45 protein-coding genes (2 of these 45 cut by a window edge) are annotated in these 57,671 nt (G+C 43.9%); 31 read left to right on the forward strand and 14 right to left on the reverse strand.

The features are described from left to right. From H8S84_RS04585 to H8S84_RS04625, 9 genes are all read left to right on the forward strand, one after another. Positions 1-496 carry the final stretch of an O-antigen ligase family protein gene (locus tag H8S84_RS04585; RefSeq protein ID WP_187066070.1) on the forward strand. The gene continues 806 nt to the left of window position 1, outside the view, so the window shows 496 of its 1,302 coding nt (coding positions 807-1,302); its start codon lies off the left edge, out of view; its stop codon occupies positions 494-496. Further along, positions 489-1,604 carry a glycosyltransferase family 4 protein gene (locus H8S84_RS04590; RefSeq protein WP_222621570.1) on the forward strand — a complete coding sequence of 372 codons (1,116 nt, stop codon included), beginning with the start codon at positions 489-491 and terminating at the stop codon, positions 1,602-1,604. Before H8S84_RS04585 ends, H8S84_RS04590 begins: the two co-directional genes overlap by 8 nt. A gap of 105 nt (positions 1,605-1,709) precedes the next feature. Then, positions 1,710-2,852, forward strand: coding sequence for a glycosyltransferase family 4 protein (locus tag H8S84_RS04595; protein WP_187066071.1), 1,143 nt, complete (start codon positions 1,710-1,712; stop codon positions 2,850-2,852). Positions 2,853-2,994: 142 nt separating this feature from the next. Then, positions 2,995-4,119 (forward strand): O-antigen ligase family protein, encoded by a 1,125-nt coding sequence (locus tag H8S84_RS04600; RefSeq protein ID WP_187066072.1) that lies wholly within the window; start codon positions 2,995-2,997, stop codon positions 4,117-4,119. 87 nt (positions 4,120-4,206) lie between these two features. Continuing rightward, complete coding sequence (locus H8S84_RS04605) at positions 4,207-5,586, forward strand: undecaprenyl-phosphate glucose phosphotransferase (RefSeq protein WP_187066073.1); 1,380 nt, start codon at positions 4,207-4,209, stop codon at positions 5,584-5,586. Between the two features lie 57 nt (positions 5,587-5,643). Then, positions 5,644-6,519, forward strand: a complete 876-nt coding sequence (locus tag H8S84_RS04610; protein WP_187066074.1) for a glycosyltransferase family 2 protein — start codon at positions 5,644-5,646, stop codon at positions 6,517-6,519. Positions 6,520-6,627: 108 nt separating this feature from the next. Next, positions 6,628-8,025: a histidine--tRNA ligase gene (hisS, locus tag H8S84_RS04615; protein WP_187066075.1), complete on the forward strand. Its 1,398-nt coding sequence runs from the start codon at positions 6,628-6,630 to the stop codon at positions 8,023-8,025. A 7-nt stretch (positions 8,026-8,032) separates the two neighbouring features. Beyond that, entirely contained in the window at positions 8,033-9,523 is a 1,491-nt protein-coding gene (gene hutH / locus H8S84_RS04620) for a histidine ammonia-lyase (protein WP_187066076.1), read from the forward strand. A 136-nt stretch (positions 9,524-9,659) separates the two neighbouring features. Next, the gene (locus H8S84_RS04625; protein ID WP_187066077.1) at positions 9,660-11,576 is read left to right on the forward strand and encodes a T9SS type B sorting domain-containing protein; all 1,917 of its coding nucleotides are present in this window, start codon (positions 9,660-9,662) and stop codon (positions 11,574-11,576) included. A 113-nt stretch (positions 11,577-11,689) separates the two neighbouring features. Here H8S84_RS04625 and H8S84_RS04630 read toward each other — a convergent pair whose 3' ends face one another. From H8S84_RS04630 to H8S84_RS04640, 3 genes are all read right to left on the reverse strand, one after another. Continuing rightward, entirely contained in the window at positions 11,690-13,477 is a 1,788-nt protein-coding gene (locus H8S84_RS04630; protein ID WP_222621571.1) for a T9SS type A sorting domain-containing protein, read from the reverse strand. Positions 13,478-13,904: 427 nt separating this feature from the next. Further along, positions 13,905-17,270, reverse strand: a complete 3,366-nt coding sequence (locus tag H8S84_RS04635) for an outer membrane protein assembly factor BamB family protein (RefSeq protein ID WP_187066079.1) — start codon at positions 17,268-17,270, stop codon at positions 13,905-13,907. A 626-nt stretch (positions 17,271-17,896) separates the two neighbouring features. Beyond that, positions 17,897-21,496, reverse strand: coding sequence for an outer membrane protein assembly factor BamB family protein (locus H8S84_RS04640; protein WP_187066080.1), 3,600 nt, complete (start codon positions 21,494-21,496; stop codon positions 17,897-17,899). 404 nt (positions 21,497-21,900) lie between these two features. Here H8S84_RS04640 and H8S84_RS04645 point away from each other — a divergent pair, with 404 nt between their 5' ends. Both H8S84_RS04645 and H8S84_RS04650 read left to right on the forward strand, forming a co-directional pair. Then, a complete protein-coding gene (locus tag H8S84_RS04645; protein ID WP_187066081.1) occupies positions 21,901-22,236 on the forward strand; it encodes a YbaB/EbfC family nucleoid-associated protein in 336 nt (111 codons plus the stop codon). Then, positions 22,226-23,248, forward strand: coding sequence for a glycosyltransferase family 2 protein (locus H8S84_RS04650; RefSeq protein WP_187066082.1), 1,023 nt, complete (start codon positions 22,226-22,228; stop codon positions 23,246-23,248). The genes H8S84_RS04645 and H8S84_RS04650 overlap by 11 nt, the downstream gene beginning before the upstream one ends. Here H8S84_RS04650 and H8S84_RS04655 read toward each other — a convergent pair. Then, positions 23,243-23,461 carry a PspC domain-containing protein gene (locus H8S84_RS04655; RefSeq protein WP_187066083.1) on the reverse strand — a complete coding sequence of 73 codons (219 nt, stop codon included), beginning with the start codon at positions 23,459-23,461 and terminating at the stop codon, positions 23,243-23,245. The two genes, H8S84_RS04650 and H8S84_RS04655, sit on opposite strands and share 6 nt — an antisense overlap. 144 nt (positions 23,462-23,605) lie before the next feature. Between H8S84_RS04655 and H8S84_RS04660 the strand changes: the two genes are divergently transcribed. Together H8S84_RS04660 and H8S84_RS04665 are read left to right on the forward strand one after the other, a co-directional pair. Next, on the forward strand, positions 23,606-25,387 hold the full coding sequence (locus H8S84_RS04660) for a tetratricopeptide repeat protein (protein WP_187066084.1): 1,782 nt from the start codon (positions 23,606-23,608) through the stop codon (positions 25,385-25,387). A gap of 87 nt (positions 25,388-25,474) precedes the next feature. Next, positions 25,475-26,458 (forward strand): pyruvate dehydrogenase complex E1 component subunit beta, encoded by a 984-nt coding sequence (locus H8S84_RS04665; RefSeq protein WP_187066085.1) that lies wholly within the window; start codon positions 25,475-25,477, stop codon positions 26,456-26,458. Positions 26,459-26,490: 32 nt separating this feature from the next. Here the strand turns inward: H8S84_RS04665 and H8S84_RS04670 are convergent, their stop codons facing one another. The 3 genes from H8S84_RS04670 to H8S84_RS04680 form a co-directional block, all read right to left on the reverse strand. After that, complete coding sequence (locus H8S84_RS04670) at positions 26,491-27,447, reverse strand: YihY/virulence factor BrkB family protein (protein WP_187066086.1); 957 nt, start codon at positions 27,445-27,447, stop codon at positions 26,491-26,493. A gap of 142 nt (positions 27,448-27,589) precedes the next feature. Then, complete coding sequence (locus H8S84_RS04675) at positions 27,590-28,264, reverse strand: nitroreductase family protein (protein WP_187066087.1); 675 nt, start codon at positions 28,262-28,264, stop codon at positions 27,590-27,592. 63 nt (positions 28,265-28,327) lie between these two features. Then, the gene (locus H8S84_RS04680) at positions 28,328-29,038 is read right to left on the reverse strand and encodes a class I SAM-dependent methyltransferase (protein WP_187066088.1); all 711 of its coding nucleotides are present in this window, start codon (positions 29,036-29,038) and stop codon (positions 28,328-28,330) included. Positions 29,039-29,237: 199 nt separating this feature from the next. Here H8S84_RS04680 and H8S84_RS04685 point away from each other — a divergent pair, with 199 nt between their 5' ends. Together H8S84_RS04685 and H8S84_RS04690 are read left to right on the forward strand one after the other, a co-directional pair. After that, on the forward strand, positions 29,238-29,813 hold the full coding sequence (locus H8S84_RS04685; protein WP_230407040.1) for a DinB family protein: 576 nt from the start codon (positions 29,238-29,240) through the stop codon (positions 29,811-29,813). A gap of 287 nt (positions 29,814-30,100) precedes the next feature. Continuing rightward, positions 30,101-30,568: a MaoC family dehydratase gene (locus H8S84_RS04690; RefSeq protein ID WP_187066089.1), complete on the forward strand. Its 468-nt coding sequence runs from the start codon at positions 30,101-30,103 to the stop codon at positions 30,566-30,568. Positions 30,569-30,649: 81 nt separating this feature from the next. Here the strand turns inward: H8S84_RS04690 and H8S84_RS04695 are convergent, their stop codons facing one another. After that, positions 30,650-30,934 carry a hypothetical protein gene (locus H8S84_RS04695; protein WP_230407041.1) on the reverse strand — a complete coding sequence of 95 codons (285 nt, stop codon included), beginning with the start codon at positions 30,932-30,934 and terminating at the stop codon, positions 30,650-30,652. A 222-nt stretch (positions 30,935-31,156) separates the two neighbouring features. On the opposite strand from H8S84_RS04695, the gene H8S84_RS04700 reads away from it, so the two are divergent. The 4 genes from H8S84_RS04700 (at position 31,157) to H8S84_RS04715 (ending at position 34,990) form a co-directional block, all read left to right on the forward strand. Further along, on the forward strand, positions 31,157-32,062 hold the full coding sequence (locus H8S84_RS04700) for a LysR family transcriptional regulator (protein WP_187066090.1): 906 nt from the start codon (positions 31,157-31,159) through the stop codon (positions 32,060-32,062). A 77-nt stretch (positions 32,063-32,139) separates the two neighbouring features. Then, positions 32,140-33,339, forward strand: coding sequence for a threonine synthase (locus H8S84_RS04705; RefSeq protein ID WP_187066091.1), 1,200 nt, complete (start codon positions 32,140-32,142; stop codon positions 33,337-33,339). A gap of 133 nt (positions 33,340-33,472) precedes the next feature. Continuing rightward, entirely contained in the window at positions 33,473-34,387 is a 915-nt protein-coding gene (locus tag H8S84_RS04710) for a polysaccharide deacetylase family protein (RefSeq protein WP_187066092.1), read from the forward strand. A gap of 3 nt (positions 34,388-34,390) precedes the next feature. Beyond that, complete coding sequence (locus tag H8S84_RS04715) at positions 34,391-34,990, forward strand: DUF429 domain-containing protein (RefSeq protein ID WP_187066093.1); 600 nt, start codon at positions 34,391-34,393, stop codon at positions 34,988-34,990. Here H8S84_RS04715 and H8S84_RS04720 read toward each other — a convergent pair. Next, the gene (locus H8S84_RS04720; RefSeq protein ID WP_187066094.1) at positions 34,987-35,592 is read right to left on the reverse strand and encodes a hypothetical protein; all 606 of its coding nucleotides are present in this window, start codon (positions 35,590-35,592) and stop codon (positions 34,987-34,989) included. The genes H8S84_RS04715 and H8S84_RS04720 overlap by 4 nt on opposite strands. A 185-nt stretch (positions 35,593-35,777) precedes the next feature. Here H8S84_RS04720 and H8S84_RS04725 point away from each other — a divergent pair, with 185 nt between their 5' ends. Both H8S84_RS04725 and H8S84_RS04730 read left to right on the forward strand, forming a co-directional pair. After that, complete coding sequence (locus H8S84_RS04725) at positions 35,778-36,251, forward strand: nucleoside deaminase (RefSeq protein ID WP_187066095.1); 474 nt, start codon at positions 35,778-35,780, stop codon at positions 36,249-36,251. Positions 36,252-36,475: 224 nt separating this feature from the next. Next, positions 36,476-38,797: a response regulator gene (locus H8S84_RS04730; protein WP_187066096.1), complete on the forward strand. Its 2,322-nt coding sequence runs from the start codon at positions 36,476-36,478 to the stop codon at positions 38,795-38,797. A 74-nt stretch (positions 38,798-38,871) separates the two neighbouring features. Here the strand turns inward: H8S84_RS04730 and ffh are convergent, their stop codons facing one another. Beyond that, on the reverse strand, positions 38,872-40,206 hold the full coding sequence (gene ffh / locus H8S84_RS04735; protein WP_187066097.1) for a signal recognition particle protein: 1,335 nt from the start codon (positions 40,204-40,206) through the stop codon (positions 38,872-38,874). Positions 40,207-40,434: 228 nt separating this feature from the next. Here ffh and H8S84_RS04740 point away from each other — a divergent pair, with 228 nt between their 5' ends. Beyond that, complete coding sequence (locus tag H8S84_RS04740; RefSeq protein WP_187066098.1) at positions 40,435-41,760, forward strand: glycosyltransferase family 4 protein; 1,326 nt, start codon at positions 40,435-40,437, stop codon at positions 41,758-41,760. A gap of 35 nt (positions 41,761-41,795) precedes the next feature. On the opposite strand, the gene H8S84_RS20200 is transcribed toward H8S84_RS04740, so the two are convergent. Next, a complete protein-coding gene (locus H8S84_RS20200; RefSeq protein ID WP_187066099.1) occupies positions 41,796-42,428 on the reverse strand; it encodes a glycosyltransferase family 4 protein in 633 nt (210 codons plus the stop codon). Between the two features lie 652 nt (positions 42,429-43,080). Next, positions 43,081-44,178, reverse strand: coding sequence for a glycosyltransferase family 61 protein (locus H8S84_RS04750; RefSeq protein ID WP_187066100.1), 1,098 nt, complete (start codon positions 44,176-44,178; stop codon positions 43,081-43,083). Between the two features lie 229 nt (positions 44,179-44,407). Between H8S84_RS04750 and pseB the strand changes: the two genes are divergently transcribed. From pseB to H8S84_RS04795, 9 genes are all read left to right on the forward strand, one after another. Then, positions 44,408-45,427: a UDP-N-acetylglucosamine 4,6-dehydratase (inverting) gene (gene pseB / locus H8S84_RS04755; RefSeq protein WP_187066101.1), complete on the forward strand. Its 1,020-nt coding sequence runs from the start codon at positions 44,408-44,410 to the stop codon at positions 45,425-45,427. Positions 45,428-45,468: 41 nt separating this feature from the next. Next, complete coding sequence (pseC, locus tag H8S84_RS04760; protein ID WP_187066102.1) at positions 45,469-46,674, forward strand: UDP-4-amino-4,6-dideoxy-N-acetyl-beta-L-altrosamine transaminase; 1,206 nt, start codon at positions 45,469-45,471, stop codon at positions 46,672-46,674. Further along, positions 46,674-47,375 carry a pseudaminic acid cytidylyltransferase gene (pseF, locus tag H8S84_RS04765; protein WP_187066103.1) on the forward strand — a complete coding sequence of 234 codons (702 nt, stop codon included), beginning with the start codon at positions 46,674-46,676 and terminating at the stop codon, positions 47,373-47,375. Before pseC ends, pseF begins: the two co-directional genes overlap by 1 nt. Further along, positions 47,365-48,846 (forward strand): UDP-2,4-diacetamido-2,4,6-trideoxy-beta-L-altropyranose hydrolase, encoded by a 1,482-nt coding sequence (gene pseG, locus H8S84_RS04770; protein WP_187066104.1) that lies wholly within the window; start codon positions 47,365-47,367, stop codon positions 48,844-48,846. Before pseF ends, pseG begins: the two co-directional genes overlap by 11 nt. An 8-nt stretch (positions 48,847-48,854) precedes the next feature. Beyond that, the gene (gene pseI / locus H8S84_RS04775; protein ID WP_187066105.1) at positions 48,855-49,898 is read left to right on the forward strand and encodes a pseudaminic acid synthase; all 1,044 of its coding nucleotides are present in this window, start codon (positions 48,855-48,857) and stop codon (positions 49,896-49,898) included. Between the two features lie 2 nt (positions 49,899-49,900). Then, complete coding sequence (locus H8S84_RS04780; RefSeq protein ID WP_187066106.1) at positions 49,901-51,172, forward strand: glycosyltransferase family protein; 1,272 nt, start codon at positions 49,901-49,903, stop codon at positions 51,170-51,172. A 54-nt stretch (positions 51,173-51,226) separates the two neighbouring features. After that, positions 51,227-52,798, forward strand: a complete 1,572-nt coding sequence (locus H8S84_RS04785) for a LamG-like jellyroll fold domain-containing protein (protein ID WP_187066107.1) — start codon at positions 51,227-51,229, stop codon at positions 52,796-52,798. Continuing rightward, the gene (locus H8S84_RS04790) at positions 52,777-54,162 is read left to right on the forward strand and encodes a polysaccharide deacetylase family protein (protein WP_187066108.1); all 1,386 of its coding nucleotides are present in this window, start codon (positions 52,777-52,779) and stop codon (positions 54,160-54,162) included. The genes H8S84_RS04785 and H8S84_RS04790 overlap by 22 nt, the downstream gene beginning before the upstream one ends. An 87-nt stretch (positions 54,163-54,249) precedes the next feature. Further along, positions 54,250-55,740, forward strand: coding sequence for a lipopolysaccharide biosynthesis protein (locus tag H8S84_RS04795; protein WP_187066109.1), 1,491 nt, complete (start codon positions 54,250-54,252; stop codon positions 55,738-55,740). On the opposite strand, the gene H8S84_RS04800 is transcribed toward H8S84_RS04795, so the two are convergent. Together H8S84_RS04800 and H8S84_RS04805 are read right to left on the reverse strand one after the other, a co-directional pair. Further along, complete coding sequence (locus H8S84_RS04800; protein WP_187066110.1) at positions 55,735-56,775, reverse strand: Gfo/Idh/MocA family protein; 1,041 nt, start codon at positions 56,773-56,775, stop codon at positions 55,735-55,737. The two genes, H8S84_RS04795 and H8S84_RS04800, sit on opposite strands and share 6 nt — an antisense overlap. Next, on the reverse strand, positions 56,768-57,671 hold the 3' portion of the coding sequence (locus tag H8S84_RS04805) for a DegT/DnrJ/EryC1/StrS family aminotransferase (protein ID WP_187066111.1). The gene runs 233 nt beyond the window's last position; 904 of the gene's 1,137 nt are visible here — the last part of the coding sequence; its start codon lies beyond the right edge, outside the window — the gene reads right to left on this strand; the stop codon is at positions 56,768-56,770. The genes H8S84_RS04800 and H8S84_RS04805 overlap by 8 nt, the downstream gene beginning before the upstream one ends.

Below are 57,671 nucleotides of genomic sequence, written 5' to 3' on the forward strand. Positions count from 1 at the left end.
CATTTTCTCTTCTGTTATATTTTTGTATCGGGATTCCTTTTTCTTAGCTAGGATGGCAGGGAAAGACCCAAATTCCAAAGGCTCAAACCAAGAACATTTCCAACAAATTAATGATGCATTTACCTATGTTTTAAAACATCCAATAATTGGAGCAGGTGTTGGTACGCAAGGCCCTAGCGGTGATGCTGAAAGTAAAATCATAACAGATGGATATTGGCTGCAGCTCTTACTGGAGAATGGAATTTTATTAGGCTTTTTTTATGCTACCTTCTACGGGTTATGCTTGCTTTTTTCGTTACTAACATTTTATAGAACTGATAATATTTTGCTTAAACAGCTAAGTATGGCCTTTATTTGCTTCAGTTGCTATTTCTATGCAGCAAGCCTTCTTAACTCAGCTTTTATTGGCCGTATTAATTTCATAGTTTACTGGACAATCATAGGGCTTATTATCGCTCAGAATTGGAACCTAAAGCGAGATAGAACTCATGCATAGCCTTGCTATCGATTGCAGAATGATAAATGCTTCTGGAATAGGCGTTTATCTGCAAAACATTCTTCCCTATCTTACTAAGCATTTTCAAGTATATTTCATAGGTATTAAAGCAGATATTAAACATTTTGAATGGGCAACCCCAAATAGAATTATTGAAGTTAATTCAGGAATCTATTCGATAAAGGAGCAATTGGAGCTTCCTTTAGCTGTTCCTAAGTGCGATATATTTTGGTCGCCACATTATAATGTGCCGTTGCTTCCAATAAAGGCAAAAATAAGGATTGTTACTATTCATGACACATATCATTTGGCTTTCAGTAATAATCTTTCACCACTTCAAAAAATTTACTCTAAAATACTTTTCAAAGGCGCTAGCACACTTTCAGACAAAATAATAACTGTCTCTAGGTTTTCAGAAAACGAAATTTACAAGTATACAGCTGCAAAAGAGACTTCGGTCACATCCATTCATAACGGTGTTGATAAAACTTTATTTAACATAAAGGATTCTCAAGTTACGGGACATAGACTTGCTTCTTTATACCCTCTGTTGCCAAGTAAATACTTATTATATATTGGTAATGTTAAACCGCATAAGAACCTTTCAAGTTTGGTTAAAGCCTTTGCAAGTTTAAATAACAAAATAGGTAATGATATAGGACTTGTGATAGTTGGAAAAAAATCAGGGTTTATAACCGGTGATAATGAATTAATAGAATTAATAGAAACTGATAGCTTTTTAAAAAGCAACGTTTTCTTTACCGGCCATGTTCCTGAGAAACATTTACCTATTTTGTATGCTGAGGCTAGTATATTTGTCTTTCCCTCGATATATGAGGGTTTTGGGCTGCCTCCACTTGAAGCCATGTCTTGTGGTTGTCCTGTACTGGCTTCTGATGCAGCTAGTATTCCTGAAATATGCGGAGAGGCTGCTATGTACTTTTCACCGCATGACACAGAAGATTTATCTAAAAAGATTCAACTCTTACTAACGAACAATAAATTAAGAGAAGAAATGAAAGCCAAAGGGTTGAAACAAGCTTTGCTCTATGATTGGGAAACGACAGCAGAAAAACATATTGCTGTTTTCAATAATGTGGTTTGTTAACTTCTTTTAGATTCATCGCCACATTAACCTGTTTGATTTTTATAGAATATAAGTATTCTTGATTATTTTGTAAAGAAAATATTACAACTCATTAAAAGTAGAAAATTGAAAGTAGCGATAGTACATGAGTGGTTTGTAGAGTATGCTGGTTCAGAGAAAGTGGTAGAGCAACTTTTAAACATTTATCCGGATGCTGACCTTTTTGCTGTTATTGAGTATTTACCAGAGCACCACAAAAAACATATTCAGAACAAAAAGGTAAAAACAACTTTCATTCAAAAGCTACCTTTCGTTAAAAGTCAATACAGAAACTATATTGCATTGATGCCTCTTGCAATAGAGCAATTAGATGTATCATTGTATGATCTTGTAATATCTAGCAGCCATGCTGTAGCAAAAGGAGTCATTACACACTCCAATCAACTTCACATCTGCTATTGCCATTCCCCTGTTCGCTACGCATGGGACCTTTACCATCAATACCTGCGTGAGTCAGGGCTTACAAAAGGCATAAAGGGATTCATCGCAAAGCTTATTCTTCATTATTTAAGAATTTGGGATTTGACAACAGTTAATAGAGTTGATTTTTTTATCGCCAACTCAGGTTATATTGCTAAGCGCATTTCTAAAGTTTACAATAGAGAGGCAACTATTATATATCCACCTGTAAATGTTAATGAATTTAGCTTAGAAGAGCATAAAGAGGATTACTATGTGACGGCCTCTAGAATGGTGCCCTACAAAAAAATGGATATGATTGTAGAGGCTTTCAGTTTAATGCCTGATAAGAAATTGGTTGTAATTGGAGATGGCCCTGATTTTAATAAAATCAAATCAAAAGTAACTAGCAATATTGCTTTACTAGGCTTCCAGGAATTTAGTGTCTTGAAATCATATATGCAGAAAGCTAAGGCGTTTGTATTCGCCGCTGAAGAGGATTTTGGCATAACTCCGGTAGAAGCCCAAGCTTGCGGCACACCTGTTATCGCGTATGGTAAAGGTGGTGCGAGTGAATCAATTATTCATGGCGTAACAGGTCTTCATTTCAGGGAACAAACAAAAGAATCATTAATAGGGGCTATTTCATACTTCGAATCTGGCAAAGTGAAATTTGACCCATTAATCATCAGAGAAAATGCAGAAAGATTTAGCGAAGGAGAATTCCGCTCCAAGATTAAAGATTATATTTCGGCAAAATTGCCAATAACAGAATATCAAAATGACCAGTACGTACCTGTCACACTCTAAATATAGCATTTATAATAAGCATCTAATACTATGGGCGTTGTCTGGTGTAGCAATCTCAATGCCTTTTTCCATTAAGTTGAACTCATTATTTGTCATCTTAACAGTATCACTTTGGATCACAAATAAATTGTATCTCTCCCGATTGAAAGATGCGTTACATGTTCGGCTAATACAGTTATTGCTGTTATTTTACTCTCTATTTTTTGTAAGTATAACCTATAGCGAAAATAGCGCTGCTGCTTTTGCTGAGTTGGAATTAAAGTCTAGCATAGCTATACTACCTTTGGTATTTTTCACAATTGGTCTCCAAAGCAATCACTATTTGCAACTACTTAAAGCTTATATTTTAGGTTGTTTCATCGCTACTTCATATAGCCTGCTGTCAATAGCATATGATATCTGCATCAACAATATGCATAGAGCACCTGATCAATTATTAGGCGTCGACTGGGTCTACTTTTCGTATTTCTTACCAAAACAGATCAATCTACATTCACCTTATTTTAGCATGTATCTGGTAATGGCAATTTTTATTCTAGCATATCTATTTTGTTATGAGTATGTTAGAAAAAGAAATACCTTCATATTAAGTGCATATCTTGTGTTAATACTTTATTTTGTTGTATTCACAATAATGCTTGCCTCCAGAACTGCATTACTAGCCGGCTTTTTAATTACAGGAATATCACTACTTGCATTTCTTATTTTTAGCAGAAAAAAATTCCTGACTTTAGCATTACTCATATTAATGCCATTTATCGCTTTCAAGGCTTTTGAAACAGTGCCTTATTTAAAAAGAAAGCTACAAGACATGAGTGGTATGGAGCAAAGACAAACAGTTTGGAGTACAAGTATTGATTTAATTAGTGAAAATATTCTATTTGGGTTAGGAACAGGTGATACAAAAGATGAGCTTGTAAAAGCATATAAGAAAAACGATTATAACGAAGGTATTGAGCAAAAATATGATCCGCATAACCAATACATTCAGATAACCCTAGCATTAGGCATTGTTGGATTATTAGTTTATATTTTGATCATTTTCACTCTCCTAGCTACATCAATAAACCTAAAGAACTTACTTCTTGCTATATTTACCGTTCTGTTTGTTTTATGTGGCATAACAGAAAGTAACTTGACAACACAGAAAGGAGTAATTTTCTTTTCTTTCTTTGTGTCTCTTTTTGCAATCCTTAAAGACCAACTGAATAAACGTGCAGAAGTTTTAGAGACAAAATCAGGTGAGATTGTAGTGCAAAAGCACTAACTGTGATTAAAATTAAGTTAGGTTATATTAAAACATAACTAACTGATTTTATATAAATTAGGTATTTTTGCAAATATTTTTTTTACCATGACCGGTTTTTACAATAAATATATTAAACTCATACATTCTGCAGGGGATTTTATTGCTCTAACTGTTTCTCTTTTTGTAGCGATGGCTATTACAGCAAAAAGCACAAATATCAGTTATCCTCATCCTACAATAAGTTCACTATTTCTTCTGGTCTCGATATGGTTTCTATGCACGCTTCTACTTAAATTCTATAAATATTACCGTGTAGCGCGCACTAAAACAATATTACTTGATGCACTGAAAGCAGTGCTTCTCTATGTAGTTCTGCTTGAGGCTATTTTAAATCTCACACAAATCACAAAGTTTAACAGGGATTTCCTTATTTATCATTATTTGGCATTCGGTGTGCTTGTTTTAACTTGGAGAATCATTGTCACCTACACAATAAGGTACCTTCGTAGTAAAGGCTATAATTCAAAAAAAGTAATTATAATTGGCTACAGTAAAATTGGTGTAGAATTGAAAACCTTTTTTAATTCTCATCCTGAGTACGCCTATAAATTTGAAGGCTTCTTTGATGACAAAGTAAATAATACAGACATCATTGGAAGATTAAAAGATATTCAGAATTTTGTTTTAGAAAACGAGATCAACGAAATATACTGTAGCCCCTTTACATTAGAGAAGGAACAGATAATTTCACTTATAGACTTTTCGGACAATAATTTAGTAAGAGTAAAGTTCCTTCCAGAACCTTTTAGCTTCACTTATCAGAAGCTAAAATTAGACTATGGGGACATGCTCCCTTTTCTTGTTACAAGGTCTATTCCTTTGGATGATGTAATTAACAAAATGATTAAAAGAACATTCGATATTTTATTCTCTCTTTTTGTAATCGTTTTCTTACTCTCGTGGTTGTTACCCATTTTAGCAATCATAATTAAACTAGATTCTAAAGGGCCTGTATTTTTCGCACAACAGAGGTCAGGAATTAACTGTAAAGCATTTGCCTGTTGGAAGCTCCGCTCAATGTATGTAAACGAGCAAGCAAATTCTCAGTTTGCAAAACGTAATGATAAAAGAATTACTCCTGTGGGGGCTTTTTTAAGAAAAACAAGTCTAGACGAATTGCCTCAATTCTTTAATGTTTTAATGGGTCACATGTCTATTGTAGGTCCGCGCCCTCATATGCTGGAGGCAGATAAGGAGTATGCACTTATTGCTGAGAAGTATAAAGTGCGTCACTATATTAAACCAGGTGTTACTGGTCTTTCACAGGTTAGAGGCTATCGTGGAGACACAACTCAAAATTTTCAGGTTAGAGGAAGAATAAAGCTTGATATTTTTTATCTTGAAAACTGGTCTTTTGTATTAGATTTAAAAATTATTTATTATACTATCTACAACATCTTCCGAGGAGATAAACACGCTTTTTAAAGTAAGCTTATATCCGTAAATTTATTAATGTATAATTAGAAGCCCACAAATCTGTATATGTATAAATATGATATAGCGGCTTCTATTGTTGCTTATAAAAACAACCATGATATCATTAATGCTGCTGTTAGAAGCTTTTTAGACACTAATCTAGAAGTAGCAATATTAATCATTGACAATTCTCCCTCTGATATTCTAAAACAAGAATTAATAAATGACGAGAGAGTATTTTACAGATTTAATGGTAATAATGTAGGTTTTAGCAAAGCGCATAATCAAGGTATTCAGCACTTTAAAGATATTTGTAAATATTTTTTAGTATTAAATCCAGATGTATACTTCGATGGTATTACTTTATCAACACTTTATAACTATCTAGAGAGCCATCCTGACACAGGTTTGATTGCCCCAAAAGTATTATATCCAAACGGAGACATACAGACGTCCAGAAGACTTATCCCTAGTCCAATAGACCTATTTATCAGAAGAATGCCCTTTGGTAAGTCATTGTTTAGCAAAAGAACTGATCTAAACGAATATAGCAATTGCGATCATAATGCAGTAATTGAAGTACCTTTCTTGCTCGGCTGCTTTATGCTTTTCAGAACTTCTGCAATTAATGAAGTTGGAATGTTTGATGAACGGTATTTTGTCTATCTCGAGGATCTAGATATCTGTCGTCGTTTTACTACAAAGTACAAAGTAATTTACTACGGCCAAGCAAAAATATATCACCTTTATCAGAGAGCTTCATCAAAACATTTGAGCATGCTGATGCTGCACACTGTCTCAATGGTAAAGTATTTTAACAAGTGGGGATGGATTAGTGATAAGGAAAGAAAGAAAATAAATAAAAAAGCAGTCGCATTAATTCAAGAAAGTATAATCGAGACCCCAGTTTCATTTAGCAGAAAGTATGCAGCCACTCTCTAGCATACTATAATTCTTACAGCTTTGACACTTACAGAGTAAAAGCTTTTCCCTCTCCAGCCTCCCCTTTTCCTCAGCTTTTAGTAACTTCGCCGGCAAACTTGCATAAGTATGAGCAAAGAGAAACCATCTATACCTAAGGGAACACGCGATTTTGGGCCGGCAGTCGTGGTCAAAAGAAACTACATATTTAATACCATTAAACGTACCTTCGAGAAATTCGGCTATTTGCCTCTCGAAACGCCAGCTATGGAACAACTGTCTGTGTTAACGGGCAAGTATGGCGATGAAGGTGACCAGTTGCTATTCAAGATTCTCAACTCCGGTGATTTTCTTTCCAAAACCAAGTCAGAGGATATTGAGCAGGGATACAAGCATCTGACGCGCAAGATCTCTGAAAAAGGACTTCGCTATGACTTGACAGTGCCTTTTGCCCGCTTTGTGGTAATGAACCGTAATGAAATCACATTTCCATTCAAGCGCTACCAGATTCAACCGGTATGGCGTGCCGATCGTCCGCAGAAAGGCCGTTACCGTGAGTTTTACCAGTGCGATGCAGACGTAGTAGGTACGAATTCACTGCTCTGTGAGGCTGAGATCGTGCAGATGATCAATGAAGTTCTCACTAACCTTGGCTTAAAAGACTTCACTATCAAAATAAACCACAGAGGTGTGTTAGCAGGCATTGCTGAGGCTATCGGTGAAAAAGGCCGTGAGGGTGATATCTGTGTGGCCATTGATAAGCTGGACAAAATCGGCAAGGAAGGCGTACGTAAAGAGTTGCTGGAAAGAGGCATTTCAGAAGCAGCTATTTCTAAGCTGGAGCCGCTTTATACTCTGGAAGGCGACAATGAGCAGATCTTAGGCCAGTTACAAACTATACTTGGCGGAACTACAGAGGGAGAGCGAGGTTTAAAAGACCTGCACGAAGTATGGATGTACCTATCTGCGCTTAGAAGCCAAGCCTTAACGGCAACAAACGAATCTGGTAATCCAAGGCTGATGCTGGACGTGACACTTGCCAGAGGCCTCTCCTACTACACCGGCTGTATATTCGAGGTAAAGGTGAACAATGTAAGTATGGGTAGTATAAGCGGCGGCGGCCGTTACGATAACCTGACAGGCATGTTCGGTATGCCTGGCGTATCGGGAGTTGGCTTCTCGTTTGGCGTGGATAGAATATATGATGTGCTCGAAGAGCTACAGCTGTTCCCAGACAGCAGCCAGGTAGGTACCAAAGCACTACTGGTACAGTTTGATAAAGAGTCTGAAATGCATGCACTGCCTATACTTCAGCAACTGCGAGATGCAGGCGTTGCCTCCGAGTTATACCCGGAGCCCGCTAAGCTGAAAAAACAAATGGGGTATGCCGACCAGAAAAGTATACCTTATGTGATACTTGTAGGATCTGAGGAAATTGCCACAGGCAAACTGAAACTGCGCAACATGCAGTTGGGTGAGCAGCAGGACCTGACCATCGGAGAAATCATCAGTATTTTAACCAAATAAAAACTGCATGGGCCATGTGCACTACATCTCCAGCGAGTACTTAAGCCTGGAGACGATTGAGACCATTATCAACGAAAAGTATACGTTAGCGCTATCTGAAGATGCCGAGCAGCGGATTACAAACTGCTATAATTACCTGCACCAGAAGATAAAAGACGCTGATCGCAGCATTTACGGCATCAATACGGGGTTTGGGTCTTTGTACAGCAAAAAGATCTCCCCTGCCGACCTGGAACAACTGCAACGTAACCTGATGATGTCTCATGCTTGTGGCACAGGACCTGAGGTACCGGCTGGCGTGGTAAAGCTGATGCTGCTATTGAAAATTCAATCGCTGGCATATGGCCACAGTGGTGTGCAGTTACAAACGGTAAAACGTCTGATAGATTTTTACAACCGCGACATCTACCCGGTGGTGTTCCAGCAGGGTTCATTGGGTGCCAGCGGCGACCTTGCTCCCCTGGCGCATCTTTGTCTGCCCATGATAGGAATGGGTGAAGTACACTTTCAAGGATATAAACTAGCGAGTGAGCATGTGCTGGAGATGTTTAGCTGGGAGCCGATTGCTTTAAAGGCAAAGGAAGGACTTGCTTTGCTAAACGGCACCCAGTTTATGGCTGCCTACGGTGTGTATGTGCTTCTGATGGCGAAGCGCCTCTCACAGCAGGCTGACATGGTGGGAGCTTTATCTCTTGATGCTTTTGATGGAAGAATAGAACCTTTTAACGAACTCATTCACCGCATTAGGCCGCACAAAGGCCAGCTAGAGACGGCAGCTAACTTTAGAGAATTGTTAAATGGAAGTGAGCTGATTATAAGGGAAAAGCAGCATGTACAGGACCCTTACTCGTTCCGTTGCATTCCGCAGGTGCATGGGGCATCTAAAGACGCCATCGCCTATGCCGAGCAGGTATTTTTAACAGAAATAAACTCAGTTACTGATAACCCAAACATTTTCCCGGAGGAAGACGAGATCATCTCTGGTGGCAATTTTCACGGGCAGCCATTGGCACTTGCGATGGATTTTATGGCCATTGCGCTGGCAGAACTAGGCAGTATATCAGAGCGTCGTACATACCAGTTAATTTCCGGACAAAGAGGGCTTCCTGCATTTTTGGTAGCCGAACCAGGCTTAAATTCAGGCTTTATGATAAGCCAATATACAGCCGCATCCATCGTAAGCCAGAGCAAGCAGCTTTGCACACCAGCCTCCATCGACTCTATTCCCTCGTCGCATAACCAGGAAGACCACGTAAGTATGGGAGCCAACGCCGCCACAAAGCTATACCAGGTAGTGCACAACCTGGAGCGCGTGCTGGCTATCGAACTGTTAAATGCCGCACAGGCCATTGAGTTTAGAAAGCCTGAAAAAACGTCTCCTGTGCTGGAGAAGTTGGTAGAGGATTATCGTATTTCGGTTCCGTTTGTTTCTACAGACAGAATACTGCACAACGACATTATCAAGAGCATCGATTTTTTGCGCAGGCAAAAGGCATAGATTTAAAGTATAAAACATACATCCGGAAGACCTTGTTTGAAGTATAGCTTTAGCAAGGTCTTTTTAACTTAAATACAATAAATTGTACCTGTTGTGCTTTATTTAAGTAAATTCGATTAAGCTTATCTATAAAACATTGCTCAGAATTATACTGCACATAGCACTAGTCCTGTTGGCGCTTTCATCTTTTGCTCAAAGCAATAAGTGCTTTAAAGCCTATAACTCTTCCGGAGTAGAAATAACTACATTTTGTGTAAACCAGGAGGTGACGTTTCAGGATTGTGGCAATGTAGTACCGGATGACAAAGAATATTATGTATTTGATTACAAATCTGGCACTCAGATTCCATCAAATCCATCTCTAAATAAAAAGCACACTTACACAACTCCCGGCAAGTATAGAGTACTACAGATAGCCAACTATGGCGGCGCCACCCTTACCGATACCGTTTCGAGGGTGTTTGAAGTAAAAGCCGCACCTGCTCCCACTTTTACAGTTACAGCCTGTGCTAATAACAGTGTACAAATAAACATCACCGACAACAACTATGACAGTTATTCTATAGATTATGGAGGCGGTGGTGCTCCAGTGCAGGCACAGAAAGGACAAAACCCGATTTATACTTATGTTACAAATGGCACCTATACCATTACCTTAATCGGGACTTACACTGGTGCATCCTGTAATGGCAGTGCCTTTAAGCAGGTGACAACACTGCCAGATGCAAAGACACCAACCCTGCGCGCTCTCACGGTAAAGCAGCAAAGCACTTCCGGAGAGATACAGTTTGATATCCAGGACTTGCAGCCGGGGTTTATGTACATCATTGAACGCTGGCAAGACCCACGGATAAACTTCCAGAAGATCGATACAATTAAAAATATTACCCAGAACAGCATTACCCACACGATACGCAATGTAAATACAACCGAAGGCGTATGGTACTTGGTACGGATAGCAGATCAGTGTGGCAGCGTTATCCCCAACAGCAACTCCAGAATCATCAGCTCTATAGCCCTGGAGGCTAAATCGGGAAACGAGCAGGCTATACTTACCTGGAAAAGTATGCCAAGTGCCGATCAATATGAGATATACCGCAATAACACCCTCATCACCACTGTAGATAACAGCACCTTAACTTATACTGATCCGAGCCTAAGTTGCGGGCAAACCTATGCATATTTTGTTAAGGGGATCTCAGCTGGCGGCGGCACCTCTACGTCTGCAGCTCAAAGTGTACAGGTTACATCTACGGCTACTCCGGCTGCACCATACTTACTGGCCTCATTTAACTTAAATAATCAGGTAGAGCTAAGTATAAATCTGCCACAGGGTAAAGTAGCCCAGAAAATCGAGATACAGAAAAGTAAAAACGGGGCAGCCTTTCTAAACCTGGCAAGTACATCACAGACAGCCTATACCGATGCCCTGGCTAAGCCGGAGCCTGTTTGCTACCGTGCATCGTTTACCGACCCCTGCAACAATACTTCTCCGATAGGCAATACAGCATGCCCCGTAATATTGAAGGCCGAGCAGCAAGAAGATGGCTCAGTTCAACTTAACTGGACTCCCTATACAGGTTTCCCGGGCGGAGTGCAACAGTATACTGTAGAACTGCTGGATGCAAACGGCAATGTGATCAACTCCTTTGCTGCCGCTGGCACCAGTTACACCGACAGGGCTCTAAGCAATGAGGTGCAGATTTTACGTTACCGCATCAAAGCCACATCAACAGGCAGAGAGGTATCTTATTCAAATACAGAACAGATTGAGCAGGACCTGAAACTGTTTATTCCGAGTGCCTTTACACCCAACGGCGATGGACTAAACGATGTGCTCGAAATAAAAGGAAAATTTATCGACAGCTATACTTTAAAGGTCTATAACAGCCTGGGTAGTGTGGTTTTTCAGTCGACAGGGGCGGCCACAAACTGGGATGGCACATACCAGGGAAAGCCTTTGCCAGTAGGTGCTTACGCTTACGAAATTACAGTGAAAACAGAATTTGGCACAACCAAACGCAGAACTGGTACCATTACCTTGTTGCGCTGATCCTGAATCTGCTTTTCTACTTTAAAGTTACACGGAAAGGTACTTCTTTAAGCCCCCTCCGTGCAAAGCCCCGCATCAACTTTGCTGCTTAACCATCTAGTTAGTATGCCTGTTTACCTACTAAGAAACACTTTTAAACTTCTCTTTTCTGCTTCTGTGCTTAGCCGTACAATGTACAGGCCGTTTGGCAACTTTTCCCCATTAAGCGGAAAAACATAATCCCTGCCTGCTTCGGCATTACCTGCTGCCACAACGTTTACAATAGCACCCCTGGTATTAATAATATCTATTGTAAAATAGGCGCTTTCCGCAAGATTTAAAGTAACGTTGGCTATATGCGTAAATGAGGTTGGATATACTGAGAATGACACCAAATCCTGAACTTCTTCCCTAATAAATGGTGCGATCATATGAGACGAGGCATTAGTGCTGCAATTAGTTCCTGTATTATACTTTACCGTTACATAGTCAAATCCTGTTTTGCTGCCTTGGCTTCGGCCAGTGAGGTATACATTAAACGGTCCTGAAACCGTACTTACAATAGCCAGAGCGTTGGCTTCATCATTCTGATTTGTAACGCCATGGTACCTTCCCTCCCACAGCACTACATTACTCCCATCGTTATACATCAGGGCAACATAATCTAATCCTGTGCCTATACCTGCGCTACGCCCCGAAACAAAGATTCTATCGCCTTTAACAGAAATAGAGGTCGCCTCATCATAACTGTTCCCCGGACCATTATACTTCCATATAGTACTATGTGGCAACCCTTTAACAGGGTCAACAACTTGCGTCATGTCATCGGTATACTTTAAGGTTACAATATCCATGTTCAGCGTTTGCTCATCGCTACGGCCTGTTACATAAACATGATTATCGGCTGCTGCAATAGCCAAAGCAGCATCTCTTGCATTTGCTGTACCATTGTATCTGGCAAACCAAGTTGGGTTATTTATACCGTTACCGCTTGTATTGTAGCTAAGTGTAAGGTAGTCCATACCTGTGTCAGACTTAACACTTTGGCTGCGCCCTGTCACATATACTTTGTTGTTACTGGCTGCGATTGCCAAGGCCTCATCATCCCCGCCAACAGGCCCGTTGTACCGATGATACCAAACAGGTCCAGTAGTTTGTGAGCTTAACAAGTATTTCAAAGTAAGGTAATCCCAACCTGTGTTTATAGCGCTGCGCCCTGTCACATAAATTCCATAGTCACTTCCTTCAGGGACTACAACAAGTCCGGTTGCTTCATGTGATCCGGAATTATTACCAGAATACCTGTACGCCTTTAGAAGGGTTCCTTCATCATTATAAACAAGCGTGGTGTAGTCAAATTTCCAGTTAGATGATGATGACCCTGAATAAGAGCTTTTACCGGTTACAAATACTTTGCTTCCAACTACAGTTATAGCTACAGGTTCATCATAGCTGTTATTATGTGCTGTGTTAGTATACCTGGCCTCCCAAACCAATTTTAAGTTGACATCATATTTCAGCACCACAAAATCCATCCCGTTACTTGCAGTTTTCGATAACTTTGGCCCTGTGCTTCTTGCTGCCACATAAATATATCCTCCCACGGCTGTTAAAGCCATGCCTCTGCCTTCGCCATGGCCTTTATAATGCACAGCAATGGGGTTCCCGCCACCAGACGGGTATTTCAATGTGGTAATAGGCCCTATTCCTTTTCCGGAAGCCTGACCGGTAACATACACGTTCTCGTTAGCATCTACAGCAATGGCAGTAGCAATATCATCAGTAGTTCCGGAAACAGGCGTATAGCGATCCGACCAGCATAGTAGTCCTTGTGAGAAAATTGCACCAGGGAAAAGAAGAATAATGAAAAGACTAAGTAACAGCCTAGTCTTCAAACACATGACTTTTATATTACTTTTCATGATAAAGTATGCATGAAGTTATTTTCACTTTTCACATGCACGGCCAGGAATTGGCTCAATGAGGGGGAGAGGAAGCAAAAAGGTGAAAGTTATCAAAGTTTATATCAGCCCTAGTAGAAAAATTATACTACATTTCAACAGATGCTGGTATTATATTAATATACGCTGTAATTTAATTACGCTTTATATATAGAGTAATATTTCGTTAACTTATACTATCCTATGGTAAATCCAGCACATTTGACTGTATACAACCGGGAATATAAAATTATTTCAATTTCATATTTTCTAATATACTTAAGGAAATATGCACTAAAGCTACTATAAAAAATCTGGCTAACTTCGGTAAACCAGATATAAAACAAGGTGCCATAACAAGCATACAAAATACATGTTATGGCACCCTGTTTATCTTATAAGCCTATACTTATCGTTTCAGCAGCAGTTTTATACTTTGAGTGCCAGCGTTAGTCACAAGCCTTGCAATGTAGAGTCCCTCGTTGAGGCCCTGCCCGCTCAACTCATACTCGTAGGTGCTGCCCGCCTTTGCATTTCCAGATGCCAGTTGCCTTACCAGCCTGCCCCTGGTGTCGTAGACCTCCAAAGTATAGTTCTGGGCGTTTCCCAAGGAGAAGGAGACAGCGGTGCGCTCGGAGAAGGTGTTCGGGTAGGCCGTCAGCTGCGACCCGCCCTCAGCTGCCTGTGCTTTGCTGCCGGCTTTGGCCGCCATGCTTGCTTTTCCAGGCCTGTGGATGACGATGTTGCCCCGTTGGATGGTCGGTCCCTGATTCGAGAGATCCAGTATCTGACTAGAGCCGTTGTCGTAGACCACGCGGCTGTGGCGCTCCAGGTCCCAGACCTGGACCCGCAGCCTGTCGCCCGCGTCGTTTGCTCCCGGGCTGCCGGCGTCCGTCACCGAGAGGGTGAAGCCGTAGCGGCCCCGGCCGTCTATGGTGCCCTCGCCCCGGAAGGCGGCTTTATCTCCTGAAACCACCAGCCACTCCAGATCGGCGCTTCTTAGCCTGCCCAGCCCCTCCATGTCCAGTTGCACGCTGCCCTGGGGCTCGGTGGCGAATCTCCCGCTGTAGCGCGCGTTGAGGTTGAATCGGATGCCCTCGGTCTGGCCCGCCCCCGTCACAAAGCCCGCCTCGGGATCAAAGACAGGCATCCACTGCTCGTAGCCGGCGTTGGCGGGCTTGAGGCAGCTCTGGGAGAAGTCGAGACCGATTTGGTAGATGCCGGCCTGCTGGTAGGTGTGCTCGCCGGTGATGCGTGAGGTTCCAAGTGCGGTATAGGCTATGGAAGAGGTGCTGCCGTCGCCCCAGCTCCAGCTCACGCCGTGGTTAGCACCCAGGATGTAAGGCCGGAAGTCTGCGGTGGTACGCACCTGCCAGCCCACCCGCTTGGCCACCGGCGGCAAATATAGCCGCGCCTCTACTGGGATATTGCAAGGGTCTTCCTGCTGGCTATACTTGACAGTGAGATTATCCCAATGCGTTACAGGATCATCAATTACTCCAGCAACTATTACATTTAAGTCTTTATCTACAGTAATTCTTCTAAATTCTTGCGGAGTGACTAAACTCCAAACTTTCTGCCCATTTAATGCATTGTGTTTGTGTATTTCATTTCGATTTACAGCATTTGTGAAGTATAAGCCACCTTTTCCATCAACTGTAACATCAGTTATATATCCATCTGTCACAAAACTCCATTCCTGCTTACCGTTTTCAGAATCATAAGCAAAAATCTGCTCTGAAAAAGGATCGGTACCACGAGTATATACTCTACCCTCACTGTCAGCGATAAGGTGCTTAATAGTCAAAGTACTATTCCCTTTGCTCTCAATGGCTTGGTACCAGAGTTGATTTCCGCTTGATGCATCATATTTTAGAAGGAATGGATTTACGCTTAGGTAGTTATTTGGATCTAAAGAGTTATATCCTACAATGTAAACTCCTCCTGTTTTATCAATTGCTAAGTGTGTTACAGCGTCATTTACAGTTTTGTCGAGGACGTTGCTCCAAATTACACTGCCATCTGTACCATTATACTTTATAGTAGTTATATCATAATTTGATGCCGTATTTGATGTAGAGCCTGTAACATATACATTCCCTCTCTCATCAACTGTAAAAGCTGCAAACCCATATAAGCTTGAGGACTGGTCATTAATTTTGCTCCAAAGTACGGAACCGTTTTGACTGTCAAGTTTCACTAAATAGTCATTATAAACTATTGGAGAACCTTCACTATAAACACCAACAACATAGGCTCCACCTATATTATCAACTTTAATATCTTTAATGGTGAAACTTGTCTGCCCTATGTTACTCAAGTGCTCCCATAGCTTAGCGCCATCTGTACCGTTATACTTTATAGTGAAATGTCGCTGACTGTTATCTAATAGCTTTCGCGTACCCGTTATAAACACATCACCTTTAGCATCTACAGCCATTCCAACTATTTCATTTCGTCTACCTGCCTCTAATACGTTTAACCACTCTGTTTCTCCTTCTGCAGAATATTTGATTACAAAGGCAGAAGCTATTTCACCAGATCTTGATGTACTGCTTCCAGCAACTATAACATTGCCTTCGGCATCTGTAAGAACATCAACAGGTGAATCATAAGCAGGATCTTCACCCGAGCCAACTATAGTCCATAAGTTAGCACCGTCTGAAAACCGATGTCTGGCAAGAAAGAGATTATCAAAGTCCTTATCCTTATTTGTGCTTACCCCTGCAATATAAGCACCACTGCCACTAACACTTAATTGAAGTAAATCAACTTGAGTTTTATCCGATGGTTTAGCATACTCCCATAATTGCTGCCCTGTAAGTATGTTATATTTTACTATTACATATTCTGCACCTGGAGTGAATCCTGCTGCATATAGTCCTCCTAATTTATCTGTTTCCAGTGTCATTAGCTTACCAGCAAATGGCACCAGCCACTGTACTTGTCCTCCACCACCACCATATCGCAATAAATATGCATTTTCGCCTTGGTATCCTGCTGCAACTACACCACCACTACCATCACTAACTAAACGTTTAAGTACAATCAAGTTACTATCCAGCTTGGTATCTTGGCTCCACTGCATTGCTCCGTCGGAGGCACTATACTTTATCAAAAATGATTTAAGTATCTCTGCTGGTGCAGTGCTTGAAGCAACTGTTCCAGTAATATAAACCTCATCCCCAGAAACAACTAACTCTCCTGAATATTCTTTACCTACTATTTCGGAGTCCTGTCTCCATAATACTTTTCCGTCTAAACCACTATACTTTAAAGTAACTATGTCTGATGAGCCAAAGTGTGATGCATTTTTTGTGCCTGTAGCATAGATATCCCCTACTTCGTCAATCGCAATATCTGTTACAATGTGTTCTGCATAAGACTCAAGTTGCCCGATAAAATTTTTATCCCAAAGCCAAGAGCCATCTGAGGCACTATATTTAATAATGTAGCTAAAACCTGGCCCAGAATTAACTGCAAAACCAGATACCAGCACACCACCTATATTATCAACAAGTATTTGTTTTGGTGTATTGATCCTACCAACACTTTCCATTACGCTCCATAACAATGTACCGTTAGTACCATCATATTTGTAAATGATCATACTTGGTGGACCGTAGTTTCCTTTTATAGCCAAGACATACACATCTCCTTTATTATCTGCAACTATGTCCTCAACACTGTATCCTTGAACTGCATCGGTAGCACTGTACTGCACTTTCCACAGTTCCCTACCTTCTGGTGAATACTTTACTAATGTAGCATTCATACCAGACGAATTAATCAAGCTAGAACTAGCAATAAAAGAATTACCTGCATTATCTACAGCTAACTCAACTACGCTTATTTGACTTGGCATTTGCCCTCCATATTGTCGGGACCACTCCTCTTCCACCCTCTGCGCATATATCAGATTTGTTGTCAGCAAAAAAAGAGATGTCAGAAGCAGCCACTTGAGACCGTTCCAAATTTGTAGACTTGTTTTCATTGATGTAGAAATTTAGGATGTACCGTGTAGCAGATAGTTACTGCCAGCATACTTAAAAAAATCAGCAGATACTTCAGGCATTGAAATACCATAGCGTAAGAAGCGCAGTAGCGGGGGTGAATGCCACAGCATAGCCTCAAGGGGATTCAAAACTTTGACAGGATTCTTATTTATACTGTGACGTAAGAAAATTGTACAGGTATTTTTTAGCCATTTAGTGTGATGATATAGAGAGCAGGTATAGCTATATAATTTATGAGCAAAACAGAAAAGTAAAACGGTTAAAGTAGCACTATGCTTTTGTTCTAACGCTTTGCTTTTTATCTGATTCTTATGTTACCCCTAAAAAGCATCTACAAAAGGAGAGGGTGGGAAGCCGCGATTGCTCTCCACCCTCTATTTATTTTTTACCGTTTCAGCAGCAGCTTGATGCTTTGCGAGCTTCCGCTGGTGAGTAGTTTGGCAATGTATAGCCCTTCGTTCAGGCCTGCCCCGTTCAGCTCATGCTCTACAGGACCTCCGGTCTCCGCTGTGCCTGCGGCTACTTGCCTCACCAGCCTGCCTGCGGTGTCATATACATTTAAAGTATAGCTCTGCCCCTGATTTAGTGAGAAGGAGACAGTGGTGCGCTCGGAGAAGGTGTTCGGGTAGGCCGTCAGCTGCGACCCGCCCTCAGCTGCCTGTGCTTTGCTGCCGGCTTTGGCCGCCATGCTTGCTTTTCCAGGCCTGTGGATGACGATGTTGCCCTGTTGGATGGTCGGTCCCTGATTCGAGAGATCCAGTATCTGACTAGAGCCGTTGTCGTAGACCACGCGGCTGTGGCGCTCCAGGTCCCAGACCTGGACCCGCAGCCTGTCGCCCGCGTCGTTTGCTCCCGGGCTGCCGGCGTCCGTCACCGAGAGGGTGAAGCCGTAGCGGCCCCGGCCGTCTATGGTGCTCTCGCCCTGGAAGGCGGCTTTATCTCCTGAAACCACCAGCCACTCCAGATCGGCGCTTCTTAGCCTGCCCAGCCCCTCGATATCCAGTTGCACGTTGCCCTGCGGCTCGGTAGCCCACTTGCCATTGTAGCGCGCGTTGAGGTTGAAGCGGATGCCCTCGGTCTGCCCCGCGCCCGTCACAAAGCCAGCCTCCGGGTCATAGATCGGCATCCACTGCTCGTAGCCGGCGTTGGCGGGCTTGAGGCAGCTCTGGCTGAAGTCAAGCCCGATCTGGTAGAAGCCGGCTGAAAGGTAAGTGTGCTCGCCGGTGATGCGCGAGGTGCCCGAGGCCGTGTAGGCGATAGAAGAGGCGCTGCCGTCTCCCCAGCTCCAGCGCACGCCGTGGTCAGCGCCCAGGATGTAGGGGCGGAAGTCGGCCGTGGTGCGCACCTGCCAGCCCACCCGCTTGGCCACAGGAGGCAGGTAGAGCCGCACCTGAACCGGTATGTTGCACACGTCTCCCTGCTGGCTGTACTTAATTGTCAGAATGTCGGTGCTATTGATACTTTTACTCTGTACTGCACCAGTAACATACACATCCAACTGCTTGTCTACTACCAAGTCGACAAAACTTCCAGTTACAGTATCGGGTCTTTGCTCCCAAAGCAAATCACCATTTGAAGTATTATATTTAGCCACCGCCGGACCCGCACCCGCAACATATACCCCACCTTTACTATCTGTTTTTATAGTATAACCTATTGTATTCTCAAGTGCTTTACGCCACAATTCACTACCATCAGCAGCATTATACTTTACTATAAGAGCTTCTATGCTGCCCGCTTTCTGCCCAGTAACATAAACGCCTCCTTTATTATCAAGGGCTAACGCATTTGCTCCTGTACCTGAACCCGGAGAGTTAGTTTCTAGTCTTGACTCCCATAGGATAGCTCCATCAGAGGGATTGAGTTTTATAGTTGCAAAATCGCCATTACTTATACCTGTAACATAAACCTCACCAGCAACAGCTATCTCAATGGCTGTTGCTCTTTCAAATATGCTGCTTGGGCTGCCGTAAATCTTTGACCAGACTATTTTACCATCTTCGCTATTCACTTTTGCTATCAGATAATCAGACTGCCTTTCGCGTAACTCACCAGCAATGTATATGTCTCCAGATGCATCTAAGGCTATAGTACGTCCAATATAATTAAGGAAGGTAGTGTTATTAATGTCAATCGGCTGAATTAGAACATTATTCCAAATTGTTTCCCCAGTTTCAGCATTATACTTAATAATAGCCATTCCATCTGTTAGCCTGCCTTTTACCGAGCCCGTAACATATATCTCACCTGCATCATTAGACACAATTGCATAGCCAATATTACCCTCATCACCTATGTAACTAAAGTTCTCATCCCAAATCTTAGCTCCGTCATTTTGACTGAACTTAGCGGTATAAATAGCATTTCCTCTGTTTGTTCCTGTTATAAATATTCCACCCTGTTTGTCTATTACCATATCGTATGCAACAGCTGAATTGGCTACATCTGTTGATTGCCAAAGCAAAACACCATCCGGAGAATATTTTAAAAGGATGATACTGTTACCTAATACATTACTTGAAATATTTCCAGCTACATAGCTATTCCCTTTATCATCAACAGCAATGGCAACTGATGTTTCGTTTGACTGCCCAAGCGCGATCGGTGCAACAATAAAGTTTTCTCCGCTTTCTGTACTATAGGTTAAGATAACAGCTCCTGCCTTCGCACCTCCTGCAGGTGTTATAGCAGCAACAGTAAGTATACCCTGGTTCTCATTTAATGTGACTGCCATACCTGCTACCGCATTTCCCACATACTCCTGTTGCCATATAAGAGATCCATCAGACTTGCTATACTTTACAATCAGCACATTTCCGGTATCATTGCTTTTTCCGACTACTATTATATTACCACCAGTGTCTTGAAGCGTTTTGATTGGTGTTCCAGCAAAAAGACGCGCCCAAGCAAGAGTGCCATCACCAGAATCATACTTTACCAGATGGTTGCTGTTACTTACTCCAATCTCACTTTGAATTACAAATAACCCTTCTGAATTACTTGTAGGTAGAGAGGGTAAAGTCATGTTTTGATTACTAGAACCATCTTCTAAGCTAAGCCACAGCTGCGTACCGTCTGCAGCGTTATACTTTACAATCAGTGCCTTAGTATCAACTGTTTCAGATGAGTTCGCATGTGAGCCTGTTACGTAAATACTACCTCCATGGTCAGCTGTAACATTCAACGCCTCTTGTGTCTGTCCACCAATATCAAGCCTTTGCAGCCATTCCTGCTGGCCGGATTCTGCATTATATTTTATGATAAGAATATCTGATCTAGTGCCAGAACCGTCGCTGCTTCCTAAAACATATACTCCACCGTGGTTATCTAATGCTATGGCTTCTGGATCATCGGAGCCGTTCACTCCACCATCATATATTCCACCCCAAAGTACAGCACCATCAGCAGAGTTATATTTTGTAATTGTAATATTACTCAGAGTGCGCAAGGGCCCTCCATCTGTTGTGCTTAATACATAAACATCTCCCTGATTGTCAATTTCAATCTCCCTTGCATAGCTAAACATTCCTATTCTAAAGGCTTGCTCCCATAGTAAGCTGCCATTAGCGGAAGAAAATTTTAATGTAAGTGATTGATAACGACTATCAGAGCCTTGATTGGTGCCGATAACATAAAGTTCGCCAGCATCATCAACAGCTATTTCATCAATTTGAATATCTGGCAAAAAACTTCCAGCACTTGTGTGATAGCTGTTTACCCACCTTAAAGTGCCATCAATAGAAAACTTGGAGACCTGTATATATTTCCTGTTCTCTTCATTTTGACGAATACCAGCAGTATACAAATTACCAGATTGATCAACTGCTAAAAAATAATTTTGTAAAACATCGCTGATAGACGCATCAAATCGCTGCGCCCACTTCTCCTGCACACTTTGGGCAGAGGTTATGAACGCAACAGTCAAATAAAGTAGTGTCAGGATTAGCCATTTTAGGCTGCTCTGCGTGTGTAGGATTGTTTTCATAAATAGGTCAAATAGGACTGAAGAAAAAGTGTTAACAAGACAAGGCGCATCTAAAAGCCAACTCACGGTGACTAACGCCACGTGCACAGACCAATTAATAAGGAAAGGGTGAAGAATGTGAATCTTAGAGTGTAAAACAGTTTTAATTAATACTTACTTCCTAACTGTGTAACAGGTGCCAACACAACAACTACTACATATACATGTACGTATTATTAATGATTTAGTCATATAAATTACTGGTTAATAACTAATTAACACAAGGTTAGACAACATCATTATGTGTGCTTTTAAGTACCCGTAAAATAGCCACAATACAAGCATGGTAAACATAATGCTCGTATATTTGCAGAGATGCGCACAGGTATAGAAGTGCGTAATTCCTACATCTAAAAGAAGAAACTATGTTTGATATGTTCGGCATGATGGGCAAGATGAAAGAGGTCCAGGCCAAGCTGAAAGAAGCACAAGAGAAACTAAAAGACGTGACTGTAACCGCCGAGTCAGGTGCAGGCCTTGTTAAGGCTACTGTTAACGGGCAGCGCAAGTTGATAAAAATAGAAATCGACCCAACTATACTTAATGAAAAAGACCAGGACATGGTAAACGATTTGGTAGTAGCTGCCGTGAACAACGCCATGCTAACTGCCGGCGAACGTGCCCAGGAAGAGATGAAGAAGAGTACCGAAGGTTTATTACCGAACATACCAGGCTTAGATCTAGGCAACTTTGGCTTATAATCCGGCTCATACAGCCGTAGTTATCCTTAACTGGAACGGACTGCGGTTTTTGCAAGAGTTTTTGCCATCGGTGGTGATGCATAGCGGCAACTGCGAAGTAATCGTGGCCGACAATGCCTCTACCGATGGCTCTGTTGCTTTTCTACAGGAGCATTTCCCGCAGGTAAGGCTTATACTTCTGGACCAGAACTACGGCTTCTGCGAAGGCTACAACAAAGCACTGCAGCAGGTAGAAGCAAAGTATTACGTGCTCCTAAACTCTGATGTGCATGTACCACAGGGCTGGACTGAGCCTATACTTGCGTTGATGGAAGCCGACGAAAATATAGCCGTTTGCCAGCCCAAGATACTATCGCAACAGCACCCTGAGTTCTTCGAATATGCCGGCGCGGGTGGTGGCATGCTGGATACTTTGGGGTATCCTTTTTGCCGGGGCCGCCTATTTGAGACCCTGGAAGAAGACAAAGGGCAATACGATGACGTGCAGGAGATTTTCTGGGCAACTGGAGCTTGTATGTTTGTACGTTCCAATGTTTTTCACGGATTGGGTGGTTTGGAGCCTGCCTTTTTTGCACACATGGAGGAGATAGATTTTTGCTGGCGTGCCAAGAATGTGGGATATAAAGTAATGTACAATGGCCACAGCAAAGTATACCATGTGGGTGGCGGCACATTACACAAATCAAACCCACGAAAAACGTTTTTGAACTTCCGGAACGGCTTTGCTTTGCTGTACAAAAATCTACCTGGCAAAGAACTGATCTCTACACTTATACTTCGGGTTATACTGGATTGGATAGCGGCTTTCAGAATGGTACTTGCTGGCCAAACAAAAGATGCCAAAGCTGTATTGGATGCACACGCAGATTTGTTACGCAACAGCAGCTATTGGGGGAAACAACGCAAAAAGCACTACCATAAAGGCAATTTCCCGGCGCAAACCGGCGTTTACAGGGGAAGTGTCGTGTGGGAGTATTTTGTGCGGCAGAAACGAACGGTAAGGAATTTATAAATCCCAAACAGTGCTTCGCTCACGGCGCAAATGCTTACGAACGTTCATCCAAAAGGCCAGCATCAGGTAGATAAGCACCGGGGAGCCCATAGTCAGAAATGAAACATAGATGAAGGTAAGGCGGATGCTGCTGGTAGCAAAGCCAAGTTTTTCACCCAGCATCGTACACACACCAAATGCCTGCGATTCGATAAAGTACTGTAGCCGTTTCATTATAGTATAGTATTGGTATTTAGTGTATAAATTTATCGCAAATTATACTACTGTCAAAATAAATTAATCTGCGACAGGTACTGCTAACAACGTAAAAACGCTGATTGTGGTGTACTTGTTTACGGTTAATGCCTAAATCAGGATATGAAACACCACTTATTTCATACTATCACACCGTCATATTTAGCCATTTTTATTGCACTCTTTTGCTCTGGCTGCACTTTATCGCGTATGGTAAATGTTGCTGAAAAAAAGGAAAATATAATTGTGCAGCCTAATCCAATTGCTGCAAGCGGCCAATTGGTTACGTTCGAAATTAAAGCGCAGGTTCCAGAAAAACTAATCAAAGACAAATACCGCTACAAACTCAACGTCTACTACGAGTACGACCAGCAGGTGCGCGAGGATGTAGGATCACTCAATTTTGAGTTTGGAGAATTTATCTATGAGAATGGAGTGCCTACCATCACTAAACAAATGTCTTTCCCTTACGCCCCCAAAAAAGAGGAAGGTAAACTGATGGTACAAGGTATGGCCATCGATAAGAAAAACGGTGATGTAGTGTATGCCGAACCTAAAGAAGTAGCTATTGGTCTTAACACCACTCCCCTGCTGCTGGTACGCAATAATGCCTACGATTTTATACCGGATAACTACAAAGAAGAAGCCGAAAAACCTGCCACGCTTATCTTCTATTTTGAAGATGACCAGGCTAAGTTGCGCACATACATTGGTTCTAACCTGCAGGTGCTAGATAAGTATATATCTGATAATGTAGCCTCGCAAAGTATAACCATAACCGCTGGCCAGGCTCCCGACGAAATAGGCACAGGCATTGCCCAAACAAGGGCTAAGGTGCTTGAAAACTATTACCGCCAACAGCTGCAGATAAACGACTACAGCAACAAAAAGGTAAGTATAAACATAGACATTAAGCCTGATAACCTTGTTCTGTTAAAAGAAAAGGTACAGGTTTCGGCGTTGCCTAAAAAAGAAAAGCAGGAGGTATTAACTATACTCAACAGCAATGCAACCAACCAGGAAAAGGTAAAAGCGCTGCAGCAGACAAAAGCATTTGATTACCTGCAACAGTATGTATACCCAGTAATGCGAACCGCCGAGGTAACTTTTAACTACAACCGCAACCGCAAAGCCGATTATGAACTATACCTGCTCGCCAAAAAAATTTCCGAAGAAAAAGTACCTGCCGATGTGCTGACAGAGGAAGAACTGCAGCATGCAGCTACCCTAACACCACTGCTTAACGAGAAACGTAAGTTTTATGAAGCTGCAATAAAATCCACAGATAAGTGGCCGGCCTACTATAATTTGGGTGTAGTTTACACCGAGATGGCACAAAAAGAGTATCGTCCTAAAGCAAAGCAGGCATTGCTGGCCAGAGCCATCCATAATCTTACCTTCGCCGGCTTTCGTAACCCAACTGCTAAAGTGTATTACAGCCTCGCCAGTGCTTACCACCAGCGCAACGATTTCCTGGAGGCGCTGCAGTATTACGATTATGCTATCAAGCTAGGAGGCTCTCAGGAAGAGTTGCAGCAGATCTTTGCTGATAAAGCTGCCCTGGAGATTGAGGTAGGTCAGTATGACGATGCTATTGAAAGCCTTCGCTATGCCGGTGACAGCTATCAAACAAACATGAACCTGGGCCTCAGCTATCTGTTAAAGGAAAATTACGAAGGTGCACAGGAGTTTTATACTTCGGCCCTGGAGCAAAAGCCAAATGATGCACTGGCCTATTATAGCTTGGCTATTATAGGCGCACGCACACAAAACGAGCAGATGCTGGAGCAGAACTTACGCAAGGCTGTTAGAGCAGACAAAAGCTATACGTTAAAAGCCATCAATAGCCTGGAGTTTAAACCTTACCGCAGTAAGGCTGCTTACAAAGATGCGCTCATCAAATGACAACAGGTGCTAAAAACCTGGAAGTACATTGTAAATTGACAGACTTCTTTTAATTTTACCTTCTGAACAGAGAATTAAACATCATATATGCGAAGTATACAGTTTAGAGAGGCCCTGCGCGAAGCTATGTCGGAGGAAATGCGCCGTGACAAAAGCGTGTTTCTGATGGGTGAAGAAGTAGCAGAGTACAACGGTGCCTATAAAGTTAGCCAGGGCATGCTGGATGAGTTTGGTCCGGAGCGTGTAATCGATACGCCTATTGCCGAACTTGGTTTTGCCGGTATTGGTGTGGGTGCGTCTATGAACGGCTTACGTCCGATTGTAGAATTCATGACCTTCAACTTCTCGCTTGTAGCCATTGACCAGGTAATAAACTCAGCGGCTAAAATGATGTCGATGTCAGGTGGCCAGTACTCTTGTCCTATCGTTTTCCGTGGGCCTACTGGTAGCGCTGGTATGTTATCTTCGCAGCACTCTCAAAACTTCGAGAACTGGTATGCAAACACGCCTGGCCTTAAAGTAGTAGTGCCATCTAACCCTTACGACGCAAAAGGCTTAATGAAGTCTGCCATACGCGATAACGACCCTGTAATCTTTATGGAGTCGGAGCAGATGTACGGCGACAAAGGCGAAGTGCCTGAAGAAGAATACCTGATTCCAATCGGTGTTGCCGATATCAAACGCGAAGGTTCTGATGTAACCATCGTGTCATTTGGCAAGATGATGAAAGTGGCGCTTGCTGCTGCAGAAGAATTGGCAAAAGACGGTATCGAAGCTGAGGTTATCGACCTGCGTACAGTTCGCCCAATCGACTATAAAACACTTATCGAGTCTGTAAAGAAGACCAACCGCATGGTGGTGGTTGAGGAAGCATGGCCACTGGCTTCTATCTCTGCAGAACTTGCTTACCATATCCAGAGCAATGCATTCGATTACATGGATGCACCGGTAAAACGTGTAACTTGCCGCGACGTGCCGCTTCCGTATGCTCCTACGCTTATCGAGGCATCTTTGCCAAACGTAGAGCGCACCATCGATGCTGTAAAAAAAGTAATGTATAAAAACGCTTAAGCGTTGCTTTGAATCCTGATAAAAAAGGCGACCTAACTAGGGTCGCCTTTTTCTTTTTGCTTTACTTCCACTTTACCTGTGTCTGTGTCTGTTTCAACCTCTTTTACCTTCACTTTCACAGCGTGTTCCTCCGGTAAAATGCCCTTGTCGTGCTCTCTGGAGTATACTTGAGTAAACTCAGCACCCAATAGAAAAATAATAGAAGTGTAGTATACCCAGACCAGTATAAGCACCAATGAGCCTGCTGCCCCATACGTATCAGCAAGTGGGTCATGCTGAAAGTATAGCGTAAGGATAAACTTACCTATCACAAAAAGCACAGCTGTTACTGTAGCTCCCACCCATACATTGTGCCATTTAATTTTAGCATCGGGCAGTACTTTAAAAATAGCCGCAAAAATGACAATACTAATTAGAATAGAAACGAATATGTTACCAATGGTAACAAGGTAGACCGCAATGCCGGAAAGCTCTTGACGTAAGTAATCATAAATAACACCCAGCACCACATCTACTGATAATGATACTAGCAACAGAAATCCCAAACTAACTACCATGGCTAGTGACAGTACGCGTGCCACAACAAGTTTTAGCCATGCTTTTTCAGGCTTAGCTTTTACCTCCCACATAGCGTTAAGAGAATCCTGAAGCGCTACAAAAACGGTTGTAGCTGTAAAGATCATGGTGGCAATGCCAACAATGGTGCCTATGGTTGTTGCCGGAGACTGGCTGGCGTTCTCGATAATATTCTGAAGCTGCACCGCACTGTTTCTGCCGATTACACCACCTATCTGATTCACCAGTTCACCGCGTACAGCATCTTGCCCAAAAACAGACCCTGCAATCCGAATAGTAATGATAAGAACAGCCGGCAGCGAAAAAATAGTATAAAAGCCTATAATTGCGGCGTAGTCTAGTGGATTATCATCAATAAACTCCTTAAAAGTTTGCTTTGTTAACCTCCAGGTATACTTTAGCTTAGCATTCATGCACGTTTATTTTATAGCTTTGTTGGCTCCAATAACTGTGAGTACAGCCTTACTTCGCCATTTTGCTTTAACTATTGCACTATCATACGGCACAAGAACGTCTTCTGATATAAATGTATATCTATAAAAGGTGAGTTGGAGTTTAATCAAACCACACTGATACCTCTTCCAGCGGCTTTCGCTTCAGATCAGGCACCTGCACATCTGCGGCAGGATAGCCTACTGGTAAGAGCAAGTATGGCCGTTCATTTGCAGGCCGGTTTAACAGTTTGCTAAGGAAGTTCATCGGACTTGGAGTATGTGTTAGCGTTACCAAACCTGCCTTGTGAATAGCTGATATCAGAAAACCGCAGGAAATGCCAACCGATTCGGCCACGTAGTAATTATTGCGTTTGCTACCATCCTCCTTCACATCATACACCTTTTTAAACACAATAATGAGCCATGGCGCCACCTCTAGGAAAGGCTTTTGCCAATCTGTACCTAGCGGTGCCAGGTCCTCCAGCCACTCCGGTGTCATGCGGCCATTATAGCTCTCATACTCTTCTTTTTCGGCGGCCTCTCTTATTTGCTTCTTTAGTTCCGGGTTAGAGACTACACAAAATGTCCAGGGCTGTTTGTGCGCACCAGAAGGTGCCGTGGACGCCGTCATAACAATGTTTTCAATAACTTCACGCGGCACAGGCTTATCCGAAAACTCACGAACAGAACGGCGGCTGTCCATTAATCGGTAAAATTCTGTTGCCTTTGCACAGGTTTCTTCTGTAGAGAATTGCGCAGGATGGTAGGGTATAAATGGGAAAGAAGTGGTGGCCATTAGCTATACTTTTAGTCTTAAGTTAAAGCTACTAAAAGTATAGCTAAATTTCCTAACCTTGTTTTATTGAGGTAAAGTGAGCTTTGCAAGGTAATTTCCCATATCTCCCTCATATAGCACCTCAAAAGTATAGCCATGTTTGTTGGCGTAATCCTCAAGTATAGCAGGATCAATAAAAAGCCAATCGAACCAACCGCTTTCCTGCTCTTTATACTTCATGTTATACTTTACCTCTCCGTAGTAGCCAGCATTCAGGTCCAGTACTACAGAGCCATCTTCATCTTCATACATGTACAGGATGTCAGATGATTCGAGCAGGATCTGGCCATCAGGGCTAAGCAGGCTTTTGGTATGCTCCAGGAAACGATCCAAACCATGAAGCGTGCTGGCAATGCCAATACCATTCATCAACAGCAGCAGCGTGTCATACTTGCCTGTAACATCAAATATATTTTGATTAAGCACCTGCTTTACACCCTGCTGTCGCATTGCGTTTGCGGCACCCTCCGATATATCGAGTGCAGTAACATCAAAACCTTGCTTTTGGAGGGTAAGCGCATGGCAACCAGCTCCGGCACCTATGTCCAGCACCCGGCCCTTGCATTCCTGCAGCGCAACTTGCTCCATCTCCGGCATTTCAGACTCATCCCGAAACAGGTATGCTACAGGTATGAAATCATCATCGGCCAGGTTACTCTCAACAGTAATTTCAGCATTTTTCTCCCCTGCCAGATAATCAGATACTGCAAGGCCAATTGGGTCGTTATTAATCATATTGTGGTGTTTCTACTGCAAAGTAACATACAAATTGTGTATTAAGAAATACAGTTTTGAACTAAACCAATTATATACAATTATCTATACTTATAAATAAACTTATTAATCAATCACTTACATCACAATGTCAAAAAAACATTGTTGCATTAATCAAAAAAATCACTAGCTTTAGCCGTAGTATGTAACTTTAATGCCTATGAATACAGCAGCCTACAGCCATATTGAACTTATGAACCCAAAACTGGAAATTAAGTACCTTAGCCTGGAGACTTCCCGAAATCGTTTGCTGGATGAACTGGAGGGGCTTGACGATGAGTTGCTGAACACACCTCCGGCTGCTAAAAAATGGTCTATAAACCAGATAATTTACCACCTAGTGGAAGTTGAGAAGGCTACAACAGGCTACATCAGCAATAAGCTACAGAAAAAAGATAGCCTGCGCTCTTCCGGTTTCTCTAATATTTTAAACTCGCTTTTGTTGAAACTAGCGCTGCGATCTGGCCGAAAATTTAAGGCACCTGCTGTGGTGGCGGATGTTCCGGAAACAGCCAACCTATTTAAACTGCGCCAACAGTGGGATACTACACGCTACAAGTTAGAAGATGTGCTAAACGAGGTTCCTGCGCATTTAATGGATAAATGTTTATTTAAGCATCCGTATGCCGGTCCTCTTTCTATTACACAAACACTCTCCTTCCTGCAAGACCATTTTACCCACCACGAACGTCAGATACAGCAAATCAAGAAACATCTAACCAAGTTACCTGCTTAGGCCTGCGTTTCCTATACTATTTCTCCTGCCTATCTGTAGTTAAGCTGCTCTATAGCCATTAGCTTTAATTACGCTTTTACCACTACTTATTCATTAATTATATCTGGAGTATTCTTGATGTAACTGTTCTGGCTGCTACACCTATTGGTGGCCATGCGACAACACTTTTCCTGATTTCTCTTCCTTGATAACAAAAAGCCGTTATCTTTACAGATAGCTTAACCCATATACTTTGTAAGAAGTATATTACCACCAACACTCCTAACAAACAACAAACGAACTATAACATGAGCAAATTAACCATCACAAGCTTCGATGATTTTGCGAAGTATGAAGGGGAAGAACTTGGCGTTTCGGATTACCATACCATTACTCAGGTCCAGATACAGAAATTTGCCGATGCCACTCTGGACCACCAGTGGATTCACCTGGACCAGGAGCGCGCAAAAACAGAGTCTCCTTTTGGTAACACCATTGCGCACGGTTACCTAACGGTTTCGCTTCTGCCTTACCTCTGGTCGCAGATTATTGAAATCAAGAACCTTAAGATGCAGGTAAACTATGGCATGGAAGAACTTCGTTTTAACCAGCCTGTTTTAGTAGACGGAGCTATCCGTTTAAGGGCAAAATTACTCTCGCTTAAAAACCTTAGAGGTATAGCCAAGGCCCAAATAGAAGTTGTGATGGAGATTAAAGATAATAAAAAGCCTGCCTTTAATGGCGTAGTAACTTTCCTGTATCACTTTAACGATTAATTAACTTTGGAATAACCAAACAGCAGCGGCTCTTCAACCTAATGAAGAGCCGCTGCTGTTTGGTGTTAATAATTTATTCTATTATTTACCAGTTTGGCTTTTGCCACCTTGTCCGGTTTTCTCTCCTCCACTTTCAGAGCCAGTACGGTTATTCTTGTCTTTAGCGTTCCAGGATCCCTGCCCCTGCTGCTGGCTAGCTGTTGCTTTTGTGCCTTCTGTGCCTAAATCCACTGCGCCTTTATAGTTTGCTGTATTTGATGCGTTTTTAGGTACATGGGTAGCGTTTGCATTGCTTTCTGGTTTGTTTCCTTTTTGCTCGTTATTCTTGTTATCAGCCATTGCTTTATACTTTAAGTTCGAAATCATATTCCTGCAAACAAGCAGGTACTCTTAAAGTACGCCCTTAGCTGCCGGAGGTTTTTCAACAGCACTTTCTAACAGAGCAGTTCTCTACAAGCACAAAGCATAAACCCTTTCCTTTTAAAGCCATTTCAAGTTAAAAAAGACAAAGTATAGCTTATAACCAGAAACAGTTAGTAAATTAGTAGAGTACGATACATCGCATAACCGAGCGCTGAACTTTGCCCCATGCTATCACACCGCCACGAAATTTTCTTTGAGGTTGCCCGTGAACTGAGCTTTACAAAAGCCAGCCAGAGCCTTTACATCAGCCAATCGGCCATCAGCAAGCATGTTAAGGCCCTGGAAGAACACTACAAAGTAGGCTTGTTTGAGCGCCATGGCAATACCGTCAGCCTGACACCTGCCGGCAACCTGCTATACCAGAAAATACTTGCTGCCAGGCAACTGCAGCACCAGCTCTACGAAGATTTTAAGCGTGTCAGCACCGACTTTTCGCCACAAGTACGGATGGTGATCGGCTCCAGCACCACGATCTCCTTGTATGTGCTTCCTCCCCTGCTCTCAATGTATTTGCAACAGCACGAAAACGTACAGATAACGCTTAAAAATCGTAACAGTGAGAATATCCTCAAGGCTCTGTTGGATCATGAAATTGACTTAGGTATTATAGAGGGTTTGACGAAGATGAGCAATGTGAGCTACACTCCTTTTATTACAGACGAAGTAATAGCTGTATGCTCTTCTCAAAGCCCTTTAGCTGGTCAAACGCTGCAGTTAAACGACCTTTATGCTTTGCCACTTGCCTTGCGTGAACATGGCTCCGGCACGCTGGAATCGCTGGAGGATGCGCTGAAAAAGAAAGGAATTAAGCTGATTGATCTGCCTGTAAAAATAAGACTGGGAGGAACCGAAGCCTTGAAAAACTTTGTGCGAGCCGACACCTGCCTTTCGTTTTTGCCAAGGCCGGCTGTACGCAAAGAACTGGAAACCGGAGAACTGGTTGAAGTGCCTGTAGGCGGCCTGCACATAAAAAGAGCTTTCCATTTTATACAGCGCAAAGGCACTGAAAGCGATATACTGCACAAAAATTTCATCCGATTCATCAAACGAGAGTATTCCAAAATGGAATAGCCCATTCCTAATCTGCATTTGATTTCCTCATAGCATTAGCCCTATTTGCCGTATATAAGTAGGTACTAATATTTGTTATGGAATCCACTATTCAAACCCTCAGCCACATTGCCCACCTTACCTGTTCGGCATGTGGCAACAACCATTCTGCTTTTCAGCCACAGCTACTCTCAACATGCTGCCAGCTACCACTCGAGTCGCAGTACGAAATTGCCGAGCCACTTTCTAAAAGTATACTTAGCGCGCGCCCTGCCACCATGTGGCGTTACCGCGAAATGTTACCCGTATTCTCCGACGAAAACATTGTGAGCCTGGGCGAAGGCTTTACCCCTATACTTACGCTTAACAACCTGGCACGGAAGTATAGCCTAAGCAACCTGCAGCTAAAAGACGAGGGGCAGAACCCAACCGGATCATTTAAAGCGCGCGGGTTAAGTATGGCTATTTCTAAAGCAAAAGAGTTTGAGACAGAAGGATGCATTATCCCTACTGCCGGTAACGCCGGGGTAGCCATGGCTGCCTACTGTGCGAAGGCCGGCATGAAAGCTGTAGTAGTGATGCCGCGCCATACGCCAAAGGCTTTTAAAGAAGAATGTTACTGGTATGGTGCCGATGTGCAACTGGTGGATGGCCTGATAAACGATTGCGCTGCCCGTGCAAAAGAACTGAACGCCGATGGAAGCTTACTCGATGTATCTACCCTGAAAGAGCCTTACCGCCTGGAGGGCAAAAAAACCATGGGCTACGAAATAGCCGAGCAACTAAACTGGAGTTTGCCTGATGTTATACTTTACCCTGCTGGTGGTGGCACTGGTTTAATAGGCATCTGGAAAGCTTTTAAGGAAATGCAGCAGTTAGGCTGGCTGCCTAAAAGTATAAAACTGCCCCGTATGATTGCCGTGCAGGCCGCAAACTGCCAGCCGCTGGTAGAAACATACTTTGGCCACCAGGAGAACTGCAAAAACTACATTGGGAAACCTACTATAGCCAATGGCTTAGCTGTACCACGCCCATTAGGTGAGCACATGATGCTGCGTGTACTGCACGAATCCGGAGGTACAGCCCTGAGTATAACCGAACAGGAGATGCTGGAGGGACTGCAGGAACTCGGCAAAAAAGAAGGTTTATTCGTGGCTCCGGAAGGCGCCGCAGTATGGATGGCCGCCCGCAAATTGGTAGAAGCAGGAAAGATTGACCGTGATGAAAAAATAATGCTTCTAAATACAGGATCAGGCCAAAAGTATATGGACAACGTGGAGGGGAAGTATAACCTGTAGAATTACAAGTTGTTAAGATTTTGACTTAGCTTGACCAAAGTAGGCTTCGCTAAATTATTTTGCCTAAAATCACTATCCGGCATTACAGCAGCTAAGTATAAATGAGTATATTGATGCTCATACTTAGCTGCATATGCGTACCCTTTACATTATTATATTCTTTGGCTTGCTTTCCTTATCATCCGGACTGCTTTCATCCTGTGACAATACAAAACCCGATGAGGTAAAAGCAGTTCAGGCGGCCACTCCTACTACCTTGCCGGATACTGCACAAAGCATAATTCTGGCTTCTGCTGAACAGGCGCCTGATGCTGTTGCTTCTGTACCAAGTATAAACCTGAATGCAGATGCCGCCACTATACTTGCCAGACCACAGGTACCTATACTTTGCTATCACCAGATCCGCGACTGGCGCGACTCAGATTCCAAGCAAGCAAAGGATTACATTGTGCAGACAGCGCAGTTCCGGGAGCAAATGCAAATGCTGGCTGACAGCGGTTACCACACTATTTTACCAGACCAGCTTTTAGCTTATCTAACAACAGGTGCACCGTTACCCGAGAAGCCCATCATGCTTACTTTCGACGACACAAACCTGGACCAGTATACAAACGCGCTTCCGGAGCTGGAGAAGCATAATTTCAAAGCTGTGTTTTTCGTCATGACAGTCTCCCTGAACAGGCCTCGCTATATGACAAGGGAGCAGGTGAAAGATTTGTCAGATAAGGGTCATGCTATCGGCAGCCACACCTGGGACCACCATAATGTAAAGAAGTACCAGGGCAGCGATTGGGAAACACAGGTTGCCAAGCCAAAAAGAGTGCTGGAAGAAATTACCGGGCAACCTGTTACATACTTTGCTTACCCCTTCGGCCTATGGAACAAGGAAGCTATACCTGAGCTTAAGAAACACGGCATAACTGCTGCTTTTCAGCTGGCTGCCAAACGCGATGAGCAAGACCCTTTATTTACGATCAGGCGTATAATTGCGAGTGGCTATTGGAGCCCAACCAGACTTTACAAAAACCTTGAAGGCAGCTTTGACTAAGAAATGACTCAGCTAACGCAATTTGTGGGAGTAGATTACGGCTCTAAACTGGCTGGCACCACAGCGGTGGCTTTTGTATCGGAGGAACGACTGAAAATAAGCCAAAGCCAGCGCGGGCAAAATGCTGATGATTGGCTGTGTCAACTGGTAAATTCTATTCAGCCAAAAGTTGTGTTTATTGATGCTCCGCTCACTTTGCCCAAAGTATACTCACAAGGCATTTATACTTCTGATAGCGAGTACTTTTACAGGGCCTGCGATAGAGAAGTACAAGCCATGTCGCCGATGTTTATCGGTGGGTTAACTGCGCGCGCCCTGCAGTTACGGGCAAGGCTAAGTGAAGTTGGCATTTCCGCTCTGGAAACGTACCCTAGCCAATTAGCCAAAATCCTATTTAAACAACTGGCAGAGTATAAAAAAAGCCTCACAGCTCTTCCGTTGTTCACAGAAGCACTGCAAGGCCTTTTACCGATTTCTTTATATCAACCTCCTGCTAACTGGCACCAGTTCGATAGTTTGTTAGCTTGGTACAGCGGCTACCGCCACAGCCAGGGCCAATCTATACTTTACGGAGATGCTAAAGAAGGCCGGATTATAGTTTAGTTATTGTCATTGGCATCAGCTGCTGTCTCAAGAGTAGTAAACTCCATCTGCAGTGCCTTAATTTTAACTTCTGTATCTGTAGGTATATCAGATAACTCAGCTTTGCGCTTGTTCAGCGTCTCCAGCACCATTTTGGCCATTTCCCAGTCTTCATCAGCCCAGGTTCCTTTGTTTTGGCGTACATTTTCCATAAAAGTGATGTAAGCCTCACGTACATTGGTATTATTAATTGTGCTCAGATCAGCGTAACTGCCTAAAAGCGAGCTTTGCCATTCAACCATCTGGGCCTGCTGGCGGGTATCCATGTAGCGAGAATCCGCATCGTTAAACTGCTGTTTTAGCTGCTTGTACTCTTCTTTTACCTCGGAGCTAAAGTTATCCTCCATCTGGTCCAACTCATTTGTTCGTGTTCTAAAATCTGCTTTGGCGCGTTGCCAGTCTTCTTCGGTCTTATCTGCCAGGTTAGAAGTTGTATTACTCACCCACGATCTGAAATCTGACAGGGCATCTTCAGTTTCCATTTCCGCCTCTTTTGCGCTGGAACAGGCATTGGCCAGTACAACAAAAAGCAACATTCCTAACCATATTGATATTCTTCTCATAGTTTTATTAGCTTTTGGTTTAACTAACTTCTCTTACGCACAGCATTCATATAAGATATTGACCTACTTCAATTATAGTGCTGCCTTTCTTAAGCTTTATTCCATTTGCTAAGCCAATAAAGGCTAACAACTACTTGATATTTGAAGTATAAGCCCAAAGAACAAATCATTAGCAGCCACTACTTATGAAAGAGAAAGAAGGATTTATGCGGGAGGCAATCCGCCTGTCTGAAGAAAAAATGAAAGCCGGCTTCGGTGGCCCGTTTGGTGCAGTAGTGGTTTGCAACAATGAGATTATTGCCAGAGGGTATAACAACGTACTTTCTTCCAACGACCCAACGGCACACGCTGAAGTAGATGCCATACGTAAAGCCTGCCAGGCGTTAGGCGTTTACCAACTAACTGACTGCGAGCTATATACTAGTTGTGAACCGTGCCCCATGTGTCTGGGCGCTATATACTGGGCAAGACTGAAAAAAGTATACTATGGTAATACCCGCCAGGATGCCGCTGCAGTAGGCTTTGATGATGATTTTATTTACGAAGAGCTAAATATACCAATAGAAAACCGCCAAATACCCATGCACCAAATGCTGCCCCAAGAAGCCTCACAAGCTTTTAAAGAGTGGCAGCAGAAAGAGGATAAGCAAAAATACTAGCTGCTTCAAGCATTTACTATAACCCAAGAAGGTTAAACATTTCTCCGATAAGTATTTCGCTTCTGCTTATAGCTGTCTCTTTACTAAGTTTTGTGCGCCAGCCGAAGTCTACGTTAGTTTTTCTAAGAAAAATTTCAGATTTTGTGCTGCATTTATCTGCGCTAAATACCAAGAAAACGGGCTTCGCATCTTTATTAATCAATGAATTAAATCACGTCTAAGCTTTGCCCAACATCACCTATATTCCCGATACAGCCGCTAGAGCTTATCAGCTGCTACTCATCGAAAACGATGGGCAGGGAATCATGTCCCCACTATTGAGCTTATCAAACGAGAAACTCAAAATTCATACTTCTTACGCTCTTGAAGAGGTTGGTTTAGCTCTTAAGCAACATGGTTACGATTGTGTTATGACGCAATACTCTAGAATCAGTAAAGATGAACTGGAAGAGATTGAGCGTATCAGTAAGTTAAGCGTATCTGTGCCATTATTGATTGTAACCACAGATGACAATGCGATCTATGCAGAGCAGGCACTCGAGAAGGGAGCAACAGACTTTATACTTGTAAGCGAGCTAACATCGGAAAGCCTGCACCATAGTATCCGGAATGCGATTAGGCTTAAAAAAGCAACCTTGCAATTGGAGCACACCCAAGAAAAGTTAGCTACAAGTCAGGCGTATCTTGAGTCACTTGTCTATAATACACCGGCAGCTTTCTGGAGTACCGATGCGGCAGGAATTTTTAAAGAAGCCCATGGCAAGGGTTTCGATATCATAGGAATAAATCCTGTGGCAATAATTGGGCAAAGTGTTTTTGAGGCACTTAATAACTACCCCAGAATTATTGATCGATTCGAGAGGACACTGTGCGGAGAGGTAGTACAGTCTGTTGATGAAATAAAGAACCATTTCTTTAAAGCACATTATACCCCTGTGTATGATAGTGCGGGCAGAGTTACTGGTGTATCTGGTTTTGCCATCGATATTACAGAAAGAATAAAGCATGAGCGCGAATTAACAGAGGCTAAAGAAGTTGCCGAAAACTCGGTCAGGGTAAAGGAACAGTTTCTTGCAAACATCAGCCACGAGATTAGAACGCCTATGAATGGGATAATCGGGTTGGCAAACGTGCTGCGCAAAACACAGCTAGACTCTGAACAGCAAAAATACCTCAGCGCCATCCGTAAGTCTGCAGATAACCTAATGAAAATCATTGATGACTTGCTGGACTTCTCTAAAATAGCTGCAAACCAGTTTACATTCGAAGAGGTAGCGTTTGACCTGCCGGAACTGGTGCAGGATATTGTAGACCTGATGGACAACAAAGCCAGAGAAAAGAATAATTTGCTTACAACTGCTATCGGAAACAATGTACCTAAACATTTGGTTGGTGACCCGTTGCGCCTGCGACAGGTAATTCTGAACTTAGTGAGCAATGCCACCAAATTTACCGATAACGGAGAGATTACACTTCAGATCCAGCTCTGTGAAGATGCAGCAGATCAAGTGATATTAGAATTTACTGTAGAGGATACGGGCATTGGTATACCATCCGAAAAACTAGAGGCAGTTTTCGAAAGCTTTAACCAGGGCAGCAATGATACCACACGCAAATATGGCGGTACGGGCCTTGGGCTTACGATCTCCAAAAATATCATTGAGATGCAGGGGGGGACTATATATGTTCGTAGTCAACCTAATATAGGCAGTGCTTTCACATTTAGTATTCCATTCAGAAAGTCAAGTTTGTCCCAAAACCATACCGTAGCTTCGTCTATATCGGATCAAGATACTTTTTTGAACAGGTTTAGTGGTTTGCAGGTGCTTTTGGCAGAAGACAACGAAATAAACCAACTATTACTGCGCACTATACTTGCTCAATGGGGTGTAGAGGCTGATGTGGTGACGAATGGGCTGGAAGCGATTGAGAGACTTTTTGAGAAGCCGTACGACCTGGTGCTAATGGATATGCAAATGCCAGTAATAGACGGTTTCGAGGCAGCAGAAAAAATACGCAGTTCTGAATCAGTGAATGCAAATGTGCCAATTATAGCGCTTACTGCCCACACTTCTCAGGATGAGATACAGAAATGCCTTTTATCTGGGGCAAATACTCACTTAGCCAAGCCTTTTGACCAGAATGAGCTTTTTAAATTGATTGTTAAGCTAATTAGTCAGGACGGTAAGTTTAAAGGAGTATCTGTAAACATAAAAGCGCTGAAGGGCATGGCCGGAGATAACACCTCATTTTTGCTAGAGGTGCTAAACATGTACATCGAAAGCACCCCAGCAGCGGTAAACAGCCTTTACCAACTGATAGAGGCAGAGCAGTTAGAGGAGGCTCGAACGTCACTTTCCGAGCTTTATGACAGTATATCTGTTTTGTCGGCGAAGCCTCTACAATTTACCTTCGAAAAAATGGCCAGTGCCCTGCAAGAGAAGAACATTCCGCTGCTAAAACAAAGTGCTGCACAAGCTGTAACGGAATGTAATGAGTTAGTAGAACTCCTGCAGCAAGAGTGCTCTAAAGCCCAGGAAGAATAAAACAAAGTATAATAAAACAGCAGCGGCCATACTTTTAGAAGTATGGCCGCTGCTGTTTTATCTGGAAATTCAGCTTATCGCTTCATCATGTTGGCCAGGTTACCCAAGCCACCGCGCTTGCCAGCCATTTTGTTCATCGAACGCATCATCTTACGCATGTCGTTGAACTGCTTCATCAGGTTGTTTACCTGCTGCACATCTGTACCGCTGCCTTTTGCAATGCGGGCACGGCGGCTACCGCTGATCATATCCGGGTTCTCACGCTCTTCCGGTGTCATAGATTTAATGATGGCCTCAATAGGTTTGAAGGCATTTTCATCAATCTCAACATCTTTAAGGGCTTTGCCAACACCAGGTATCATACCTACTAGGTCTTTAATATCACCCATTTTCTTAATCTGCTCCAACTGCGTCAGGAAGTCGTCGAAGTTGAACTGGTTCTTGCGAATCTTCTTGTTGATACGCTTCGCCTCTTCCTCATCGAAGGCCTGCTGGGCACGCTCCACAAGGGAGATAACGTCACCCATGCCGAGAATACGCTGCGCCATACGATCCGGGTAGAACAGATCCAGCGCCTCCATTTTCTCACCAGTTGAGATAAACTTGATCGGTTTCTCCACCACAGCACGGATAGAAAGGGCCGCACCACCACGAGAGTCACCGTCTAATTTAGTAAGTACAACACCATCAAAGTTAATGCGGTCGTTAAAAGTTTTGGCAGTATTCACCGCATCCTGACCTGTCATGGAGTCAACCACGAACAGTGTTTCGGTTGGCTTAACGGCAGCTTTGATCTCGGCTATCTCTTTCATCATCGCCTCGTCCACGGCCAAACGACCGGCAGTGTCGATGATAACTACTTTTTTGTTTGTCTTTTTAGCGTGTTCGATAGCGTTAAGGGCAATCTGAACAGGATTTTTGTTTTCCAACTCAGTGTATGCCTCTACCCCAACTTGCTCGGCCAGCACCTGTAGCTGGTTAATGGCAGCCGGACGATACACGTCGCAGGCAGCTACCAACACCTGGCGTCCTTGCTTTTTAATGTGGTTGGCTAGCTTGCCAGTAAATGTAGTTTTACCAGAACCCTGCAAACCTGCAATCAGGATAATAGCCGGATCACCTTTAAGGTTGATGTCCTGCTTCTCGCCACCCATAAGAGCAGTAAGCTCCTCGTGTACGATCTTAATCATCAACTGCCCCGGCGAAACTGCGATCAACACGTCGCGGCCCATGGCCTCGTCCTTGATCTTGTCGGTTACAGTTTTAGCTACTTTATAGTTAACGTCGGCGTCTACCAGGGCACGGCGCACCTCTTTTATAGTGGCTGCAACGTTGATTTCGGTTATACTTCCCTGACCTTTAAGCGTTTTAAACGCACGGTCGAGTTTGTTACTTAAATTATCAAACATCTCTTTTTCTGGATTTACCTACAAAAATAAGGATTATACTGATGATTTACGAATAGGATTCGTGGTTTTTGCTATTGGAGTAACGGTAGCGGCAAAAGTATAATTCCCAAGGGCATACAGATACATGTGTTAACTTTTGATATCATTCCGATTAGCCAATTAAACAGCAATCGCTGCATACCGTAAGAATATTTCTATATTTGGGACAAAAGAAAAGCTTCATTTGCTTTGAAACAAACAGACTTGACCAACTTACTTTATATTTCATACTATTGGCCGCCATCCGGTGGCCCAGGAGTTCAGCGCGGGTTAAAATTTTGCAAGTACCTGCCAGAGTTTGGTGTGCAGCCCTCCGTTCTTACCGTAGACGAGAAGCAGGCCTCCTATCCCCTGCTGGATAAAACCTTTGAGAATGAGATACCGGAAGGATTAGAAGTATACCGCACTGCCACTTCAGAGCCGTTTGAGTACTATAAAAAGCTTTCGGGTAAAAAAGAGATACCGTACAGCGGCTTTGCCAACCAAAGCTCTAAAGACACCTTTATGGATAAGGTGTTTAAGTTTGTGAGAGGCAATCTGTTTATACCTGATGCACGTGTAGGTTGGAACAAACATGCTGTTGCCAAAGCTGATGAGCTATTAGCAGGCGGCAAGTATAAACTTATACTTACAACCAGCCCGCCCCACTCTTCTCAGCTTATCGGCTTAAAGCTAAAACAAAAGTATAACCTCCCTTGGATTGCTGACCTCCGCGACCCTTGGACCAACATTCATTATTACGACCAGTTGTATCATACTGCCCTTGCAAAACGCCTGGATCAAAAGTATGAACGGCAGGTAATGGAGCAGGCTGATGCCATACTTGTAACCAGTGAAGACACCAAGCGCCTATTCCTGAACAAGCCCGCAAGTATAAACCCTGACAAGATACACGTGATACCGAACGGTTATGATGAAGCTGACTTTATTTTTTTATCTAAACCGCCTAAAGATACTTTTCTGATTACTTATACCGGCACCATTACAGAGAGCTACAATATTGATGTTTTTCTGAAAGTGATCGCAAACCTGCTTTCTACACACAGCGAGATAAACTATAAGCTGCGCTTTGTGGGCAAGGTGTCGGATGGTGTGAAAAAACAGATAGAGAAGGCCGGCGTGTTGGGTATTACAGAGTTTGTACCTTACGTGCCTCACCAAGAGGCTATCAAATACTTAATGGAAAGCACGCTCTTGCTCCTTTCTATTGCAGAAGCAGATGCTGACCAAGCTAACATACCTGGCAAACTATTTGAGTACCTGGCATCTAACAAACCTATTGTAGCATTAGGCCCAGTGCATTCGGCCATGGACCATATCATTGACGAGTGTGGCGCAGGCAGGCTTTTCCACTATACAGCCTACGAGCTAATGCTGGACCACATGACACAAATGAGCAAAGCCTGGAAGATTAACCCGAACTTGGATCTACCTTTCATTAACCACAGTCGCTTCTCAAGAAAGGCACTTACAGAGGAGCTGGCAAAAGTGATTAAAAGTCTGGTGAAGAATTAACTACAAAAAGTATAAGAAAAGATGTAACGCGGAGTTTACAACAATTCAAGTATGGTTTTCGCGCTCTTTGTGTTAGAGTACAGATTAGACAATACGCGTTGCCTCTCCTTACATTCTGCTGCACCAAACGGAAGACTGTGCAACTTGTAAATAGCTGTTATAATCTCGTTTGGTGTATTTGCAATGCAGCATGTATTGCTCAAACCAGTTTTTTCAATCATTTCGTTGTTAACAATACAGTGCTTCCCGTACTGTAGTGCAGTTAAGAGCTTTAGCTTGATGCCTGTGGACTGGAAAGTAATCAGTATGTTGATCTGCGCTTTCGAAACCAGTTCCAGCATTTCAGGTTCAGATGGATTAGCTACCACTTTAACATTTGGCAACTTAGCAGCTTTTTTTAAAATCTTATCTGCTGGCTTCTTTCCGGCAATCGTTACCGGCAGGTCAATTTTGCTAAATACATTGTCTAGCAAGTATAAAACCGCTTTGATATTTTCACTAACAGACAGATTTCCGTGGTAAAGTATGCCATACCCCACCTCCGTCTGGTTAACTGGAAATTTTATATCAGGGCTGAAAGCAGGTACATACACACTCCTTCCATACTTCTGAAAATGTGCTCTATCATTAGCAGAGATAGACAGTACAACATCAGCATATTTAAGCACACTCTCATGATACTTTAACTTTAGCGCTTCTGTAGCAAAGAATGTTTTTCTAATAAGCTTTTGTTCAGCCTTGAATAAATGCCAATAGTATATATGTTCGATATTGTGAGCCCGAACAATCTTATACCTGCTCCTCAGGCTCTCGTGTTTTAAAAGATGCGTGGAGTGTAAACCCTCAAATAAGATTGGATAATTGTCCTTCTGTAAATTTTCCAGCAAGGCTTTGTCTGCCCGGGTGTTAACAATGTAAGGTTTGTGCTTTAAAACTAAACTTGGGTGGGTATCGCGCTTGTAATAATTAACTTCTTCGCAATATTTTTCAAGTTCCGGAGAATGGTCTCTGCCATACTCATAACAATGCAAATGGACTTTAGCCCCAATTTCGTACAGGGCCTTAATCCTGTAAAATACATCTATGACACCCCCATAGTTGGCAGGATATGGAATATCAAAGGTAATTATATGAATATGTTTCACTTACGCACAAAGATCAACTCCAACAAAGCAAGAGGCAGCACAACATCTGTATTATGGGTGTAAGTTAGGAATAATTTAATTCCTGCTAATAATTATCAATGTTTAAATTTTCTTTGAATATTAACCTAATGGGATATCACTAAACCTAAAAACAAATAGCCTCCTTCTTTTAAAATTAAGCCGTTAAATCTTTTAGCCACGCCTCTACTTCCTGCGCATCTACAGTATAATTTTCCAGCCTATCTCCTATACTTCCCACCAAAGCGTTGTACTTAAATCCTAGGCCTTTGCACAGCAGAAAATAATGGGTTTTAATAAGATTAGCCGGATGAAATTCCAGCACTTTGCAGCGCTCCGAGAATAGCAAATTTGTTAAACCTGCTCCATGTGGGGCTATAACGGCTTCGGCATCAAAAAACAGCTGTACCTGCTGCTGGTAAGAAAGCTCTTCTGGGCGCATTACTTCGAAACCGTATCTAGTAAGCAGAGGCAACAGGTCCTGCTCATTTAGCACATGTCTAGTCTTGGCTTTAGCCCTGCTTATGTAAATGCGTTTTTTAGGTCTTCTGGTTTGAATGTTGTAACCCTGCCATATCTTCTGTTGCAACCATAGCCTAACAGACTGTGGCAGATAACCACTCTGTGGATTAGAGACAAAAGAAGGAAGTATAAACTCATCAAGCTGCCATTTCTCATGCCGGCCAATAAAAATAACTTCAGCCTGAGGATAACCGTCAAGTATAAATTGCAGCGTTTGCAATTGATAAGGAGGTAAATCTGCACGCATGATAATATTAATTGACTCCTGCACCGTGTTAAGGAGAAAGTATAGCCGGGGCAGGCAATCAAAAAACCAGTGGTAATTATTGTTTTCGGCCCAGGGCAGGTGCAGCACAGAGGTATAGAGGCCTTTTTTATACTTTGATAGCAGCAAGGCAGGAGTTTTAAAGGCTGGTGATTTGGCAAGGCGATTCACCTCAAACACCGACTCTACCAAGATCTTACCATCCTGTACCACAGCACCAGAGTTACCCAATATTTCCACTTGGCGCAAGTGCACTAGGAACTGCGCTTTGTTGCGATAGCCCAAGCTGTAGTCTATACTATAGTTAAAGCTCTCTGCCGACCTCTCCAGAAACGTCCGCTCTGCTTCGTTAAACTGCAGAACAGTGCTGGGAGCCATTACCTGCTTGCTAGGGTGGTGCAGCACCGATGTATATCGAAAATAATAACCGGCACCATGCAGCAATTTAAACAACAGTTTCTTTAGCATCTCAATTGAAAGTACAGCCAGAAAGGTACGAATTATAGTTAAAAGTTGAGAATGCTCCCAATTTGGATACAGTAGATGAGTGAATGAATAAGTATTTAATTCATTTGAATCCTGAAATCCTTCTTTAACAATTAAAGGTAAACAATCAGCAATTCATCTACATAATATTTAACTTGCAGCAAAATGGGTGACGAATGCACACCTATGGTATAAAGCATAAATTTAGAGAATGGCATTAGACCTTAACAACAAGGCTATACTAGTAACAGGCGGCACCGGCTCGTTTGGGAAGAAATTTGTGGAGATGGTATATGCCCGTTTCCCTGACGTGAAGCGGCTGGTTATTTACTCGCGCGATGAACTGAAACAGTTTGAGATGTCTCAGACTTTCCCGCACAGCAAGTATAAATCGATCCGCTATTTTATTGGCGATGTACGCGATGGAGAGCGCTTCAAACGTGCCTGCGAGGGTATTGACATTATTGTACACGCCGCCGCCATGAAACAAGTGCCAGCTGCCGAATACAACCCGATGGAGTGCATCAAAACAAATGTGCTTGGTGCTGAAAACATTATAAACGCCGCTCTTGACTCAGGTGTTAAAGATGTGGTGGCACTATCTACTGACAAGGCTGCAGCCCCGATAAACTTATATGGTGCCACTAAATTATGCTCTGATAAGCTGTTCGTAGCCGCCAACAACATGCGCGGCAAACGCGATATTCGCTTTTCTGTGGTGCGCTACGGCAACGTGATTGGCTCCAGGGGGTCTGTTGTGCCTTTCTTCTTGAACAAACGTTCTGAGGGCGTACTACCCATCACGCACCCAGACATGACTCGCTTTAACATCTCCCTGGAGGAGGGCGTTGAGTTGGTATTTCATGCACTGGAGAAACACTGGGGAGGAGAGATTTTCGTTCCTAAGATTCCATCTTATCGCATCACAGATGTAGCAGAGGCAATTGGTCCGAAGTGTGAGCAGGAAATAGTGGGAATTCGCCCTGGTGAGAAACTGCACGAAGAGATGATTACCGAAACTGATTCGTTAAATACAGTGGAACTGGACAAGTACTACGTTATACTTCCGTCTACCCCTATCTGGAGTACAGAAGAATTCCTGAAAGCCCATAACGGTAAGATGACGGAACTGGGCTTTAAGTATAACTCCGGCACCAACACTGAATGGTTGACCGTTGAGCAACTACGGGAGCAGATACGTCAGCACATAGACCCTAACTTTACTGCGTAAAAGACACAAGACACAGGTATCAAGACATAAGACTTTAACTCGTGACTCAGAACTCAGAACTCAGAACTAATAATAAGCCTATACCTTACGGTCGTCAGCACATCACCGATGACGACATTGCCGCGGTGGTGGAGACGCTGCAGTCGGATTTTCTGACGCAGGGCCCGAAGGTGGCTGAGTTTGAGCAGGCATTCGCCGAGTATGTCGGGGCAAAGTATGCTGTGGCCTGTTCTAACGGCACAGCTGCACTGCACCTTTGCACCATGGCCCTGGGCGTGAACAAAGAATCCAGAGTCATCACCACTCCTATCACGTTTGTGGCCTCGGCCAACTGCGTGCGCTACTGCGGCGGCACTGTAGAATTTTCTGATATCGACCCTGACACTGCCCTGCTGGATATTCATAAGGTACGTCAGTTACTAGAGAGCAAGCCTAAGGGCTACTACAGCGGCATCATTCCCGTTGACTTTGCAGGAAACCCGGTTAACTTGGAGGAGTTCAGAAAGCTGGCCGATGAGTTCGGACTTTGGATCATAGAGGATGCGTGCCACGCGCCCGGTGGCTATTTTATTGACAGCAAGGGCGAGAAACAGCTTTGCGGCAACGGCAGATACGCTGATCTCGCCATTTTCTCCTTCCACCCGGTAAAGCACATTGCCACCGGCGAGGGCGGGATGGTGACCACAAACGATGAGAAGTTGTACCAGGAGCTGCTCAAGCTGCGCACCCACGGCATTACCCGCGACCCTGCCCTGATGGAGGAGAACCATGGCGGCTGGTACATGGAGATGCAGGAACTCGGTTACAACTACCGTATTCCGGATATGCTCTGTGCATTGGGTATTTCTCAGCTGAGGCGTGCCGACGCAGGCCTTGCTCGCAGAAGGGGCATCGCCAAAGTATACGACAAAGCATTTGATAACCACAGCGGCATAAAGGTTCTGGGCACGAGCCCTGACGTATTTGATGCTGAGGGAGAAACCGGCCACGCCTACCATTTATATGTAATAAAAGTGGAGGACCGCAGAGGGCTGTATGATTTTCTGCACCAGCACAATATTTTTGCGCAGGTGCACTACATCCCGGCCCACACCATGCCCTACTACCGCAGCCTGGGTTACAAAAAAGGTGACTACCCAGAAGCCGAAAACTACTATGCCGGCTGCCTTAGCCTGCCCATGTACCCCAGCCTGACGCAGGAGGAGCAGGAGTTTGTGATTGAGAAAGTAAAAGAGTTTTTGGGGTAGTGAAAGCCATCGCCATCATACCGGCCCGTGGGGGAAGCAAGCGTATTCCCAGGAAAAATATCAGAGACTTCCTGGGTAAGCCGATTATAGCTTATTCTATAGAAGCTGCGCTAAATTCAGGTTTGTTTGACGAGGTGATGGTATCTACGGACGATGCAGAAATAGCCGATATAGCCTCAAAGTATGGAGCCAGGGTTCCGTTCATGAGGTCAGCAGCTACCTCTGATGATTTTGCTACTACTGCAGCCGTTATTAAGGAGGTACTGGAGAATTATTCAGCAGCAGGTAAAAAGTTTGACCTTGGCTGTTGCCTTTACCCCACTGCGCCGCTGGTAAACAAAGCAAGTATACTGGCAACACACGAACTGCTCACAGTTCAAAACCACGACACAGTTTTCCCGGTTGTAAAGTATAGCTACCCGATCTGGAGAAGCCTGAAAATGGAAGACAGCAAAGTAAGTATGAATTGGCCGGAGCATGTAAATAGCCGCTCACAAGATTTGCCAGCAGCATTTCATGATGCGGGCCAGTTTTATTGGTTTAACGTGGAGAGGTTTCTGCAGCAGCAAAGTCTGTTTACAGCTAACTCTGGTGCAATAGAATTAGATGAGCTGGAAGTACAAGACATTGACAATCTCACCGACTGGAAACTGGCCGAACTAAAGTATCAGCTACTAAACCAGCAAGAGCATGCAAAATAAAACCCGTATCATATTCCGCGCAGACGGTAACAGCCAGATTGGCTTAGGCCATGTCGTGCGTTCGCTTGCCCTTGCCGAAATGCTGTGTCACGATTTTGAATGCATTTTTGCTATACAGGCACCCAGCCCCGAACTGCAGGAACAAATAAAGCAGACCTGCGATGGAGTAATTATACTTCCGGTTTGCCATTACGAGGAGGATCGGTTCATTTATGAGCTTCAGGCCTATATTGCCGAAGACGTAATTGTAGTGCTGGACGGATACCACTTTAACACAGCTTATCAGCAAAATATAAAGCGCAGAGGCTGCCAGCTTTATTGCATCGACGATATTCATACTTATCCTTTTGTAGCCGACTACATTCTAAACCAGGCAGGAGGCGTAGATGCTGCCAAGTATAAAACTGCATCTTATACCAAACTGCTGCTGGGCCCTGCCTTTGCATTACTCAGGCCTCCATTCTTAGCAGCAGCCAAAGCAGAGCGGACTTTACCTGCAGGCGATGTGCGTGTGTTTCTAAACCTGGGAGGTGCCGATCCTCAAAATCATACTTTACAGATCGCTAAAGAACTTGCGCGCATCCCAGGTATAAAAAATGTTGAGGTAACTGTTGGTAGTGCTTACCTGCACCTGCCAGACCTGCAGGAGTGGGTAAAAAAGCATAAAGCTTACTCCCTGCACCAGAACCTGAATGCGGAAGAGCTCTGCCAGTTGATGCAGAAATGTGCTGTGGCTGTAACTTCAGCCAGTGGTGTGGCTTATGAATACGCTTCAGTGGGTGGAAGGCTGTTTATACTTCAAACTGCTGACAACCAGGCTGGACTGTATACATTTCTTACCCAGAACAACATAGCACAAAAGTATGAGCAACTGGAACAGGCTTTACAAGCTCATTTGCCCGATTCTTTTCAGCAAGCAGTAAAAATACAGCGACAGTATCTCGACGGCAGGTCGGATGAACGGTTGAAACAGGTGTTCCAGCGTATGGCTCTGGCTGCCAGTATTACAATACGCTGCGTAAGTGAGAATGACCTGATGCTGCTGTTTAACTGGGCCAATGATCCGGAGGTAAGACGCTACTCATTCAATACAAACCCTATACTTCTGGAAAGCCACACCCGCTGGTTAAAAACTAAACTGGAAGATAAACAGGCAAAACTGTATGTTGCAGAGGCTAACGGTGTACCCTTAGCGCATGTAAGGTTTGAGGTGAATGACTCCCGGGCAACTATAAGCTATTTGCTCGGTTCGGACTTTAGAGGCAAGGGCATGAGCCATGTGGTGTTGCAAAAATGCATCGTCAAATTGCTACAGCAAAATCCCAAACTTGTGCTGATAGACGGCTTGGTACAACCAGAAAATGTTGCCTCAATTAAAGCCATCATGAAAGTCGGCTTTAACCACGCCAGCCCAGACCCAAAATATCCGCAGGCACAGCGCTTTGAGCTGTATACAGATAGTATAAAGTAAGAGATTACATGATTCAAGATATAAACATTGCTGGCCGACTTGTTGGGCCGAATCATAAGCCGTTCATCATTGCAGAAATGTCTGGTAACCACAACCACTCGCTGGAGCGTGCCCTGGCTATTGTAGATGCCGCCGCCGATGCAGGTGCCGACGCTATCAAACTGCAGACCTATACGGCCGACACCATGACCCTTCCTGGAGCTTTCACCATCGAAGATGAGAACTCTCTTTGGAAAGGCCGTGAGTTGTACGACCTATACAAAGAAGCTTATACGCCGTGGGAATGGCATAAGCCAATTTTCGAAAGAGCCAAAGAACGCGGTATGATCGCCTTCTCCTCTCCCTTTGATGAGTCTGCCGTTGATTTTCTGGAAGAACTTGGCGCGCCAGTGCATAAGATTGCCTCTTTTGAGAACACTGACCATCCGCTGCTGCGGAAAGTGGCCGCCACTGGCAAGCCAGTAATTATGAGTACCGGAGCCGCCACACTTACAGAACTCGATGAGGCAGTGCGTGTGCTGCGCGAGGCTGGCTGTGAGCAGTTTATACTTCTAAAATGTACCAGCACCTACCCTTCTACTCCAGAGAATTCTAACCTGGCTACTATTCCGCATATGCGTGAGCTGTTTGGCGTACAGGTGGGCCTATCGGACCATACCATGGGTGTAGGTGCCGCTGTGGCTGCCGTGGCATTGGGCGCAACGGTTATTGAGAAGCACTTTACCCTCCTCAGAGCAGATGGCGGCGTAGATTCTGCATTCTCTTTAGAGCCACAGGAACTGCACGCATTGGTAGTGGAGTCGGAAAGGGCATGGCAGGCGTTGGGGCATGTGCAGTACGGGGTGCAGCGCGCAGAGGAGAAAAGCCGGATGTTCAAACGTTCGGTGTATGCAGCCAAAGACATAACCGCCGGCGAAGCACTAACTAAAGACAATATCCGTGTGATCCGTCCGGGACTCGGGTTGGCACCAAAACATTACGAGGAAATTCTTGGGAAACCAGCCGCAAAAGCCATAAAAGCCGGCACTCCCCTCAGTTGGGATATGGTATAAGTATGAGCAAGTGGTACGCCATCTATAGCAACATACTTCATCTGCATTTTTCAGATGGTTTCTTTAACCTGCCTGAAAGCGCTAAAGCTGCCGTTTCTCCAACCTCACTGGTTAAACGATTGCTGAAAGTGGCCGGATATACAGTGGTACGTCTATTGGGTAACCTCTTTAAGCGTATAGAACAACCGGAAAAACTACAAGGCAAAGTATGGCTTTATGTCGTGAGCCAAAATAACTACGATAGTCTGCACTTTTTAAGAGAAGGTTTACCGGATGCAGAATTTGTGGCTGGCCAAAGCAAGCAGATCGGCAAGTATAACCAAACGATTTACCGCCTGTCGCTGCGCCGGAAAATTTTATACTACTACAAGTTTCTGCCGCTGTACTTTCAGTTTCTGAGAGAAAAGAAACAGAGCACACAGCGCTTTGCCGATGTACTTTATGATGCTGTGGGCTTTTATGAGGTCTATAAGATCAAGCTCAGAAAGTATAAACCCAAAGCTATTGTTTTTGCAAACGATCACAACCCTGATGCCCGTGCCATGCTTTTGGCTGCCAAAGCTATGGGAGTAAAAACAGTCTATATTCAGCATGCCAGCATCACGCCTATTTTTCCGCCACTGCAGTTCGACCTGAACCTACTGGAGGGACAGGACGCGCTGTACAAGTATAAACAATGCGGCCTTATTACCGGACAGGTAGAATTAGTGGGCATGCCTAAAGCAGATGCATTTGCAAGCCTTCGCAACAACAATCAACGTATAGCCCGCATTGGGATTGGCTGTAACCTGATGGATGCCACCGAAGAGATCGTACGTGTGGCAACACAACTAACAACGGATTTTCCTGAAGTAGAGATCATACTTCGCCCTCACCCCCGGGATTCCCGAAATTTTGGTAGTCTGCTACAAGGTACCAACATTTCGTTCTCCAACAGCAGAGAAGTAACTACTTTTGATTTTCTAAAAGAAATTGATGTACTACTGAGTGGTAACTCCGGCATACACTTGGAGGCGGTGCTGCTAAACGTGTGGGCAATATATTACAACATGAACCAGGTAGAGCAGCTGCACGATTACTATGGTTTTATACAAAAAAGCCTTGTTGATGAAGCCGTTTCTTATGCTGCACTGCACCAACTGCTACAGCGTCACCTCTTTAACAAACCTGAAGTATACCTTCGGGCAACATATTATAGCGCCACCGTTGGCACTGAGTACGACGGAAGAAGCAGTGAGCTTGCCCTTAAGCTTATAAAACAGTTTATAGAATAAACTTTATACTTTCACTATATTTAGTTACCCCTTCCAAACTTTAACTAATTAAGCTTGAAAGCAAAACTTCTACTCTTATCTCTTTTTTTAATCTACATAGTATCATTAAGCCGCCTACAGGCTCAAGGACCTAAAGGTGCCCTTCAGTTTGATGGCGCTGACGACTATGTTTTCTTTGACTATAATAACCGTGGTATAACAAGCGAGGTAACCGTTGAAGCATGGGTAAAAACATCGGCCAGTAAACTACAGCTAATAACTGCAAAGTATGACAGAGACGGGGAACGTGGATATCAGCTTGTAATGCGGGATGGAAAGGCCGCTTTCTCAGGTCGCGACGGCTCTGGTACTTACAGAATCTCTGGTTACTCCCCGCGTGTGATCAACGACGATAACTGGCACCACCTGGCGGGTGTCTGCAAGAACGGCACCTGGTCTATTTACATAGATGGCATATTAGAAAGCCAGTCTGTAACAGGTTATACTGCTGTTAATCTCAGCAGCAATGCACCGTTTACTGTTGGTAACTATTATCTTGTAAACAGCGATTACTACCAGGGGCAAATCGACGAACTAAAGATCTGGAAGAAAGGCTTAACGGAGGATGAGATTAGGTCTGGTATGTGCCAGGCTGCGAATAAAGCAAACCCAGATCTGGTTGTGTACCTTAAATTTGATGAAGGCCCAGGCGCTACTTTAACAGACCATAGCTCCTATGGCATCAACGGCACATTCCGCAATATGTCCTCCTCCGCCTGGGTTACTTCCGGTGCCCCGATAGGCGACAAGAGCATTTATCGTTATACAAACAAATGGAATAACTCGCTGGAGTTGATCACTGACTTTGCCAATTTCTCAGTTTCAAGAGCTGATAATGCTATTGCTGGATTTCATTTATACCAAATTACTGCTGCACCTTCACAGGCGGCAGGGCTGCCATCTGCAGTAGGTATTAAAGAATACTATGGCTTGTTTAAAATAGGCGCTCCGGACAAAAAGTATAAAATCTGGTTTAAGCAGTACGACCTGCCCTGTGGCGAAAAACTGTACCGCCGCAACAATAATGCCGATACAAACTGGACTGCAGTTGCCGATACAGTAAACTCTCCTGTAATGACCTATCATAGTACGGCAAACTACGGTGAATTTGCCGCGGCACGAAGTTCAAATCAAAGTAGCGATTTGCTTTCAGAGTATGTTTTATGTAATGGTAAAGCTGTTATGTTAAAATCTCCCAAGGCAAAAAACGCAACCTACCTTTGGAGCACTGGCGAAACAACAGCTAGTATAAGCACCTCCACACTGGGTACTTATACAGTTACAGTAACGACAGATGGATGCAGTACAGTCTATACCATGGTAGTTACTAACAGCGAGTGCCCAACCATTCCAAACGTCATCACCCCTAACGGAGACGGCAAAAACGATGCATTTGTGTTGGGAGACGTAGAGCCATTTACCTTCGAACTGAAAATTTTTAACCGTTGGGGAAAATCTATCTACCAAAGTGAGCGTTATGACAACGGCTGGAGCGCAGACGGCGTACCTGCCGGTTTATACTTTTACAATCTTAAAAGCAGCCGCTCCCAAAACATGTTCAAGGGATGGCTCGAAGTCATAAAATAGCTTTGTACCAACTAAACTACATCCTCCAGCACTTTCACCTTCTTCACCCGAACGCGAAAGAACTATCCATTCATTACGACACAGCAGAAGACATCCTGCACAAATGTAAAGTTAGCATCAGTAAGTATGCTGGCGGCTTTTTTGAGCAGAAAAGGCCCCGGCCGCAGCAGGTAGTGTGGCGCGCGTGGAAAGGGCAGCAGATTCCATTTTTCTTTGATGCCGAAAACGAGCAGGAACTGGTTACCTACCACTCCAACGGCACGGCAAGTATAAACTACGACATTATTTCCTCTGCTTTTTACCTTTTAAGTGGCTGGCAGGAGTACTATGGCCCTGAACGGGACAAATTCAGGCGTTATACTTACAAAGCCAGTATGCAGGCCAAGTATGGTTTTATCACCAAACCTGTTGTTAACTATTACTTTGATATACTCAAAGAGGTGCTGGAGCGCGTTCACCAAGTTGATTTAAGCTACAGCCTTTGGGGCCAGCAACCCTTTGCCACCTGCCTTACCAGCGATATAGACCGCTTGCACAGCGCCTGGCGTGCCGCAGGAAAACAGGCATTTAAAGCAACAGAATTCAAAAGTGTAGCAGCATTGCTTGCCCGTAAAGCAGTTGGCAAAGATGCCTGGGATAATTTAGCTGAGGTAACGTCAGTGGCTGAGAAGTATGGCGCTAAGACCACCATGTTCTTTTTGCCCAGCAACCAGTTTTACAACGGCTACCCCAATGCCGATTACGATGTAACAAAGCCTCGTTACCAGAAGCTTATTTCGGCCCTGGCAGAATCCGGGCACGAAATTGCGCTCCACGGCAGCTTTGGCACCTCTAACGATCTGGTGCAGCTGAAAGCAGACCAGCGCAAGCTGCCTGTTCAGGTTAAGGGCAATCGCTTCCATTACCTGTGCTACCAACCAGAGAATACCGAACAGGTGCTGCAGCAAAGTAAACTGGAATACGACACAAGCCTTGGCTTCTCAGAGCATTTCGGATTCCGAAACTCATTTTGCCACCCCTTCTACCCTTTCGACTTTAACACCCACAAAGCAGCCAATTTTCTGGAGTTGCCACTCATACTAATGGATACCACCCTTTATAGCATCAACTATATGAGCTTGAAGTCAGGCGAGGCAATGGCGGCAGTGAGCCCTGTTATAGAAGAAGTAATCAAGTTTGGAGGACTATTTACCATACTTTGGCACAACGAGAATTTCTCCTCTTACTCAGAGTTCCCGGTTGCGAAAGGTTCTCCTACTTGGCGGCAGGTGCTGGAACAGATCTTAACAAAAGTTAAATCAGAAAGTACCGATTTTTTAACCTGTGCAGAGGCTGCTGCTAAAATAAAAGGATCTGAAGACTGAGCTCCTACTTCGTCACATGCTTAAATATTAGGTTTAAAGTATACTTTCACACAACTTTTAACTTACTTGCGGCTTCCAAATTAGCCAATGAGTAAAACGTTACAGCGCGAAGGAATCTGGAATACCGTTATCTCCTATGCAGGTATACTGATAGGTTTTGTAAACGCTATTTACCTTTTCCCCAATTTCCTGGAAGAGGAACAGGTGGGTCTTACGCGTTTACTGATTTCCATTTCGATGATGTTTGCGCAGTTCTCTGCCCTCGGGTTCGTGAACATGAGCGTGCGTTACTTCCCTTACTTCCGTAACAAGGAGCAGAAGCACCATGGCTTTCTATTCCTGCTCCTGTCGGTGCCTATGGTTGGCTTTACCGTGGTTACAGCGCTGTTCCTAGTGTTTAAGCCAGTAGTAATGGACTATTACGACGACGAGGGCTCCAGGCTGCTGATTGACTACTACTATTACATCATCCCGCTGTCGCTGTTTACGCTGCTGTTTAACCTGTTCACAGCATACCTGCGTTCGCTCTTCAAAACGATCATCTCCTCTTTTGTACAGGAGTTCCTACTTAGGCTGCTTACCACGCTCCTAATTTCTGTTTTTGCCTTCGGCTGGATTGATTTTCAACTGTTCATGCTGTTATACATTGGCATTAACTCTATAATCGCGTTGGTGCTAGTGGTGTATACTTTGTGGTTGAAACAGCTGTTTATACTTCCGAGCATGTCGGGCCTCAAAATGATCCCGCTGCGCGAGATGCTGTTCTATGGCTTTTTTACGTTCATGGGCAACATCTCAGTTACCATCATAACCACCGTAGATCAAGTAATGATCGGCTCCTACAGCCTAAGTGACAATGGTATTTATACTACAGCCTTCTTCATGACCAGTGTGATCATGGCTCCGGCCAGGTCTATTTTCAAGATCGCTTTTCCGCAGGTGGCTGAGTACTGGAAGGAGCAGAACATGGTGAAGATGGAGCAGCTCTACAAGCAGATCACCGTCATTAACATGATCGTAGGGCTGCTGCTTTTTATTGGAATATGGGCTAACATAGATAACCTTTACTCTTTTATGCCAGAAACCTACAGCGCTGGTAAATATGTAGTGCTGTTCCTCTCAATGGCACGTATCGTAGACCTGGCAACCGGCATCAACGGAATTATACTTGCCACTTCGGATAAGTATAGATGGGACCTGCTGTTTAACGTTGTGCTGGCTATACTTACTATCTGGACCAACTACTACTTTATTCCGCTGTATGGTATTGAGGGGGCCGCCTTTGCGTCGATGCTTTCTTATATCATCATCAACCTGGCGCGTTTGTTCTTTGTGCAGTTTGTGTACAAGATGCAGCCGTTTGCCCTGAATGCGGTAACGATAACGGTAATAGCCGGAGTAGCCTTGGGTGCATCGTACCTGCTGCCGTACCTGGGGAATGTCTTCTTGGACATACTTGTGCGCTCTGCTTTGATCACAGCCATTTATGGTGGGCTGATGATCGGCCTGAACGTATACCCGGATATGAATGAGTGGCTGAAGAAGATCGTTTACAGCACGACCGGCTGGAAATTATAAGTTAACAGGGACTGCTTTTAACGCATACATCCGCTCGATAATCTCTACCACTTTCAGCCCCTCCTGTGCATTGGTGGTAGCAGTTGTTTGCTGCCGCAAAGTGCTTATCACGTTCTCAAATACAAACTGATGATTTGCTGCGCTGCCGGTATAGTGGCCGTAATTGTTGGCAGGCATACATGGCTTTAACTCCGGCAAAGTATAGTTTCGGATGTCACAATACTCTACACTGTTCATGTACTGTCCACCTACTTTTATACTTCCGTTTTCGGCGATGATGGTAATGCTGCTTTCCAGGTTTTGAGAGTGCACAGCGGTAGTATAGTTAAACGTGCCGAAGCCTCCGTTCTCAAATTCAAATTGCAGGTAGCCACTGTCTTCAAACTCGGTTAAAGCAGCATGGTTAAAGTTTCTGAACTGCCCGTTTATACGATCTACATCGCCGAAAAGCCAGTATAGCATGTCCACGAAATGGCTGAACTGCGTGAACAGAGTGCCACCGTCTTTAACAGCATCGCCACGCCAGCCACCGGGCAAATAATAGCGTTCATTGCGGTTCCAGAAGCAATTTACCTGCACATGGTACAGTTGCCCTAGCACCCCGCTTTGCACCACCTCTTTCAGCCACACCGCCGGCGGACTGTACCGGTTCTGCATCACGCAAAAAATTTGGCGGTTGGCAGCCTCTGCTGCATCGATCATCTCCTGGCAATGCGCTGCCTCCAGTGCCATTGGTTTCTCGCATACCACATGCAGTCCGTGTTGCAAACCAGCTAAGGTGTGCGGGTGGTGCAGGTAATTGGGCGTACACACACAAAGCACATCAGCCCCCACTCCGGCAAGTATAAATTCTTCCAGACTGGCAAAGCGGGGCACTCCTGCAAAATCATCTTCAAGTATAAAATCCTCCCGGTTATCGATCAGGGCAACTAAGGCAGCATTAGGGTTCTGAAGTATAAGCTGTGCATGGCGGCGGCCTATATGCCCTATCCCTATCACAGCAAACCGGATTTTAGGAGCAGAAATATCAGCCATGGCTCTTCACAAAATCCAGTACGTGCTGGCAAATGTAAGTTAATTGATCTTCCTTCAGCTCAGAGTGCATTGGAAGCGACAACACACTTTTACTTAACAGCTCCGAATTAGGAAAGTCTCCTGATGTAAAGCCTAGGTAGGTATAGGCTTCCTGCAAATGCAAGGGCTCTGGGTAATACACCATACTAGGAATGTGGTTGTCGCGTAGGTGTGCTTTCAGGCCATCGCGCAGCTCAGGTGCTACTGTAATGGTATACTGATGGTACACATGTGAGCTGTAGGATGCCCGATGTGGGGCCTGTATGGCAGTAATTTCGGCAAAGGCATTGTCGTAGAAGCGGGCAATTTCCTGGCGGGCAGCGTTGTACTCGTCCACGTACTTGATCTTTACATCCAGCATGGCCGCCTGCAGCGTATCCAGACGGGAATTAACTCCTAATGTTGAGAATTTATACTTTTCAGACTGCCCGTGGTTGGCAATTTTCTGGATAATAGCAGCCAGTTTATCATCATTTGTAAACACAGCACCTCCGTCTCCCATTCCGCCTAGTGGTTTAGAAGGAAAAAAGGAAGTCGTACCAATATGGCCTATGGTACCTAGTTTAGAAGAATGCCCATCCGGATGCGCATATTCAGCACCCAACGATTGAGCATTGTCCTCGATAACAAACAGGTTATGTTCCTCAGCAATCTCCATTATCTCGCGCATGGCAGCACCTTGCCCGAATAAGTGCACCGGGATAATGGCAGCTGTGGCAGGAGTGATCACATTTTTTACTGATGCCGGATCAATAGTGAAGGTTTCGGGTAGTACATCGGCAAAAACAGGTTTAAAGCCTAGCAAAGCTACAACCTCTGCTCCCGAAACATAATTAAAAGAAGGTACAATCACTTCG

Source organism: Pontibacter cellulosilyticus (genome assembly GCF_014306105.1).
Taxonomy (GTDB): Bacteria; Bacteroidota; Bacteroidia; order Cytophagales; family Hymenobacteraceae; genus Pontibacter; species Pontibacter cellulosilyticus.

What these genes read in the sequence shown, in the direction of transcription:
- H8S84_RS04715 (WP_187066093.1), top strand. Translation starts at nt 34,391, where the DNA reads ATGACTCAGCTAACGCAATTTGTGGGAGTAGATTACGGCTCTAAACTG.
- H8S84_RS04670 (WP_187066086.1), bottom strand. Translation starts at nt 27,447, where the DNA reads ATGAATGCTAAGCTAAAGTATACCTGGAGGTTAACAAAGCAAACTTTT.
- H8S84_RS04665 (WP_187066085.1), top strand. Translation starts at nt 25,475, where the DNA reads ATGCGAAGTATACAGTTTAGAGAGGCCCTGCGCGAAGCTATGTCGGAG.
- pseB (WP_187066101.1), top strand. Translation starts at nt 44,408, where the DNA reads ATGGCATTAGACCTTAACAACAAGGCTATACTAGTAACAGGCGGCACC.
- H8S84_RS04690 (WP_187066089.1), top strand. Translation starts at nt 30,101, where the DNA reads ATGAGCAAATTAACCATCACAAGCTTCGATGATTTTGCGAAGTATGAA.
- H8S84_RS04635 (WP_187066079.1), bottom strand. Translation starts at nt 17,270, where the DNA reads ATGAATGCTACATTAGTAAAGTATTCACCAGAAGGTAGGGAACTGTGG.
- H8S84_RS04680 (WP_187066088.1), bottom strand. Translation starts at nt 29,038, where the DNA reads ATGATTAATAACGACCCAATTGGCCTTGCAGTATCTGATTATCTGGCA.
- H8S84_RS04590 (WP_222621570.1), top strand. Translation starts at nt 489, where the DNA reads ATGCATAGCCTTGCTATCGATTGCAGAATGATAAATGCTTCTGGAATA.
- H8S84_RS04695 (WP_230407041.1), bottom strand. Translation starts at nt 30,934, where the DNA reads ATGATTTCGAACTTAAAGTATAAAGCAATGGCTGATAACAAGAATAAC.
- pseI (WP_187066105.1), top strand. Translation starts at nt 48,855, where the DNA reads ATGATTCAAGATATAAACATTGCTGGCCGACTTGTTGGGCCGAATCAT.
- H8S84_RS04700 (WP_187066090.1), top strand. Translation starts at nt 31,157, where the DNA reads ATGCTATCACACCGCCACGAAATTTTCTTTGAGGTTGCCCGTGAACTG.
- pseG (WP_187066104.1), top strand. Translation starts at nt 47,365, where the DNA reads ATGCAAAATAAAACCCGTATCATATTCCGCGCAGACGGTAACAGCCAG.
- H8S84_RS04800 (WP_187066110.1), bottom strand. Translation starts at nt 56,775, where the DNA reads ATGGCTGATATTTCTGCTCCTAAAATCCGGTTTGCTGTGATAGGGATA.
- H8S84_RS04675 (WP_187066087.1), bottom strand. Translation starts at nt 28,264, where the DNA reads ATGGCCACCACTTCTTTCCCATTTATACCCTACCATCCTGCGCAATTC.
- H8S84_RS04655 (WP_187066083.1), bottom strand. Translation starts at nt 23,461, where the DNA reads ATGAAACGGCTACAGTACTTTATCGAATCGCAGGCATTTGGTGTGTGT.
- H8S84_RS04685 (WP_230407040.1), top strand. Translation starts at nt 29,238, where the DNA reads ATGAATACAGCAGCCTACAGCCATATTGAACTTATGAACCCAAAACTG.
- H8S84_RS04710 (WP_187066092.1), top strand. Translation starts at nt 33,473, where the DNA reads ATGCGTACCCTTTACATTATTATATTCTTTGGCTTGCTTTCCTTATCA.
- ffh (WP_187066097.1), bottom strand. Translation starts at nt 40,206, where the DNA reads ATGTTTGATAATTTAAGTAACAAACTCGACCGTGCGTTTAAAACGCTT.
- H8S84_RS04720 (WP_187066094.1), bottom strand. Translation starts at nt 35,592, where the DNA reads ATGAGAAGAATATCAATATGGTTAGGAATGTTGCTTTTTGTTGTACTG.
- H8S84_RS04605 (WP_187066073.1), top strand. Translation starts at nt 4,207, where the DNA reads ATGACCGGTTTTTACAATAAATATATTAAACTCATACATTCTGCAGGG.
- H8S84_RS04790 (WP_187066108.1), top strand. Translation starts at nt 52,777, where the DNA reads ATGGCTCGAAGTCATAAAATAGCTTTGTACCAACTAAACTACATCCTC.
- hisS (WP_187066075.1), top strand. Translation starts at nt 6,628, where the DNA reads ATGAGCAAAGAGAAACCATCTATACCTAAGGGAACACGCGATTTTGGG.
- H8S84_RS04795 (WP_187066109.1), top strand. Translation starts at nt 54,250, where the DNA reads ATGAGTAAAACGTTACAGCGCGAAGGAATCTGGAATACCGTTATCTCC.
- H8S84_RS04780 (WP_187066106.1), top strand. Translation starts at nt 49,901, where the DNA reads ATGAGCAAGTGGTACGCCATCTATAGCAACATACTTCATCTGCATTTT.
- H8S84_RS04645 (WP_187066081.1), top strand. Translation starts at nt 21,901, where the DNA reads ATGTTTGATATGTTCGGCATGATGGGCAAGATGAAAGAGGTCCAGGCC.
- H8S84_RS04640 (WP_187066080.1), bottom strand. Translation starts at nt 21,496, where the DNA reads ATGAAAACAATCCTACACACGCAGAGCAGCCTAAAATGGCTAATCCTG.
- H8S84_RS04630 (WP_222621571.1), bottom strand. Translation starts at nt 13,477, where the DNA reads ATGAAAAGTAATATAAAAGTCATGTGTTTGAAGACTAGGCTGTTACTT.
- H8S84_RS04750 (WP_187066100.1), bottom strand. Translation starts at nt 44,178, where the DNA reads ATGCTAAAGAAACTGTTGTTTAAATTGCTGCATGGTGCCGGTTATTAT.
- H8S84_RS04660 (WP_187066084.1), top strand. Translation starts at nt 23,606, where the DNA reads ATGAAACACCACTTATTTCATACTATCACACCGTCATATTTAGCCATT.
- H8S84_RS04705 (WP_187066091.1), top strand. Translation starts at nt 32,140, where the DNA reads ATGGAATCCACTATTCAAACCCTCAGCCACATTGCCCACCTTACCTGT.
- hutH (WP_187066076.1), top strand. Translation starts at nt 8,033, where the DNA reads ATGGGCCATGTGCACTACATCTCCAGCGAGTACTTAAGCCTGGAGACG.
- H8S84_RS04725 (WP_187066095.1), top strand. Translation starts at nt 35,778, where the DNA reads ATGAAAGAGAAAGAAGGATTTATGCGGGAGGCAATCCGCCTGTCTGAA.
- H8S84_RS04610 (WP_187066074.1), top strand. Translation starts at nt 5,644, where the DNA reads ATGTATAAATATGATATAGCGGCTTCTATTGTTGCTTATAAAAACAAC.